Raw genomic sequence first — 54540 nt, 5'->3', positions numbered from 1 at the left:
GAATACCTGCCGAAGTGGGACATGGCCGTTGGTACGTCGGTGAACCTCGACGGCATCGAAGCCCAAGTGGCGCTGGTCGAAATCAAGGTCCAGGAGCGCATGCAAGGCGTGGTGCTGAGCATCGTCGGGATTGCCGCCGTGGTGCTATTGGTGATCGCCGTCGCCGGGATGCTGCTGGCCAACACCATCCTGCGTCCGCTGAACCTGATGAAAGCCAACCTCGATGACATCGCGGCGGGCGAGGGTGACCTGACGCGTCGCCTGAGCATCACCAGCCAGGATGAACTCGGCGAACTGGCAGGCTCGTTCAACCGCTTCGTCGACAAGATCCACGGCCTGGTGCGCCAGATCACTGAAATGACCTCGCAACTGACCGGGCTGGTGAATCAGGTCTCCGACCAGGCCCAGCGCTCGGATCAGGCCATGGAACGTCAGCGTCACGAAACCGATCAGGTCGCCACGGCGATCAACCAGATGTCCGCCGCCGCTCAAGAAGTGGCGAAAAGTGCGCAAAACGCCGCGGTGGCTGCCCAGCAGACCGACGAAGAAGGCCAGGCTGCCAAGCGTGTGGTGGCCGGCAGCATCGTGAAGATTCATGCGTTGGTGGACGACATTCGCAGCAGCGGCGTGTCTCTCGACAGCTTGCAAAAAGACGTGTCGTCGATTGTCAGCGTGCTTGGGGTGATCCGTTCGATTGCCGAGCAAACCAACCTGCTGGCGCTCAACGCCGCCATCGAAGCAGCCCGTGCCGGTGAGGCCGGGCGTGGTTTTGCCGTGGTGGCCGACGAGGTTCGAGCGCTGGCCAGTCGTACGCAAATCAGCACCCAGGAAATCCAGGGCATGATCGATCGCTTGCAGGCCGGCACTCAGTCGGCGGTGGAAGCGATGCGCCGTTCCAGCGAGGCCGGCGACGGCACGTCGGCTCAGGCCAATGAAGCGGGAGCATCGCTGGACACCATGGCCCAGTTGATCGGCACCATCAATTCGATGAACGCGCAGATCGCCAGCGCCGCCGAAGAGCAGACCGCCGTGGCCGAAGAGATCAACCGCAGCGTGCATCAGATCGCCGTGGCCGTGGACAACGTCGCCGACGAAACCCAACTCGGCGCCCAGACCTCCCGCAGCCTGGCCGACCTCGGCCAGCGCCTGGGCAAATTGGTCGGACAGTTCCGCATCTGACTGACGGTGCCTTTGTGGCGAGGGAGCTTGCGTGGCGAGGGGGCTTGCCCCCGTTCGAGTGCGCAGCGCTCGCAAGACTTTGGGGCCGCTGCGCACCCCAACGGGGGCAAGCCCCCTCGCCACAGAAGCATGTTCGACTCAGTTATTTGAGTCTGTCCCAGTATCGCAGCAACTAACGCTGACCCCCGTGTGAGCTGCCGCAGGCTGCGATCTTTTGATCTTTGGCGATGCCGACCTTCCAAAGATCAAGATCAAAAGATCGCAGCCTGCGGCAGCTCCTACACTGGTATTACGGTGCGCATTCGTCGCACCGGACGACCACAACCAATGGAGTCAGACTCATGATCGACAGTGAAAGTATCTGCGACTGCCCCAAATGCTCCTGCAAACTGGGCGAACATCCGATCGCGCGCCATGGCAAGCACTATTGCTGTGAAGCCTGCGCCAAGCACCACGAACATGGCGAAGAATGTGCCAGCAAGGGCTGCAAGTGCGCCCAACGCTGACCACTCATCCAAAAAAAGGTGGAGCCTGATCGGGCTCCGCTTTCATTTCAATTTGCCGGCCGCCACTTGACGTTTTCTACGCCGAACTTCTCCGCCATCGGCTTGCTGGTTTTTTGCACCCTCTCTCGGCCGAAACGAGGGATTCGTCCGACCCCCGCGTCGCAACTTGCCCAATGCCAGGCCTCCGCGTTATCCATCTTGTCCAGGCGGATGATGAAAGACTTGGGCGCGCCATGAAGGGTGTATTCAATGACGAAAAGTTTTGCGTTGTTCATAAAGCCCATATTCCTCCCTGTGGTAATACAAGGATCGTCGGGGTTACGGAAAATTCAGTCGAATTGTCAGACGGGTTTCGCCCGTAGCGACAAGCCCCGTGGCTCGTTACCATGCAATCTCTGAAACCCCCAATGATTGCTGCCCATGGCCCTTGCCGCCCCTCCAGACCTGAGTGACACCGATGTGCCCGTGCAACCGCTGGCGCGCACCTATCCACGCGGCTTGTACATCGAGCCGCATGAGCATGTCTGGGGGCAGTTGCTGTATGCGATGAGCGGGGTGATGTGGGTCGAGACGCCCCATGAAGCGCTGGTGGTGCCGCCGCAACGAGCGGTGTGGCTGCCGCCGGGTGTGCCCCACGGGATTCGGGTGGTCTCGGATTTACAGATGCGCAACATCTACTTGCGGCCCTCATTGGCGGCGACGCTGGATGACACGGTTCAGGTGATCGAAGTCGGCGGATTGCTGCGCGAGCTGATCGTCGGGCTGGTGGAGCAGGGCGACGATGGCGCACCCGAGTATTACGAAGCGTTGGTCGGTCTGGCGCTGCTGGAGCTTAGGCGAGCCCGGCGCTCGCTGCTGAAAATCCCCTTGCCGGATGATTCCGACCGGCGCCTGATGAGCCTGTGTCAGGCGGTCATGGCCGCGCCATCGCTGGACATTGCCTTCGAACAACACGCCGAAAACGCCGGTGCCAGCGTGCGCACCCTGGCGCGGCTGTTCAAGGACGGTTTGGGCATGGGCTTCGCCGAATGGCGGCGCCAGGTGCAATTGGCGACGGCGGTGGCGGAGTTGATCCAGGGCGTGCCGGTCAGTGCGATTGCCCGGGAGCTGGGTTATTCCCCGAGCAGCTTCAGCGACATGTTCCGTCGGGAACTGGGTGTCGCGCCTTCGCAATTTTCGGCGAGCCAGCGTCAGGATTAAAAGCGCTTTGGCCGATATTCAGAAGCACTTGGCCGATGCTCTTCGCTGTCACTCCTTAGACTCTGGGCCTACCTTAATTGCCCACGGAGTCCGCCATGAGCTTCCTCATCTCATTGGTCATCGGTCTGGGCGTCGGTTTGCTCTACGGCGCTCTGGATTTTCGTTCCCCCGCACCACCGGCCATCGCGCTGGTAGGGCTGCTCGGCATGTTGGCCGGTGAGAAGTTGTGGCCAATGGGCCGACAATTGGTCACTGGCTGGATCTCCTGAACCGTTTATTCATTCGAGGGAAATGCTCATGAAAGCACTGCAATTCGACAAGACCGGTGACCTCTCGGCCCTGCGCTACGTTGAGGTGCCTACCCCCGTCCCCGGCGCCGATGAAGTGCTGGTCCAGATCAAGGCGGCCGGCCTCAACCCCAGCGATGTGAAGAACGTGCTGGGGCGCTTTCCTTACACCACACTGCCGCGGATTCCCGGTCGTGATTTCGCCGGTGTGGTCGTTGAAGGTCCGCAGGCGCTGATCGGTCAGGAAGTCTGGGGCACCGGCCGTGAACTGGGCTTTTTCGCCGACGGTTCGCATGCACAGTTCGTCAAACTGCCGGCCAACGGCGTGGCGCAAAAGCCGACCCATCTGAGTTTTGCCCAGGCGGCCAGCCTCGGCGTGCCGTACACCACGGCGTGGGATGCGTTGGAGCGCAGTGGGGTGACGGCCAGCACTCGCGTGTTGGTGATCGGCGGCGGGGCGGTTGGCACTGCGGCGCTGGCGCTGGCCAAGGTGCGTGGCGCTCAAGTACTGGCAGCGGCGCGGCGGCCGGAACAGATCAAGGATTTGCAGGCCCAGGGGTATCAGACGCTGCAACTGGATAAACCCGAGGACCTCGGCGCACAGGTGAATGCCGTGTATGCCGGCGGTGCCGATGTGATCTTCGACACCACCGGTTTCTGGCTGCCGGCCTCGGTCCCGGCGCTGGCCGCGTTCGGTCGCATCGCGATCATCGCCGCACCGGTGGACGGCCTGGTGCAATTGCCGGCCCTGGCGCTGTATCGCAAGGGCGGTTCGGTGGTGGGGATCAACTCGTTGCTGTACGGCGTCCAGGCGTGTGCGGCGATGCTTGAGCAGTTCGGCACGTTCTTCGATCAGGGCTTGTTGCCGTTGCCCGAGGGTTTGTTTGAATCGCCGTTGGCAGAAGGTCTGGAGCGGTATGCCGAGGTGAGTGAAGGCAGTGGTGACAAGGTGATTTTGTTGCCGTGATTTGAAGGGCAAAAGATCGCAGCCTGTAGGAGCTGCCGCAGGCTGCGATCTTTTGATTTTGCTTTATGCCTCGGGAACACCGTTCTCCCACGTCGACCAATTCTTCAAAATCTCCTCCTGATTCAAACAAGACTTAAAACTGATAACCAACGCCGGCGTAGTAACCCCAGCCGTCGGAACGGGCGCGGAAGTTACCGTCGCCGAAATTCAATTCGCTGCCATCCTCCCAATTGCCGCCGTTGTGGAAATACCGGCCGACCAGGGTGAAACGCAAGTGGGTGAACGAGTACAGCAACACGTTGGTGGCGACGGTGGCGTTGGCGGTGCGAGCCGGGTTGTCCTTGTGCAAGTCCGAGCCGAAGTCGAAGTTGGTGAACCCGATGTAGGTCAGTGACGCGCCGTTGCTGAAGCTGCTGATCGGCACGATGTATTTGAGTTGGGCGCGATAGCCGTCCCATGAATACTCGTTGCTGGCGCCGTAGTTTTCCCACTGGTAGCGCCCATAGAAGTTGGCCGACAAGTTGACCCGTGAATGGGTGTCGATGTCGGTGCCCAAACCGCTGTACAGCGTATTGGCGCGGTTGGCGCTGTTGCTGCCGTGGTCGTAGATCCAGTCGAAGGCCACATACCATTCCTTGAACGGCCCGATGGCCAGGCTGCGGCTGGCGAGGTAATCGATGGAGATCCGCGGTTCGTGCTCCATGAACACCGGCGAGCCGTGGTCCCACACGCCTTTGTCATGGCTGTTGCCGATGTCGAAGATCTTCGGGATGTCGATGTAGCCGTACAACTCGAACGGCCCCTTGCGGCCGAAGTACTCGTATTCCAGATAGATATCGTCGGCCGGTTGCGGGCCGAAACTTATGTCTTTGCTGCCGATGACCGTCAGGTCCTGGTTGAACCAGTCCGAGAGGTACACGCCTTTTTTCGGTGGGCTCGCTTCGGGGCTGAGGCTTTCGCCCTGGGCGGATTCTTCGGCGGGGGCGGGTTGCGCCAAAACGGTGTTGCTGAGTAGTCCTGTAACGCTGGCCAGCAGCAAGGAAACAGCAAAAGTGCGCGAGCAAGTTACGCGGCTGGACGTGCGGTGCATTAAAAGTCCCTTTTCGTGCGGATCGAAGGCCCGGTTCTGCGGGCTTGCGCTGTTATGTAGCGAAAACGCTTGTATCAGCGACTCGCAAACGTTTGCACAAGGCATACCAATTTTGCTCAAGGCACGGAAAAGGCTACGGATTTGAGGGTTTAACTGTCCTTTCGGTCAACGATTTTCGGGGCCTCAGGAGAGACGACGTTGATGTAGACTCTTCGGCAATGACTTCACAAGGTATGTCCCCCATGAGCGAACCGATTCGTCTGACCCAGTACAGCCACGGCGCAGGATGCGGCTGCAAAATCTCCCCGCAGGTGCTGGAGGTGATTCTGGCCGGCAGCGGGGCGCAGAACCTTGACCCGAAACTCTGGGTCGGCAACGCCTCGCGCGATGACGCGGCGGTGTACGCCATCGATGAAGAGCGCGGCGTGGTGTCGACCACCGACTTCTTTATGCCGATCGTTGACGACCCGTTCGATTTCGGTCGCATCGCCGCCACCAATGCCATCAGCGACATCTACGCCATGGGCGGCGATCCGTTGATGGCGATTGCGATCCTCGGCTGGCCGGTCAACGTACTGGCGCCGGAGATTGCCCGGGAAGTGATTCGCGGCGGGCGTTCGGTCTGCGATGAAGCAGGGATTCCGTTGGCCGGTGGGCACTCCATCGACGCGCCGGAACCGATCTTCGGCCTCGCCGTGACGGGTCTGGTGGAAAAGCGCCACATGAAGCGCAACGACACCGCCACCGCCGGATGCCTGCTCTATCTCACCAAACCGCTGGGCATCGGCATCCTCACCACCGCTGAAAAGAAGGGCAAATTGCGCCATGCCGACATCGGCCTGGCCCGCGACTGGATGTGCACCCTGAACAAACCCGGCAGCCGTTTCGGCAAACTCGAGTGCGTCACCGCGATGACCGACGTCACCGGTTTTGGTCTGCTGGGGCATTTGGTGGAAATGGCTGACGGCAGCAACGTGACCGCTCGCATTGAGTACGACCGCGTGCCGCGTCTGCCGGGTGTCGAGTATTACCTCGACCAAGGCTGCGTGCCGGGCGGGACGCTGCGCAACTTCGACAGCTACGCCAGCAAGCTTGGGCGTCTTCAGGAAATGCACAAACGCGTGCTCTGCGATCCGCAGACCAGCGGTGGCCTGCTGGTTGCGGTCACACCTGAAGGTAACGAACACTTCCTCAAGGTGGCCGCCGAACTGGGCCTGACCCTTGAGCCGATCGGTGAACTGATCGAGCGACAGACCAACGCGGTTGAGGTGTTTTGATGTCCATCGAATTCACCGATTACCGCGACATTTTCCTCAACGACCGACCGATGATGGATGCCCGCGCGCCGGTCGAATTTCTCAAGGGTTCATTCCCCGGCGTGATCAACTTGCCGCTGATGAATGACCATGAGCGGCAACGGGTCGGCACTTGTTACAAGCAACACGGCCAGCAAGCGGCCATTACGCTGGGGCACCAGTTGGTGTCCGGCGAGATCAAAGCCGAGCGTATCCAGGCCTGGGCCGATTTTGCGCGGGCTCATCCTGACGGGTATTTGTATTGTTTTCGCGGCGGTTTGCGCTCGCAGATCGTCCAGCAATGGCTCAAGGACGAGGCGGGCATCGACTATCCGCGAGTGGGTGGCGGTTACAAGGCGATGCGCACCTTCTTGCTCGACACGCTCGATCAGGCGGTTGCCCAGTGTGATTTCGTCTTGCTGGGCGGCATGACCGGCACCGGTAAAACCGAAGTGCTCACACAGTTACGCAACGGCCTGGACCTTGAAGGTCACGCCCATCATCGCGGCTCCAGTTTCGGTAAACGCGCGACCGGCCAGCCTTCCAATATCGATTTTGAAAACCGCTTGGCGGTGGACCTGCTGAAGAAGCGCGCCCACGGCATCGAGCAGTTTGTACTGGAAGACGAGAGCCGCGCGATCGGCAGTTGTGCGCTGCCGTTGCCGCTGTTTCAGGGCATGCAACAATTCCCGATGGTCTGGCTGGAAGACAGCCTGGAAGGACGAGTCGAACGGATCCTGCGCGATTACGTGGTGGACTTGTGTGCCGAGTTCATCGGCGTGCATGGCGATGAAGGCTTCGCGCTGTTTTCCGAGCGTTTGCTGGAGAGCCTGAACAATGTGCAGAAACGTCTGGGCGGTGAACGCCATCGGCGGATGTTGATGTTGATGGAAGAGGCGCTGACGGAGCAGGCGAGCAGCGGGGCAGTGGACTTGCACCGGGGCTGGATCGAAGGGTTGCTTCGCGAGTATTACGACCCGATGTATGCATTTCAGCGGGAGAAGAAAGGGGGGCGCATTGAGTTTGCGGGGGAGCGGGCTGCGGTGCTTGAGTACCTGCGAGAGCGCGTTTCCCAGCGAGGATGATGTCGTATTTACCGGCCCCTTCGCGAGCAAGCCCGCTCCCACATTTGATCTTTTCCATACACAAATAGTGTGCTCACTAAAAATCTAATGTGGGAGCGGGCTTGCTCGCGAAGGGGCCGATCAGGCACTGCACCACTCAAGTTGGACAGGTCTCCCGCCCATTATCCAGACCTTGCTTGTAGGCGTGGCTCTGCACACTGGCCTTGCCGTTGTGCCAGGTCAGGGTGAGCACGAACAGCGAGTCGTAATCGCTGGATTCCCAGTCATCGACGATGGTCTGTTTCTTGCCGACGGCTTCTCCCGCAACCTTGTTGATCAGCTCGGGCAAGTAGCCGTGGGACCAGGCGGTGTAGATGACCGAGTTGTGGTACTTGTCTTGAAGCAATTCATCCGCGAGGTCGCTGGTGTCGTTGGCCGAGAAGTTGATGTTCACCGGCAAACCGAGCTTGATCGCGCTGGGGCTGATGGTCATCAGGGGACGGATGTAACTGTAGGAATTGTCCAGTTCGCCTTCCTCGACATTGCGCGTCGGGTTGGCGGCAAACACGTAGTTGGCCTTGCCGAATTTTTCCGGTAGCAAGGTGGCCAGGTCGATGGCGCGGTTCAGGCCCTGGCAGTTGAGCTGGCCGAGGCCTCCCTCTGGTTTTTCCGCATGACGCAGGAACACCAGCGTCTGGGTGCCGTTTGCCGGTTGGGTGCGGCTTTCGCGGGATTCCAGCACCAGAAACAGCGCGCCGGCTGCCAGCAGGGCGGGCAGTAACAGATAAGCGCGATGTTTGAAGCGGTTGGCGAATTTCAGAGGGTTCATCATGGAATTAAGGGGTCTTCAGCGCATTCGGTTAAGGCTGACAAACCTTTACACCGCGAAATTCCTGCGTCGCGTGTTTTCCATGTCATTGAGCCGGTCCGTTTCAAAGGGGCAGTACTCAGAGTCCTCTGATACCCATTTGGTTCGATTCCGGCAAGTGCGCAGCAATGTACCGGTAACCTTGAACGGGTTGGAGCTTAGGTTATCGACAGGATGTTGCGGATTTGTGGACACGTTACACGTGTAGGAGCTGCCGAAGGCTGCGATCTTTTGATCTTGCTCATCAGTAATATTGATAAAGGCAAAAGATCGCAGCCTTCGGCAGCTCCTACATTATGATCGTCACTCTCGATTTTCTCGTGGATCCTTCCCCATGACTGATCTGTCCTCGTTCCCGATTACCCAAAAATGGCCGGCTCAATATCCCGAGTGGATCCAGCTGTACTCCTTGCCGACACCCAACGGCGTCAAGGTGTCGATCATGCTGGAAGAGATCGGACTGCCCTACGAGCCGCATCGTGTGGGCTTCGACACCGATGATCAGATGTCCCCGGAATTTCTTTCGCTGAACCCCAACAACAAGATCCCGGCCATCCTCGACCCCCACGGTCCGGGGGATCAACCCCTGGCGTTGTTCGAGTCCGGGGCGATTCTGATTTACCTGGCCGACAAGAGTGGGCAACTGCTGGCCCAGGAATCGGCGGCGCGATACGAGACCCTTCAATGGCTGATGTTTCAGATGGGCGGCATCGGGCCGATGTTCGGCCAGGTCGGTTTTTTCAACAGATTTGCCGGCAAGGACTACGAGGACAAACGTCCCCGCGACCGCTACGTCGATGAAAGCAAACGCCTGCTTAATGTGCTCAATAACCGCCTGGAAGGGCGCGACTGGATCATGGGCGAGCGCTACACCATCGCGGACATCGCGACCTTCCCCTGGGTGCGCAACCTGATTGGCTTCTATGAGGCGGGCGAGCTGGTGGGCATAAAGGACTTCACCAACGTTACGCGGGTGCTGGAACGTTTTCTGGTGCGGCCGGCGGTGATGCGCGGGCTGGAAATTCCCAAGTCAAACGCTTCGATTTGATCAAGACCAAGGCAGGCCATGCACTCATTCGATTTCAAGCAAGTAGATGTCTTCAGTCGTGTTGCGCTCAAGGGCAATCCTTTGGCGGTGGTGCTCGGCGCCGATGAGCTCAGTGATGAGCGCATGGCGGCGTTCGCCAGCTGGACCAACCTCAGCGAAACCACATTCATACTCGAACCGCGCGATCCTCGCGCCGATTATCGCGTGCGGATCTTCACCACCCTGAACGAATTGCCGTTCGCCGGCCATCCGACGCTGGGCACCTGCCATGCGTGGCTGGAGGCCGGTGGTGTGCCCAAGGGCGAAGAGATCATTCAGGAGTGCGGCGTGGGGCTGGTGCGGGTTCGTCGGCAAGGGGCAGAGCTGGCCTTTCTCGCACCGCCATTGCTCAAAACCGGGCCGGTGGAGGCGGATGTGGTGGATCGGGTGCGGCGGGGGCTCGGGCTGGAATCGGGGGCGATTGTGCGCACTCAATGGGTCGACAACGGTGCCGGATGGCTGGCCGTGATGGTCGAGGATCGCCAGCAGGTGCTGGACCTGCAACCGGATCATTCGCAAATGCTCGGCCTGGCCGTCGGTGTCATCGCGCCATGGCATCCAGAGCGCGATGGCGATGACGCACAGTTCGAAGTGCGGGCGTTCATCTCCGACGACGGCATGCCGGAAGACCCCGCCACCGGCAGCCTGAACGCCGGGATTGCCCAATGGCTGCTCAGCGAAGGACTGGCGCCGGCGTCCTATGTGGTCAGCCAGGGCCTGACCATGGGCCGCGCCGGACGCATTCAGGTCGAGCAAGTGGGCGACGAGATCTGGATCGGCGGCGCGGTAGTGACCTGCATCAGCGGAACCTTGAGTCTGTAGCGCTGAGTGTCGCGGCCTAACGGTTACTCGCCGCCAGTTTGATCCCGAACCCGACCAGCGCCATACCGGCGGCGCCGGACGCGATTTTTCGCGCCATGGGGATGGCTTTCAAACGACGGGCCGCGGCATTGCCCAGCAGAACCAGCAAACCCTGATACAGCGCGCTGATGAGCGAAACATGCAGCATCATCGCGACCAGGGTCAGACTGGAGGCATCTGGGCGAATGAACAGCGGAAAAAACGCCACAAAAAACAGGATGACCTTGGGGTTGGTCAGGCTCACCGCCAGGGCCGTGCGAAAGTAGAGCCGGGCCGACCGTTTCGGCTCCAGCCCCGCCGAGTCCCGGGCCGCTGGCGCGCGCAGCAATTGCAGGCCGATCCAGCACAAGTACGCGGCGCCGAACCACTGCAGCATCTGGAACAGCAAGGGATTGGCTTGCATCACGGCCGCCAGACCGATGGCCGCCGCAATCATGTACGTCGCATCCCCCAGCAGCGTGCCGCCCACGGCGCCGAACCCGGCGCCCAGGCCATTGCGGGCGGTGGCGTTGAGGATGGCGAAGGTGCCCGGCCCAGGCATTAACTGGAAGATCAGAATCGCGGCAATGAAGCTGCCGTAGTTTTGGATATCAAACATGCTGCGTCACTCCCTGTGTTGGTTTTGCTCAATCCTGAACGTTGTCTTTAGCCGGCGCAATGAGGGCGGATTATTGCCGGGCTCGCAACAAAGTCTTCCGCAATCGATGTTTGTGCCCCTGACCGTTGAGGGCATAAGCTTCGTCCCCTACGACTTTCGTCTCGTCCTCCGTTTTTCAGGAACCCCTCATGTCCAGTCAGTTCCCCGAAGCACGTCCACGCCGTCTGCGCCGCAATGCGAGCCTGCGCAGCCTGTTCCAGGAAACCGAGTTTAGCTTGAACGATCTGGTGTTGCCGATTTTCGTCGAGGAAGACATCGACGACTTCGTACCGATCAAAAGCATGCCCGGCGTGATGCGTATTCCAGAGTCGAAACTGGCGGGTGAGATCGAGCGTTATGCCCGGGCCGGGATCAAGTCGGTGATGACGTTCGGCGTGTCGCACCATTTGGACGGCAACGGCAGCGACACCTGGAGCGACAACGGTCTGGTGTCGCGCATGTCGCGCATCGCCAAGGATGCGGTGCCGGACATGATCGTGATGTCCGACACTTGCTTCTGTGAGTACACCGACCACGGCCATTGTGGCGTGCTGCACAACCATGAGGTCGACAACGACCAGACCCTGATCAATCTCGGCAAACAGGCGGTGGCCGCGGCCCGTGCCGGCGCCGATGTGATCGCTCCGTCGGCCGCCATGGACGGGCAGGTTCAGGCCATTCGCCGTGCGCTCGATGAAGCGGGTTTCAACCAGACCGCGATCATGGCCTATTCGACCAAGTTTGCCTCGGCGCTCTACGGTCCATTCCGTGAAGCCGGCGGCAGCGCACTCAAGGGCGACCGCAAAAGCTATCAGATGAACCCGATGAACCGCCGCGAAGCCGTGCGCGAATCACTGATGGACGAGCAGGAAGGCGCCGACGCGCTGATGGTCAAACCGGCCGGCGCGTACCTGGACATCATCCGCGACATTCGTGAAGCCTCGCGTTTGCCGCTGTCGGCGTATCAGGTGAGCGGCGAGTACGCGATGATCAAATTCGCCGCGCAGGCTGGGGCGATAGATGAGGCTCGCGTAGTGCGTGAGAGCCTTGGCGCGATCAAACGGGCCGGGGCGGATTTGATCTTCACTTACTTCGCGATGGACCTGGCCCTGGCCGGGATCTAAGTATCACTGCAGATTAAATGTGGGAGCGAGCAAGCCCGCTCCCACATTTGGACTGTGTTGAATCAGTTCGCGCCGAAAAACGGCCTGATCCCGTGATCCCGGAAGTACCGCTCGATCACCTTGGGATCGGCAGAGTTGTCGGCAATCGCCACATACGTATCCGGCCGCAACAGGTAAAACCCGTTACGTCCCAGGCCTGCCGCTTCAAACGCCGGCCGCCAGTCAAACACCTGCAACGGCAAATGATGTTCGTGGCACCAGGCGATCATTTCGTCGCTGGTGTCGCCATACACATGCACTTGCCAGGTCGCGCATTTCAGCGATTCGAAATTGTCCCCCTCACTGTCGTGAGCCCAGGGCAGGCGGTCGCCACCGTGAACATGACCGGCAACGCCCGTGCTCAACGGCATCCCGCGATAATTCAGGGTGATCTGCGACACCGTGCGAAACAGGAATTCCCGGGACGCCTCAAACGATGCCATTTTCGGAATCACGAACGGCGCCAGACGCGTGCGCAGCACATCGGCCATGCGCCCTTCGGCCGTGACGAAAGTGAACACCCGATCGGTGGTGGCGACCAGTTTTCGGGCAAACGCGATGCGCTCGGTTTCGTAAGTGTCGAGGAGTTTGGCCTCAGCGCCGCCGCTCAACACCGCCGCGAGTTTCCAGGCGAGGTTGATGGCGTCTCCAATGCCGGTGTTCATGCCCTGGCCACCGGCAGGGCTGTGGACGTGGGCGGCGTCACCCAATAGAAACGCGCGCCCGGTGCTAAAATGATCCGCCACCCGATGATGCACGCGGTAGGTCGAGAACCAGTTCAGTTGCTCGATCTTTACTTTCATATGCTCGATGGCCCGGCTGCTGACGTCTTCAAATTGCAGGGTTTCGGCTTGCTCGGCGCGCTCGTCGCGTACGGTGCCGATCAGACGGGCGCGGCCTTCACCGCCCAAGGGAAACACCGCGAGAAAATCCGCTTCATCAAGATCCACATGCAGTTCGCCGTTGAACGTCGGCCCGCTGGCTTGCACGTCGGCGACGTAGAAAATCTGCTGGTAGGTGCCGCCGGGAAACCCGGTGTCCAGGGTCTTGCGCACGATCGACCGGGCACCGTCACAACCTGCCAGATAGCAAGCCTGGCAGGTTTCCTCCTGACCATCGGCCAAGCGCAAATAGGCGGTGATGCCGTCACCGGTTTCCATGAAACTCTCAAGTTCAGTGTTGCGCTCGACCTCGATGCCAAAGGCTTCGAGGCGGTCTATCAGCAGTCGTTCGTGTTCGTCCTGAGGAAAGATTTCGAGGAACGCATAGGGCGTCAGGCCTTCGCCGATGCGGCTCAGCGGCAAGCGCGCCACGGGTTCGCCCTTGACCCAGAAGTTCGCCGCGGCCACACGATGGCCGTTCTGCACCACCGCATTGCTGAGGTCGAGCTGGCGATACAGCTCCAGCGTCCGCGCCTGGACGGCCAGCGCCCGCGAAGTGGTTCCGGGTGCCGACGTCTTGTCGATGATGCGTACTTGCACGCCAAGTTTGCTCAGCCACAGCGCCAACACCAGCCCGGTCGGGCCGGCGCCGATGATCAGAACGTCGCTACGGTTCATGAGACTGTCCTCCTCGGTGTGTGGCTCAAGTATGGTTCAGCCGCGACGGACGGGCAGGTTGTCTGCCAAACGGAAAACACCCCCGCGCTGCTACGGGGGAACAGTGGGCTGCGGCGAGAGTCATAGCCTGCGCCATGCCATTGATCGTATGGTTAACCCGGCTCAACGGATTTGATGGAGCAACATGCAAGCCAATCGATTGATGATGAGCGTCGCCGCGCTGCTGGTGCTGGCGGGTTGCGGCACTCAGCGCACGCAAGAGCTCCCTGCGCGCAAGCCTGCCGAGGTCAAGGCCGAGATCGTGCGTCTGCTGCCGGCCCAAACCGCCGATCGCCAGGGCTGGGCTACCGATATTTACGCAGCATTTGCTGCCCAGAGCATTTATCCATCCACCCAAAACCTGTGTTCGGTGCTGGCGGTCACCGAGCAGGAATCGACCTTTCAGGTGGACCCGCCGGTACCGGGCCTGGGCAAAATCGCCCGCGAGGAGATCGACCGCCGTGCCGACAAAGTCCATATCCCCGGCCTGCTGGTGAGCGGTGCACTACTGGTGAGTTCACCCAACGGAAAAAGCTACAGAGACCGACTCAATGCCGCGCGCAGCGAAAAAGAGCTCAGTGCGATTTTCGATGACTTCATTGGCATGGTGCCCATGGGCCGGACGCTGTTCGGTGGGTTCAACCCGGTGCACACCGGTGGGCCAATGCAGGTCAGCATCGATTTCGCCGAGCAACAGGCGAAGGCGTATCCGTACCCGGTGGACGGCTCGATCCGTCATGAAGTGTTCAGTCGTCGCGGCGGCCTGTACTTCGGTATTGCCCACTTGCTCGGTTATCCGGTGAGCTACAAACAACCGCTGTATCGCTTTGCCGATTTCAATGCCGGTTGGTACGCCAGTCGCAATGCCGCGTTTCAGAACGCGGTGAGTCGCGCGTCGGGCATACCGCTGGCGCTGGATGGTGACCTGGTCCGCTACGACTCGATCATGCCTGGCACCACGGAATTGGCGGTGCGTACCCTCGGCAAGCAACTGGGCATGCGCAATCCGACCATTCGGGACCAATTGGAGGAGGGCAAAAACTTCGCGTTCGAGGACACCCAGCTCTATGCACGGGTTTTCGCCCTGGCCGAAAAGGCGGAAGGTCGGCCATTACCGCGTGCGGTGTTGCCGGGGATTGCGCTGCAAAGCCCGAAAATCACCCGAAAACTCACCACGGCGTGGTTTGCCAAGCGGGTCGATGAGCGTTATCAGCGTTGCATGGCGCGGGCCGGCAAGTGACCGATCGCAAAAAACAGGCGTAAAAAAAACCGGCTGATAAGGCCGGGTTTTTCATTGAGTGCTGCGGAAAAACCATTCATTTATACAGCGCGGCTTTCGATCAGGCGGTCCGAACCACCTTCAGCAACGCGGTTTTCGATCAGACGATCCGAACCACCTTCGGCCACGCGGTTTTCGATCAGACGATCCGAACCACCTTCGGCCACGCGGTTTTCGATCAGACGATCCGAACCACCTTCGGCCACGCGGTTTTCGATCAGACGATCCGAACCACCTTCAGCCACTCGACTTTCAATCAGACGATCCGAGCCGCCTTCAGCGACAACCGGGTGAGTAGAGGTAGCGGCGAAAGCGTTAACTGCAAAAACCGAGAAAACGATGCTGAGGATAGTTTGGCGTTTCATGATGGTGTGCTCCGGGGTGTAGTTGTTGGGTCTGGAGCTGATGTTACGCCGCGGATTTTTTATGAGAACTTCATTGCCGTGATGGTGAACATCGACGGCAATGATAGGAAGGACGACGCACCCCACGCGAGCACGATGGTTCAGTTCAACGACTCACGTGCGACGACGGACAAACTTGCGCCACAACCAGACCCACAGCATGAACAGCGGGAAGGCCAGAATCAGGAAGGGCAGGGCGTAGCTGACTTTTTCCAGCGCATCGGCGGCGCCATCGGCCAGGTTGTCCAGCAAATTGCTGAACGCTTGGCTCAGGTGCGACGAGCGACTGCTGGCACCGGTCGGCAGGAACGACAGCGTGACCCGATTGGTGTCCAGTCGGCGCTGGTGCCCGGCGGCGATCTGGGCCAGGGCTTGCAGGTCGTTTTCGATCCCGGCCTGTTCCTTGCTCAAGGTGATCAGATCCGTAACGCTGATGTCTTTGCGGGTCGCCAACTCATCCAGACGTTGCTGCTGAGTCTTGAGTCGCTCTTGACGCCGACGTGTGTCGTCCACGGCATCGGCCAGGTCTTCGGCGCTGGTGATCCGTTGACCCAGTTCTCCACCCTCGGCCGCCATCGTGACCAGCGGTTCGACGCCAGCGGGGGCAATGCGCAAAGTGATCTCGGCGCGGCCGGCGCCTTGCTCGATCCGCAGAACGTTACAGGCCCCGAAGCGTGCGGTTTCGCAGGCCTCGCGTGTGGCCTGCAAGCGCGGCCCGATTTGCGCCTGGGGCAGCAACAGTTGCAGTTCGTGCTCATAGGCGAGCATGGCGCCACCGCGCCCTTGTTCACCGGCTAGACTGGCCGAAGACGAGTGTTCGCTCGGCGAGCAGCCACTCAAGGCTAAACCAGCCAGAAGCAACCCATAGAGACGAAGAAGCGGGGCGAGACCGCCATCCTGTTGGCGCATGTTCTTTCCTTGACGTGTGCAGTAGGGCTTGAACCGCGACGGGTAGTCATGAGTGCGCCCCGGGAGGCGTATCTTACCTGTATCGCCCGGCCCAAAGGCAGGGAACGTGCCTCGTGCCCAATCGTCTGCTGACTCTATTTTCGTTTCGCCAGGAGCGCGCGATATGTACCAGCTATACGGACACCAGAATTCCGGCGCTGCCGCGATAGAAGCGGCACTGGAGCTTTGCGAAATTCCTTACCGCTTTATCGACGTTGAATCCTCTCCCGAGGCGACCCACGCGCTGGAGAAGCTCAATCCGCTCAAGCAGATTCCGACACTGCAATTGCCCGATGGCAGCGTTCTCACCGAGAGCGCGGCGATTCTGATTCACCTGGGGCTCACGTTCCCCCAATCAAACCTGTTGCCGAAAAACCCCGCCGCGCGGGATCAGGCCATTCGCGGCCTGGTGTACATCGTCAGCAATTGCTATTCGGCCATCGGCATCATCGACTACCCCGAGCGCTGGTTGGCCGAGGCGGATGAATCGTCCCGGCAAAACCTCATGGCCGGCGCCCGCGCGCGACTGCACCGAAGTTGGGAGGTGTTTGCCGATCAGTTTTCGGGTGATTTGTATCTGGGCGATGAGACGCCGGGAGCCCTGGATGTGCTGGCGGCGGTGGTTTCCAGATGGGCGGGTAGCCGGGAGCATTTACGCAGTGCAAGGCCCGGTTTTTTCGCGTGGCTTACGCGCATCGACCGGCACCCGACATTGGCACCGGTCTTCGCGCGGCATTGGCCGGGCTGAAAAGATCGCAGCCTGCGATCTTTTGATCTGCGCTTACTCGCCGCGGATGTACTGCTCTAACTGGCGAATCAGCTCAGCCTGTTCGGCGATGGCCTCCTTGACCAGGTCGCCGATCGACAGCAAGCCGATCAATGTGCCGTTTTCCACCACCGGCAAGTGGCGCAGGCGTTTGTCGGACATGATGCCCATGCAGGTTTCGACGGTTTGATGGGTGTCCACGGTGATCACCGGCGACACCATGATGTCTTCGACCGGTGTACCGACGGAGGAGCGGCCCTTGAGCACGAGTTTGCGCGCATAGTCACGCTCGCTGATGATGCCGACGACCTCGCCATTCTTCACGACCGGCAAGGCGCCGACGTTTTTCGCGGCCATGACCATCAGCGCTTCCAGCACCATTTGATGCGGTGCAATGGTGTGGACTTCATGGTTCTGTTCAGCCTTTAACTTCAGCAGTTGGGCGACGGTTTTCATGGCAGTTTCTCAGGTGTTGTCGTTGTCCTTGAAGAATCGTAGACACGGGCGCTGAGGGCAAGAGAGAAAGCGGCAGATAACGCGCAAAAAACGCCATTCAGCGGTTTTTCTTCGGTAAACCTCGCGCACCCGGTCCATAAACGCCTGCAATCGGCAGCGGCTTCAAGAGCCACCCCTCACCCCAGCCCTCTCCCCACGGGGGAGAGGGGGAAAGGGAGCTGATCTTTATGGTTTTCGAACCTGAGTTCGACTTGATATCTCAGGTCGATGTAGCACTAAGAACACCTCGGTCAGTCCCCTCTACCCCTTGGGGAGAGGGTTAGGGTGAGGGGGCGATCCAAAGGCTGCCAAATCCATAAGCCACCACGCTCTCCATCCCGATCCCGCGTAGAATCTCCCTCTGAATCAGATTCGAGGTTGCAGTGGTGGATTTACAGCGGGGCTTCGTCCTGACCCGGCATTGGCGCGATACCCCGGCCGGTACGGAAGTCGAGTTCTGGCTGGCGACCGACACCGGTCCCCAGCGGATCCGTCTGCCTCATCAACCGTCGGTGGCGTTCATCCCCGCAGCCCAGCGTGAGCCGGCCGAAGTGCTGCTGCGCAGCGAAAAGAACGTCGAGCTGCGGCCGTTGGCGTTGCTGGATTTCGAGCACCGCCCGGTACTCGGTCTGTATTGCCAGCAGCACGGTCAGTTGATGCGCCTGGAAACCGCGCTGCGCAAGGCCGGCGTCGATATGTTCGAAGCCGACGTGCGCCCGCCGGAACGTTACATGATGGAGCGTTTCATCACCGCGCCGGTCCGGTTCAATGGCACGCCGAACGCCGAGGGCCTGCTGCTCGATGCGCAGATGAAACCCGACCCCGACTATCGCCCGAACCTCAGGCTGGTCTCACTGGACATCGAAACCACCGCTCAGGGCGAGCTGTACTCCATCGCCCTGGAAGGCTGCGGCGAGCGCCAGGTCTACATGCTCGGCCCGCCCAATGGCGACGACAGCGAAGTGGATTTCCAACTCGACTACTGCGATTCCCGAACCCTGCTGCTGAAAAGACTCAACGAGTGGTTCGCCCGCCATGACCCCGACGCGATCATCGGCTGGAACGTCGTGCAGTTCGACCTGCGTGTGCTCCACGAACACGCCCGGCGCCTGGCGGTGCCGCTGAAACTGGGGCGTGGCGGCGAAGAAATGCACTGGCGCGAACACGGTAGCCGCAACCATTACTTCGCCTCGGCCGCCGGCCGGCTGATCATCGACGGCATCGAATCCCTGCGTTCGGCGACCTGGAGTTTCCCCTCGTTCAGCCTGGAAAACGTCGCGCAAACCCTGCTTGGCGAGGGCAAGTCGATCGACAATCCGTACCAGCGCATGGACGAAATCAACCGCATGTTCGCCGAGGACAAACCGGCCCTGGCCAAGTACAACCTCAAGGACTGCGAGCTGGTGACGCGGATTTTCGCCAAGACCGAGCTGCTGACCTTCCTGCTGGAACGGGCCAGCGTCACCGGGTTGCCGGCAGACCGCAGCGGCGGCTCGGTGGCGGCGTTCACGCACCTTTACATGCCGCTGATGCATCGCCAGGGGTTCGTTGCGCCGAACCTTGGGAACAAGCCTGCGCAAGCCAGCCCCGGCGGTTTTGTCATGGACTCGCAACCGGGCCTGTACGAATCGGTGCTGGTGCTCGATTACAAAAGCCTCTATCCATCGATCATCCGGACCTTCCTCATCGACCCGGTGGGCTTGATCGAGGGGCTTGAACATCCCGATGACAGCGAGTCGGTGCCAGGTTTTCGCGGTGCGCGTTTTTCCAGAATCCGGCATTGCCTTCCCGCCATCATCGCCCGGGTCGCCGAAGGTCGCGAAACCGCCAAGCGCGAACACAACGCGCCGTTGTCCCAGGCCCTGAAGATCATCATGAACGCCTTTTATGGCGTGCTCGGTTCCAGCGGTTGCCGCTTCTTCGACACACGCCTGGCATCGTCCATCACGCTTCGCGGTCACGAGATCATGCTGCGTACGCGACAGCTGATCGAAGCCCAGGGCCATACGGTGATTTACGGCGACACCGACTCGACCTTCGTCTGGCTGCGCCGTGCCCACGGTCAACAGGAAGCAGCGCAGATCGGCCGCGCGCTGGTGGATCACGTCAACCAGTGGTGGTGCGAGCATGTGCAGCAGGAATTTGGTCTGGAAAGTGCGCTGGAGTTGCAGTTCGAGACCCACTACAAGCGCTTTCTGATGCCGACCATTCGCGGCGCCGAGGAGGGCAGCAAGAAGCGTTATGCCGGGCTTGTGACCCGTGCCGATGGCACCGACGAAATGGTCTACAAAGGCCTGGAAACCGTGCGCACCGACTGGTCGCCGCTGGCCCGGCAATTCCAGCAGGAACTGTACCTGCGCATCTTCTATCGCAAGCCTTATCAGGATTATGTGCGCGACTATGTGCGCAAGACCTTGGCGGGGGAGTTCGACGATCGCCTGATCTACCGCAAGCGCCTGCGCCGCACTCTCGATGACTATCAGCGCAACGTGCCGCCCCACGTGCGGGCCGCGCGGATTGCCGATGAATACAACGACCAGCAGGGCCGTCCGCGGCAATACCAGAACGGTGGCTGGATCAGTTACGTGATCACCGTCGCCGGGCCCGAGCCGCTGGAAATCCGCAGCGCGCCCATCGACTACGACCACTACGTCACCCGCCAACTGCAACCGGTGGCGGACGCCATTCTGCCCTTCGTGGACGACGACTTTTCAACCTTGATTGGTGGGCAGTTGGGCCTGTTTTGAGTCCAGCAGCAACAACGTCCAGTCATCCAGGATGCCGTGGAAATACTGGTCCAGCGCTTGATGAAAATCGCTGTTAGCGCCGGCAACCTGGGCGAACAGCGTCATGGAAGAGTGAAACTTGAGATTGTCGGGGTGACCGAAGATGGCCGTAATTGAGCTGTTTTCGATGTTCAGCACCAATTGCGTGCAGGTGCGCAACCGTGAACCCAGCAGCGGATGATTGAGGTACGCCGCGGCTTCCTCTTTGGAGCGAATGGCAAAGTGGCGGGACATCTCGCTGCCGCCCAATCCTGAGAATTGCGGAAAGATGAACCACATCCAATGACTGCGCTTGTGACCGGCGTTCAGCTCGGCCTGGACCCGTTTGTACACCGGGTCCTGTGCCTGGATAAAGCGTTGCAGATTAAAGGAATCGAGCTGATCGGTGCTTCTCATGAAGAAGCCCTCTGTCAGAACCGCGATGGCTCAGACCATGGCCAATCGCTGTTTGCGTTGTGGCGCGCGAAACGCCTGGTCCAGCGCCTCCAGATCCCCAGCCTCCAGTTGCAATTGCGCGGCTTGCGCGTTGAGTTGAACGTGCTCGGGTCGGACCGCTTTGGGGATGGCGATCACGCCTTCCTTACGCAGCATCCATGCCAGCGCTACCTGGGCCGGCGTCACACGGTGACGGGCGGCTATTTGTGTGAGCATTGTATGGTTCAGCATAGGCCCACCCTGACTGATCGGACAGTAGGCCATGACCGGCATTCGATGCTGGCGGCTCCAGGGCAGCAGATCAAACTCGATGCCGCGTTCTTCCAGGTTGTAGAGCACCTGATTGGTGGCACAGGCCGGTGAGGCCAGTTCCTTCAGGTCGTCGACGTCGAAATTGGAGACGCCCCAGCGACCGATCTTGCCTTCTTCGCGCAGGCGTTCGAAGGCTTCGACCGTTTCTTCGAGGGGATACTGGCCGCGCCAGTGCAGCAGGTAGAGATCGATGTAATCGGTATCCAGCCGCCGCAGACTGCGTTCGCACGCCTGGGGGATGCCTTTGCGGCTGGCGTTGTGTGGGTATACCTTGCTGACCAGGAACACTTCGTCACGCCTGCTGGCGATGGCTTCACCGACCACTTCCTCAGCGCCGCCCTCGCCGTACATTTCAGCGGTGTCGATGAGGGTCATGCCCAATTCGATACCCAGGCGCAAAGCCGCCACTTCCTGGGTGTGCCGGGAACGATCTTCGCCCATGCGCCAGGTGCCTTGGCCGATGACCGGTACGTTGACGCCGGCCAGTTCGAGGGTCCGCATTCAAATCTCCTTATTTTGAATCAATGAGTACTCTTCGGTTGGCAACAGAATACCCCGGTGGTTCCATCGACCTGTAGCAGCTGTCGAGCCTGCGAGGCTGCGTCCGGCTGCGAAGCAGTCGCCGAATCAAACAATGAGGTGTTTCAGGAGCATCGCGTGCGCAGGAACTGCGAGGACTTCGTCCTCGGACGCAGCCTCGCGGGCTCGGCAGCTGCTACATGATCGTGTGATGTCGGATAGTCAGTTGGCAGAAAACTTCATCACAGTGCTCTGGGCATAGGTCTTGCCCGGGTCCAGTCGCGTGGACGGAAAGTTCGGCTGATTCGGTGAATCCGGATAGTGCTGAGTCTCCAGCGTGAACGCGCCCCAGTGTGGATAGACCTTGCCAGCCTTGCCCTTGACCGAACCGTCGAGGAAGTTGCTGGTGTAGAACTGCACACCGGGCTCGGTGGTGTAGAGCTGCAATCGACGACCGGATTGCGGATCGCTGACCTCGGCGGCGAGTTGACCCACATCACCCATGGCGTTCAGCACCCAGTTGAAATCGAAGCCGCCCTGTTTCGGTTCGGCAAATTTCAACTGTGGGTGATCGGCTTTGATGTTCTTGCCAATGGCGGTCGGTTGGGTGAAGTCCATCGGTGTGCCGGCCACCGGGGCCAGTTCGCCGGTCGGGATCAGCTTGCCGGTGACCGGCGTGTAATGGCTGGCGTGCAGGGTGGCGAGCTGTTTCAGCACATCACCGTTACCCGCGCCGGCCAGGTTGAAATAGCTGTGATTGGTCAGGTTCAACACCGTGGCTTTATCGGTGGAAGCCTTGTAGTCGATGCGTAGCTCGTTGTGCTCGTTGAGGCTGTAGGTGACCTCGGTTTTCAGGTTGCCGGGGAAGCCCATTTCACCGTCCGCCGACAGGTACGTCAGGGTCACGCCGACCGAATCCTTGCCGTTGCTCGGTTGGGCTTTCCAGACGTCTTTGTCAAACCCCTGAGGGCCGCCGTGCAGCGAATTGGAGCTGTCGTTGAGCGGTACCTGATAGCGCTTGCCGTCCAGTTCGAAAGCACCGCCGGCCAGGCGATTGCCGAAGCGCCCGATGGTCGCACCGAAATACGCCGTGCCGCTCTGATAGCCCTGCACGTTATCGAAACCGAGCACCACATCGTCAAACTTGCCGTTTTTGTCCGGCACTTTCAGCGATTGCAGGATACCGCCGTAGGTAATGACCGTGGCGGTCAGGCCATGGCTGTTGCGCAAGATGTATTGCTCGACGGGCGTGCCGTCATTGGTTTTGCCGAAGGCCTTGTGTTCGCTGGACAGGCCGGCGGCCTGGGCGGAGAGGGTGGCGATCATCAGGGACAGTCCAAGGACGCAGAGCGGGTGTCGGGATTGAAGCATGGTTGACCTTCCTTTTTGTTGTTTTTGGCAAATTAGTCATACTAATAATCGAGTTTTAATCCGATCAAGGAAGGGTTTATAGCTTGTGTGTGAGCTATTGCAATTATAAAGTATGACTAATGTGGTAGGGCTCTTAACGGTTGCCAACGCTTACGGACCGTCGGCACTGCACTTTTCAAGGATTCACGGCTCTATCCTTGGCCAGCCTGCGGCGAATCCCCACCGCCGGCCCATGCCCAAGTTCAATAACCCATGGCTCGAGTTTTACCCCTCACCACCACACCCATCCGCCGCCGTTGCCTGCTGTTGGCCTGCTTGTCGATGCTCGCCGCCTCCGGGTGCAGCCAGCAGCAGGGCAGCGACATCGTCAGCCAGTTCCGCGAAGGCAAGCCCCAGGAATTCCTCCAGACCAGCGTCGACCGCATGGCGACCCTGGCGATGCGCGACAACCTCGACAGCCTCTACCTGCTGATGAGCAAGCTCTACCTGCGCAACCCGGACGAGCTGAAAAAATCCGGCTTCCTCGACGCCCGCACCGCTGGCAAACAAGTGCGCATAGCCATCGAACAGCAACAACCGCTGCCGACCCTGGGTGGCAAAAAAGACCTGGCAGCGTTGCGTTATGCCATGAGCCCGGAGTTTCTTGGCGACCGGGTCGGTGCATTCATCTATGCCATCGGCAGCATGCTCGTCACCGCCCATGGCAATCGACTCGAGTTCTACATGACGGATGTGATCAACCCGACGTTTGTCAGTAACGCGGCCCGCAACATCGAAATAGCCACCTGGATCCTCAGTCAGCGGCAAAACAAGAACGGCGAGCCGTTGCTGTTTTCCAACGAAATTTCGGAGGAGGGCAGCAACCTGAGTTTTGCCGTGGAGTTCGGCAAGATCGTCGCGCGACTGGATTTGCTGACGCAGATGCTGGACGAGCGCTACCGCCGGATCGGCTTGAATTACGCCCAGAGTTTGCTGTTTTTGAATTTCTTGCCGGTGCAGTAAGCAAGGAAGTGCATAAAGATAGATCGCATCGATATATGTGGTTATAAGAAAAATCGCTATGCTGCGAGCCAGATTTTTCATGCGTTTTTTGTGGGCGTGTTAATGGAATTCGGTAATTTCGGTTTAGTCGTGGCAGGTCTGGTAGTCGGCTTTATTGTCGGGATGACCGGGGTTGGTGGCGGTTCGTTGATGACTCCCATTCTGTTGTGGTTCGGCGTCAATCCGGCCACCGCAGTGGGGACGGATTTGCTGTACGCGGCGATTACCAAGTCCAGTGGTGTGCTGGTTCATCGAAAGAACAAGAACATCGACTGGGCCATTACCGGTTGGCTGACCCTCGGCAGTGTGCCGGCAGTGGCGTTGACGCTATGGTTCCTTAGCACCTTGCAAACGTCGCCCGAGGCGATGAACGCGGTCATCAAACAGGCCTTGGGCTTTGTCCTGTTTGCCACGGCGCTGGCGATTTTCTTCAAGAAACGCCTGCTCGATTTCGCCCACAAACGCGCGGGCGGTCATTACAACCCCAGCGGCAACCGCTTGAATGCACTGACCGTGATCACCGGCCTGGTCCTCGGCACCATGGTCGCGCTGACCTCCATCGGCGCTGGCGCCCTGGGCACCGTCGCGTTGTTCATTCTCTATCCGCTGCTGCCGACCCGCCGCCTGGTGGGCACAGAGATCGCACACGCCGTACCGCTGACCCTGGTGGCCGGCCTCGGCCATGCGAGCATGGGCAACATGGATTGGCACGTGCTGGGTTATTTGCTGATCGGTTCGCTGCCGGGGATTTACCTGGGCAGCCACCTGACGGGCCGTATCTCCGATGAAGTGCTGCGGCCTTGCCTGGCCACGATGCTGGTGCTGATCGGGTACAAACTGGCCTTTTAATCGGGTGGAGGTTGCAGAAACAAACCAGCTTGGCAGGCCCGCTTAGGGCCGGGTCAGAATCTCCAGCAGATGCCCGTCCGGGTCATCGAAATAAACCCGCCGGCCACCGCCGTAATCGTTGATCTCGTTCGGTCGTTGTTTGCCGGGATCGGCCCACCAGGGTTGCTTTCGCGCTTGCAGGCGGGCGAAGGCCGCATCGAAATCCTCGTCACCGATCAAAAACGCGTAGTGCTGGGAGGCAATCGGCGGGTCATTGTCGTAGAAGTCCAGCGACACACCGTTGTCGAACTTGACGATCAGCATCGGGCCAAAGGGTTCGGGGCAGGGCAGACCGAGGATGTCTGCCAGATAGTTGGCTGATGTCTGCTTGTCGCGACACCAGACGATGGTGTGGTTCAACTGAGCGCTCATGCACAGGTCCTCACGGCGGATCAGGGCTTGGTTGTTGAGTTATGAGATTAGCTCAGCCTGTTGCGCAATGACCGCCCTGACCTAAGCTTGGGGCAAGGCGAGACATAATTGCGTGCGTCACCCGGAACGAACGCCGCGATGCGCAATCATTAGAGCGTGGATATCAAAAGGAGATGCGCATGCTCATCAGGTCATTGACCCTGACTACCCTGCTGGCTTTCGCCGGCCCCTTGTTCGCTGCCGATGACGGCTCACCGCTGGATATGGACAAGGGCAGGTCCCGGCCACTGATTGTCATCGCTCCAAGTACGGTCGATCCCACGTGGGTCAGCCTGAAAAAGTCGCTGGATGAGCCGGCCAATCGCAAGGGGTTCACCGAGCGAAACATGGTCCTGTACACCGTGCTTAATTTGATGGGCCAGCGCGAGGGCAAAGACCTGGGGCCACAAGACACGGCGGCATTGATCCGCTCGCTCAAGTTGGGTGCCGGCGCGAAGAGCAAAGTCATCCTGGTGGGTAAGGACGGGGAAAAGAAGCTTGAGAGTTCGGGGGATGAGTCAAAATCGATCGATTTGAAGAAAATTTTCGACACGATCGACGCCTTGCCAGCGACTGAGAAAGAAGCCGCAGCGCCGACGGTTGCGACGCCTGTTGAAGCGGCTGAACCGGTCAATGGTGCAAAGGGCGCCAAGGGCGCAAAACCAGGCAAACCGGCGAAACCTGCCAAGCCGCCTGAAATGCCGGATGATTAAACGCAGACTTTTGTAGCAACAATGAAAAATGGGCGACCTCAAGAGGTCGCCCATTTTTTTGCTGCTTCTATTGGTCTCGGAAGTTTCCTGCAAGTCCTGTCGGTCTTGATGAACTGGTTTCTGTCAGAGCGCACCGCTAGCCTTCGTCAGCCACCGCAAAATCGCGGTCGGACGTGGGAATCCGCGACACTGAGGGATCCAGGGACGAAAAACACCAATGGCACAAAAAGGAGCCTCGTCTGTGAAAAAGTCCAGCAAGCATCAACCGAAAACCCCTACCGACGCCGATCATCTCGATCCCGCGAAGCTGTGTGAAACCACAAAAGGTGCAGTTACTCGAAGCCCCAGGCGCACTGCCACGGCCCAGCAGATTTTCACTGTTGCTCCTGGTGTCGACACACTAACCCTGCTAAATCAGGCCTGCGAAAACCTTGCCTCCCTGAATGTCCTGATTGCGAATTTTGCCGGGAAACTGGAAGGCTCGCACCGCAAGGTGCTGCTGTCGATTCAGCAATTGGCGGCGGTCACCGAGTTGTTGGTGAATCAGGCACGGGAAAATCTTGATCCGAGAAGCGATGCACCTGACGCACAGCCGTCGACTCGGCATTGAGCTGACGCAGTAACGACAATGGGCGACCTCAAAGGGGTCGCCCATTTTGTTTGTCCGCCGAAGATCTGTAGCAGCTGTCGAGCCTGCGAGGCTGCGTTCGAGTGCGCAGCAGTCGTGATCCGGCAAATGCGGTTTTCCTGAAAGAATTCGGTTGCAGGTTTTACGACTGCTGCGCACTCGAACGCAGCCTCGCAGGCTCGACAGCTGCTACTAGAAATCGCGTTTCACGGCTACTTGGCCAGTGCGCTCAATATCGTATGAGCAATCTTGATCCGCTCAGGGTTCGGGTAGTTTTTGTTGGCCAGGATCACGATGCCGATGTCTTTCGATGGCACATATGCAACGTAAGCACCGAAGCCGCTTGTTGAGCCGGTTTTGTTGATCAATACGTTTTCTGGTTGAGGTTGCGGCGGGGTCAGCCACTGGACTTCGTGAGCTTCCATCGCCATCTGCGTCGAGTTACCCGCCAGCAATGTATCGAGGGTGACCGGGTAGTTGTAGAACTCCCAACCCAGGCCTTGGGTCATGTCGCCCACCTTGTAATACCCGGTATGAGTGATGGCGATTGCCCGCTGCATCGGATCTTCCAGGCGGGTCGGTTTCATGTTCGCCTCAACATACCGAATCAGGTCCGCCGCGCTGGTTTTCACCCCATAAGCCTCCGAATCCAGTGCCCCCGGCCCGACTCGCACCGGTTTGTCTTCCTTGTTGTAACCCTGAGCGTAAAGGCCCATTTGAGCCTGCGGCACGGTGAGGTAGGTGTGTTTCAGCCCGAGTTTCGGCAGCAGGGTTTTTTCCATCACGTCATCAAACGGCGCGCCCATGCTTTGGGCGGCGAGGTAGCCGAACAACCCCAGGCTCGGGTTCGAATACTGCCGATGGGTGCCTGCGGCATAAGTCGGTTTCCACTGCTTGAAATAGCCGAGCATCTTGTCCGGTGCATCGGCATCGTCGGGGAATTGCAGCGGCAGACCGCCGGCGCTGTAGGTGCCCAGTTGCAGCACGCTGATGGTGTCGAACGCGCTGCCACGCAGATCCGGCAGCACGCTGCTGGCATTGTCCGACAGGGACAGCTTGCCGGTGGCCTGAGCGTAGGCGGCGAGGGTGGCGGTGAAGGTTTTGCTCACCGAACCGATCTCGAACAGGGTGTCTTCGGTGACGGCTTTGCCGTTTTCCTTCGAGGCCACGCCGTAGTTAAAGTAATGCGGTTGGCCGTTGACGGTAATTGCGACCGCGACACCGGGGATCTGCTGTTGCTGCATCACCGGTTCGATGGCAGCCTTCACGATGGCTTCAATGCGGTCGTCAGCAACACAATGACCGGCGCTGAGGAGCAGTGCGAAAGCGCTGTAGAATGCGAGCTTGTTAGGCATGATTGGGTTACTTTCCATGAGGTTCAAGGGTAATAGCCGCTGCACTCAGAGCGGCTTTTCAATCCGGGTTGCTGATAGGCGAGCCAAATCTATGCAGTCTGCCGAGGTTCGACAACCGATGATATTTCGGACGAGCCATTAGAAAAATTTGGGAGTGGGCATGATCCGGCCTCAATTACCGCTCAATGCATTGCGCGCCTTCGAGGCCTCTGCCCGGCACTTGAGTTTCACCCGAGCGGCCGTTGAGTTGTGTGTTACTCAGGCGGCGGTGAGCCATCAGGTCAAGAGCCTGGAGTCTCAACTTGGCGTGACCCTGTTCAAGCGCTTGCCCCGTGGGCTTATGCTGACCAGCGAGGGCGAAACACTGCTGCCGGTGCTGCGCGAATCTTTCGACCGTATCGCGCAAACCCTTGAGCGATTCGAAGGCGGACATTTTCGCGAGGTATTGACGGTCGGCGCGGTGGGGACGTTCGCGGTGGGCTGGTTGTTGCCACGGTTGACCGACTTCCAGGCGAAACATCCGTTCATAGATTTGCGCCTGTCGACCCACAACAATCGAGTGGATGTGGCGGCTGAAGGGCTGGATTACGCGATTCGTTTTGGCGCGGGGGCGTGGCATGGCATTGAAGCGGTGAGATTGATCGAGGCACCGTTATCGGTGTTGTGCGTGCCCGAGATTGCCCGGCAACTGAAAACACCGACAGACCTGTTGCAGCAAACGCTGTTGCGTTCCTATCGCACGGACGAGTGGCCCGAATGGTTCCAGGCCACCGGCCTATCGACCCACACAGCGTCGCCCCGAAGCATCGTCTTCGACTCATCGCTGGCGATGATGGAGGCAGCGCTGCAAGGGGCGGGGGTGGCCTTGGCGCCGCCGCTGATGTTCGGCCGACAACTGGCGACGGGTGCAATAGAGCAACCGTTCGCCATCGGGATCACCACCGGCAGTTACTGGCTGACCCGTTTGCAGTCCCGCCCCGAAACATCGGCAATGACGATGTTCAAGGATTGGTTGCAGCAAGCGGCCCAGGGGCGTTAGCGCACCAGACACGGCCGCTTGTTATCGAACTTCCATCCCGGAATCAGAAACTGCATCGCCACGCTGTCATCCCGCGCGCCCAATCCCATGCCTTTGTACAGCTCATGGGCCTTGGCCAACTGATCCATGTCCAGCTCGACACCCAGCCCTGGTTTCTTCGGCACCTGCACGCAGCCGTCGACGATTTGCAGCGGCGCTTTGGTCAGGCGCTGACCGTCCTGCCAGATCCAATGCGTGTCGATGGCGGTGATTTCACCCGGCGCGGCGGCCGCGACGTGGGTGAACATCGCCAGGGAAATATCAAAGTGATTGTTGGAATGCGAACCCCAGGTCAGGCCCCACTCATGGCACATCTGCGCCACGCGGACCGAGCCCTGCATCGTCCAGAAATGCGGGTCGGCCAGCGGAATGTCCACTGATTGCAGCTGGATCGCGTGGCCCATTTCCCGCCAGTCGGTGGCGATCATGTTAGTGGCGGTTTTCAGGCCAGTAGCTCGACGGAATTCAGCCATGACTTCACGTCCGGAATAACCGTTTTCCGCGCCGCACGGGTCTTCGGCGTAAGCCAGGACGTGATGCTGATCCCGGCACAGGCGAATGGCTTCCTTGAGTGACCACGCGCCATTCGGATCGAGGGTGATGCGCGCATCGGGGAAGCGTTCGGCCAGGGCGGTGACGGCTTCGATTTCTTCATCGCCACTGAGCACGCCGCCCTTGAGTTTGAAGTCCTTGAAACCGTAGCGCGAGTGAGCTGCTTCGGCCAGACGCACCACGGCGTCGGCGGTCATGGCTTTTTCGTGACGCACGCGGAACCAGTCGTTGTCGGCGTCCGGTTCGCTGCGGTAGGCCAGGTCGGTTTCGTTGCGATCACCGACATAAAACAGGTAACCCAGCATCTTCACTTCATCGCGCTGCTGACCTTCGCCGAGCAGGGCGGCGACTGGCACGTCCAGATGCTGACCGAGCAGATCGAGCAGGGCGGCTTCGAGGCCGGTGACGGCGTGGATGGTGATGCGCAAATCGAACGTCTGTAACCCGCGACCGCCGGCATCGCGATCGGCGAAGGTCTGGCGCACTTGATTGAGGATCTTCTGATACGTGCCGATCGGGCTGCCAACCACCAGGCTGCGCGCATCTTCGAGGGTTTGGCGAATGCGCTCGCCGCCCGGTACTTCACCGATGCCGGTGTGACCGGCGTTGTCCTTGAGGATCACGATGTTGCGGGTGAAAAACGGCCCGTGAGCGCCGCTCAGGTTGAGCAACATGCCATCGTGGCCGGCCACCGGAACCACCTGCATGCTGGTGATGATCGGGGCTTTGGCGGTTTCTTGTGTGTTCATTGTCATGTCCTTCAAAACAGTGCTCTTACATGAGTGTTCAGGCGTGGTTGGGCGCTGGTTTGGCCAGTGCAGAGGCATGTGCGGATTTCGGTTTGTTGCGTGCGGCGAAGACGATGATTGCGGCAATGATCGAGGTCGCGGCCAAGCCGTACAGCCCGCCCTGAATCGAGCCGGTGCGTTCTTCCAGCAGACCGAACGTGGTCGGCGCGACAAAGCCGCCGAGGTTGCCCACCGAGTTGATCAGCGCGATCACACCCGCCGCGATCCGTGCGTCCAGATAGGCCTGAGGAATCGGCCAGAACAGCGACGACGCCGATTTGAAACCCAGCGCAGCAAAGCAGATCGCAACGAAGGCGAAGATCGGCCCGCCGGTGGTGGACATGAACATCCCGGCTGCTGCGATCAGCAGGGCCGCGGCGACCCAGGCTTGTTGATGCTTCCATTTGGCCGACAGCGAAGCGAAGGCGTACATGCCAACGATCGACAGCAACCACGGAATCGAGTTGAACAGCCCGACTTGAATATCGCTCAGGTCGCCCATCTTTTTGATGATGCTCGGCAGCCAGAAAGTCGCGGCGTAAATGGTCAATTGGATGAAGAAATAGATCAGGCAGAACAGGATGATCTGGCGATCCTTGAGTAGCTTGCCCAACGACGGTTTGATCGGCGTCGCGGCTTCGCGGGCCAGTTGTTCGTCGTCGATGGCCTTGACCAGCGCGTCCTGCTCTTCACGGCTCAGCCATTTGGCGTCGTGGGGTTTGGAGTCCAGCCAGAACCAGACGAACACGCACAGCCCGACCGAGAACATCCCTTCAATGAAGTACATCCATTGCCAGCCGTGCATGCCAAAACCGCTGATTTGCAGGAGCAACCCGGACAACGGGCCGGAGATCAGCGAAGCAATCGCTGAACCGCTGAGGAAGATCGCAATCGCCTTGCCGCGTTCAACGCCAGGTAACCAGCGGGTGAAGTAGTAAATTACTCCGGGGAAGAAACCTGCTTCGGCCACGCCCAGCAGGAATCGCAGGATGTAGAAGTGGGTTTCGTTCTGGATGAAGGCCATGCAAGCGGCGACCAGGCCCCAGGTCAGCATGATGCGGGTCAGCCAGATTCGCGCGCCGACTTTTTGCAGGAGGATGTTGGAGGGTACTTCGAACAGCGCGTAACCGATGAAGAACAGGCCGGCGCCAAGGCCGTAGGCGGCAGCTCCAATGCCCAGGTCATGTTCCATGTGGGCGCGGACGAAGCCGATGTTCACGCGGTCGATGTAGTTGACGATGAACATGATCACGAACAGCGGCAGTACATGGCGTTTCACTTTCGAGATGGCTGATTTCAGGACCGAATCGGCGCCATCGTTCATCCCGGATATGGATGTATTCACTGCGTTATCTCCCACTGATTATTTTTATGCGGGGTGTGACTGGGTGTTGCGATGTTGATAGACATCATACAACTGCATTTTTCCATACCGCAAGAGTGATTGCCCAACAAAATGGCGCTTTATAGAGCGTTTATTATTCTTTTGCGCTGATGCACGACCTTTCTGATGGTCTCGAATATCCTGTTTGTTGAGTGTTGTCATACAAGCTGGTCGGTGTTTTCTTGAGATTCCCGTCGGGCGCAGTGCTACGATTCCGGTAGCCCTGCTTCCGGATGATCGCCATGCAAGAAGACCTCGACGCGCCTGCCCGCAAACGCACCCACAACCTGGCCCATGACCTGGTCGCCAAACTGACCCAGAGCATCTTGCTCGGCCAGATGCTGCCCGGGGACAAGCTGCCGTCCGAGAACACGATTGTTCAGGAGCACGGGGTCAGTCGCACGGTGGTGCGCGAGGCGATCTCGAAGTTGCAGGCGTCAGGGTTGGTGGAGACCCGCCACGGCATCGGCACCTTTGTTATCGAGCGAGCACCGGAGCAGGGACTGCGGTTGAACGTCGATACCGCGCTGGGGGTGCGCAGCATTCTGGAGTTGCGCATGGGCCTGGAAACCCAGGCCGCCGCTTTGGCGGCAACCCGTCGCACGGAGCATCAATTGGCGCAGATGCGCGAAGCGCTGGACGACTATCAAAGCCTGCTGGCCAACAACGACAGCTGCGTCGAAGCCGACAAGCGCTTCCACCTGCTGATCGCCGAAGCCACCGGCAACGTGTGCTTCACCGAAATCATGCAGCACCTGGGCAGCGCCATGATCCCGCGCACCCGCGTCAATGCCGCCGAGCGCGGCGCAGTGGACTTGAGCAAGCTCGGGCAACTGGCCAATCTTGAGCACGAGGCGATTCTCAACGCCATCAAACGTCAGGATCCAGATGCGGCGCGGGCGGCGATGTGGCTGCACCTGACCAACAGCCGCGACCGGTTTTCGGCCGATCGCTGACCACCGTTTGTCTACTCGATAGCACCTCATCCGCGGCCCTGCTTCCAACGAGTACGGCCCAGATTTGCTGGACCTCATCAGTGAGGTGCGTCATGGCTAACGATTCGATGTTCCAGGGTGGAACGCCCAATACCGATCCAACCCGACCCCTGCCCGGCACCGACGAGCCGCAGATGGATCACGACGCGCCACCCGGCATGGACCCTTCGCGAGACCCGACCGAGCCCGATATTGATCGACCTGAAGACTGGATGGATCCTGATGCGGCCGAGGACGTGCCTGCGGCAGATGAGCCGACACCGCTGTCCGATGACAGGCGATAAAGAGAAACCCGGCCATTGCGCCTAATGCTGTTCACTTAAGACATTCTTCAGTCGAGCAAGAACCTGTGGCGAGGGGATTTATCGGAATGCCGCACCACCCCGTTCGGCTGCGAAGCAGTCGTAATCCAGACAACTTAGTCTGTCTGAAAAGACGCTGGGGCTGCTTCGCAGCCCAACGGGGATAAATCCCCTCGCCACAAATGTGGACGCCCACGCTTAAGTGAACAGTGTCACGGCCATTGCGCCGGGTTTTTTGTGGACGACAGATTTGCATCAGGCCTCGGTTACTCGAGCAATCACCAGTCTGCGTTCCAGGTTCAAGGCCAACACGCTGACCAGCACCACCAGTGCTCCCCCAACGATCATCAACGTCGGTCGTTCGCCCAGCGCAAAAGAGGCAATCGCCATGGCGGTCGGTGGAATCAGATACAGCGTCATCGTTGCACGGCTCAAATCCACATGAGTGAGCACATAGGCCCAGGCGAGATACGCAAGGGCACTTGGGAAAATGCCCAGCCCGATGACCGCAAGCTGCACTTCAACCGGAGCGGTGATGACCTGGCTCACCAGCCCCGGGAGATAAACCAATAGCAGCAGCGTCCCGAACCAAACCGTGTAACACACCAGCGTCAGCCCGTCGTAGCGCCGCGAGTGATGCTTCTGCAAGGCAAAGTAGAAACTCCATGACACCGCCGCCAGCAGGATCAACAAACCATGGGTGTCGATGCTCCCCAGGCCGTGATCACCGGCCACCACAATCACCACGCCGATCAACCCCAGAAGAACGCAGCCCCAGCGCCACGCGCTCACCCGGTCCTTGAAGACGAAGCGCGCCAGCAGCGTGCTGAACAACGGCGTTGATTGCGCCAACACACTGGAGGCGCCGGCGCTGACACTTTGCTGGCCGAAGTTCAGCGCGACATGGTGCAGGCTCACGGCAAAGAAACCGAGCGCGAACAGCAGCGGCAGGTCACGAATTTTCGGCAGGCTGATACCCCGGAGTACCGCGACCACCGCCATGAATGCCGACGCCAGCAGAAACCGCAGCAAGGCCAGATGACCAGGGTCATAGGTCTGCAAACCGATGTGAATACCGGTCGGTGAATAACCCCAGCAGCCGACCACAAATGCCATGGCCAGGATGAGTTTGACGGGAGAACCGGGGGAGGGCGTGAGTGGCTTCATGATCGGGCACCTGTAGGCGGATGCACCCAGTATCAGAAGCCTGACTGTTCACCACAACTGACTTATAGTGCGTCAACTATTCACTTTGGGTGATGTATGGAGCTGGCACAGATACGCATGTTCAAGACCGTCGCCGAGGTCGGCAGCATCGCCCGGGCGGCCGAGTTGTTGCATTGCGTGCCGTCGAACATCACGGCACGGATCAAATCCCTGGAAGTGGAGCTGGGAGTCGCGCTGTTTCTGCGCGAGGGCCGAGGGCTGCGAATCAGCCCGGCGGGGCAGACGTTTCTGGCGTATGCCTCGAAAATTCTCGCCCTGACGGCGGAAGCCAAACGCGCGGTGGACCCTTCGGCCGAGCCGTCCGGGCCGTTGCGCATTGGCGCCATCGAGTCGTCGGCGACCGGGCGATTGCCGCGTTTGCTGGCGAAATTCCACAAACGTTTCCCCGGCGTTGCGCTGGAACTGACCACCGGCACCTGGAGCCAATTGCTCGACGACACACTCAATCACCGGCTCGACGGCGCGATCGTCGCGGTGGATGTCGAGCGCCCACACCTCAAGCGCACGCCAATGTACCGCGAGGAGCTGCTGCTGATTGCCTCGACGTCCCTGGGGCCGGTGCGTGACATCGCGGATTTGCAGGACAAGACCGTGTTCATGTGGCCTCAGGGCTGTCCCTACCGGGCGGCGCTGGAACATTGGTTGCTGCGGCAGGGGCAGGCGTTGCAGATCGTCAGCCTGGCCAGTTACGGGGCGATTGTCGGTTGCGTCAGTGCCGGGGCGGGTGTCGCGCTGGTGCCAAAAGGCGTGTTTGATCAGTACGCCAAGGGGGCGGGTTGTGCGGGGTATGAGTTCCCCGAGCTGACGGCGATCGACAACCTGTTTTACTGGCATGAAAACGCCGGGGTTCACCCGGCGCGGGAAGCGTTTGTGGGGATGTTGCGGGAGGAGTTTTTGCCGGGATAGGTGGTGAAGCTGAAAAACACCCCTCACCCCAGCCCTCTCCCCAGCGGGGAGAGGGGGAAAGGGGGCTGATCTTCAAGCCTTTCAAACCTGAGTTCGACCCGGAATTTCAGGTCGATGTAGCTCTAAGAACTACTCGGTCAGTCCCCTCTACCTCTGGGAGAGGGTTAGGGTGAGGGGGGATCTAAACTGTGCCCACATCCCGCATCAACAACCCAAACCGCAAATCCACCGCATCCGGAATCGGCAGGTACACCGTATGCCCATCCCCCGGCGCCACCTCGATCGGCTCGCCTTTAACGTTTTGCAGCTCATGCAAGTCGAATTGGAAGTTGCCCTTGGGCGTCATCAGTTCCATATGGTCGCCCAGACCAAATCGATTCTTCACCTTGACCTCCGCCATCCGGTCACGCCGCTCGCCGGTCAGCTCGCCGACAAACTGCTGCCGCTCCGACACCGAACTGCCGTGCTGGTAGTTCTGGTATTCGTCATGCACGTGCCGACGCAGAAAACCTTCGGTGTAGCCGCGCTGGGCGAGGGATTCCAGATCCGTCATCAGACCGCGGTCGAACGCGCGACCGGCCACTGCGTCGTCGATCGCCCGGCGGTAAACCTGAGTGGTCCGTGCACAATAAAAGTGGGATTTGGTCCGGCCCTCGATTTTCAGTGAGTGCACGCCCATCTGCGTCAGGCGCTCGACATGCTGCACCGCGCGCAGGTCCTTGGCGTTCATGATGTAAGTGCCGTGCTCGTCTTCGAAGGCGGGCATCAGTTCGTGGGGCCGGTTGGCTTCCTGCAACAGGAACACCTGATCGGTCGGAGCGCCGATGCCCAAGGTCGGTTCCGGCTGGAAGGTCTGCACGATCTCGCCGAGCTGATTTTCTGTGGCCTCTTGCGCCGAGTATTTCCAGCGACAGGCATTGGTGCAGCTGCCCTGATTGGCGTCGCGCTTGTTCATGTAACCCGACAACAGGCAGCGACCGGAATAGGCCATGCACAAGGCACCGTGGACGAACACCTCCAGCTCCATGGCCGGGACTTGCTGGCGGATTTCGGCGATTTCTTCCAGGGACAGTTCCCGCGACAGGATGATCCGGCTCAAGCCTTGTTGCTGCCAGAACTCGACACTGGCCCAGTTCACCGTGTTGGCCTGCACCGACAAGTGAATCGGCATCTGCGGGAAATGCCGGCGAACCAGCATGATCAGGCCTGGATCGGACATGATCAGCGCATCCGGCGCCATGGCAATCACCGGTTCCAGATCCTTGAGGAAGGTTTTCAGTTTGGCGTTGTGCGGGGCGATGTTCACCACTACGTAGAAGCGCTTGCCCTGAGCCTGGGCCTCGTGAATGCCGAGGGCCAGATTGGCGTGATCGAATTCGTTATTGCGCACCCGCAGGCTGTAGCGCGGCTGACCGGCGTACACCGCATCGGCGCCGTAGGCGAAGGCGTATCGCATGTTTTTCAGGGTGCCGGCGGGGGCGAGCAGTTCTGGAGGCAGGAGAGTCATGGCAGAGTCGGTCACAAAAGCCGCCGAGAATAAGCGGCTTGCCCGCGGGGTTCATTGATCTGGATCTATGCTTGATGAACAAACGGATGGCACTCGCGCGAACCGTGGCGGACTAAGCATCAGGGCGCGACTTTGTGTCCTTGCGGACTGACATGGATCGGACATGAACGAAGAGACAGTACAAAACAAATCACAGGTGATCTTGCTGGGGCTGGTCACCGCCGCTTTCATCTGGATTTTGCTGCCGTTTTACGGCGCGGTGTTCTGGGCAGTGATCCTCGGCATCCTCTTCGCGCCCCTGCACCGACGACTGCAACTGAAGTTCGGCTGGGAGCGCAATCTGACGTCGCTGCTCACCCTGAGCATCTGTCTGGTGAGCGCGATTCTGCCGGTCATCATCCTGAGCATTTTGCTGGTTCAAGAAGGGGCCGCGGTCTACCACCGCATCGAAAGCGGCGAACTGGACATCGCCGGGTACGTGACACATTTCAAACACAGCCTGCCGCCGTACTTCCAGCACTTGCTCGATCGGGCCGGGGTTGGCGAGCTGGACGGGCTGCGGGAGAAAATCATCAAGAGCGCGGTGACTGGCAATGAGTTTATCGCCTCGAAGGCTTTCAGTTTTGGCCAAGGCACGTTCGACTTTGTGGTGAGCTTTTTCACCATGCTCTACCTGCTGTTCTTCTTTCTGCGGGACGGCGCCGAACTGGCCCGCAAAGTGCGCGCTGCCGTGCCGCTGCAGGACAACCAGAAACGCCGTTTGCAACTCAAGTTCAATCGCGTGGTGCGCGCCACGGTGAAGGGCAACCTGCTGGTGGCGATCACGCAGGGCGTATTGGGCGGGTTGATGTTCTGGTTTCTGGATATTCCGAGCGCGTTCCTCTGGGCGGTGCTGATGGCGGTTCTGTCGCTGTTGCCAGCGGTGGGGGCGGGGATTGTCTGGGCACCGGTGGCGGCGTTTTTCCTGTTCGCCGGGGCGATCTGGGAGGGCGTTGTGCTGGCGCTGTTCGGGATTTTTGTGATCGGCCTGGTGGATAACGTGCTGCGACCGATCCTGGTGGGCAAGGATACCAAGATGCCGGACTATCTGATCCTGATCTCGACCCTTGGCGGTCTGGCGATCTTCGGCCTCAATGGCTTTGTGATCGGGCCGCTGATCGCCGCGCTGTTTATGTCGAGCTGGGCCATCTTCATTGAAACCAAGCCGCGGGTGCAGCTGCCTTAAGCGCTGATATGGCCTTGGCTGATGCGTTGCGACAGTGCCTGGGCGGCCGGCAGCGAGGTGAGCGGACCGCTGATCGGTTCGCCGTCCTGCACCAGGTACCAACAGGCGAGCAATCCTAGCTCTCTAAGCGGTGCGGGAACGGCGCTGCCGATAACGGACATGATCTGAACCTGGGACATAAGTACCTCCATCAATCTGTGGAGCTACCTTACGGATCGGGCGCTTGAACGGACAATCAACGCTTTCGATAGTCGTCATTGATGCCAGTGAGGCTTCGCTTCAGTCGACCACCAGATCCAGCATATGAACCACTTCCTGCTCGTTGAGCAGGCCTTTTCGCACCAGGTTTTCTGCCAGCAGCGAAAGAAACTTGGCGCTGCGATGGCCTTCCAGGTGCTTGAGTTCGGTCAGTGCGTTGTACACCTTGCTGGAAGTGCACAAGCCGACAATGCGGTGCGGGTTTTGCGTGGGCATGAGGTCGTCCTTGTTTTTATCAACCTGTTGTTAACGGACAGATCCAAGATTGCGGACCCGACATGACATAAATATGACCGTTTTCCCCAAAGCGGGGGAAGGATGGCGAGTCAATCTTGCCAACTTGCACCGCAAAGACTGTCCCGACAGCGACCTTGGCGAGATTTATCCAGACCTCTGCCGACGGACGGTCACAAAAAAGGCCCCGCTGTTGAGGCGGGGCCTGATGATTCCGTTACCAGCGGCCATAGCCGCGGGGAGGGCCGTAGTAACCACGCGGTGGACCGTAATAACCACGTGGCGGGCCGTAGTAAACCGGCGGCGGGCCGTAATAGACCGGTTGTTGCACGTAGACCGGTGCCGGCTGGTAATAAACCGGTGGCGGGCCGTAGTAAACCGGTTGTGGTGGAGCGTAAACCGGTTGCTGTACATAGACCGGCCGGTTGCTGTTGATGATGGCCGAACCGACGATGGCCGTGCCAACGATCGCGCCAAATACCGCCGGCCCCTCCCAACCGTGACCGCCGTGACCGCCGCCAGCCTCTGCCTGCCCTGCGATAGCAAGAGCACCGATCAGCAAGGCTACTGTGGGGATTTTACGGATCATGATAGTTCCTCGGTTCTTCGCCCCTGCGCTTGTGTCTGCAATAGACCCAAGGATTGTCGCGGGGATACTTCTAAGACAGCGTTTTTTTCAAAATCAGCACAGCCGTTAGGTAAATTTTGTGTAAGGTCTGTACTGACTTCTTTACGGTTCAGTGAGGCCGCGTGCAGACACACCGTTATGATCGATCAGACCCGATGGATTGGCTAATCCCGTCCATCTGAAAGTGCTATTCAAGGAGATTTTTCATGCAGATGAACCCCAACAGAGACACCCAGCTGTGCATGTCGCTTTCCGCACGTCCCGGGAACTTCGGTTTGCGGTTTCACAATCATCTGTATGAGCAACTGGACCTGAATTTTTACTATAAGGCCTTCAGCAGTCAGGATCTGCCGGGCGCCGTTGGCGGCATTCGCGCCTTGGGGATTCGTGGTTGCGGTGTGTCGATGCCGTTCAAGGAGGCGTGCATTGCGCTGGTCGATGAACTGGACCCCTCCGCTGCGGCCATTCAATCGATCAACACTATCGTTAATACTAACGGCCATCTCAAGGCTTACAACACCGACTACATCGCGATCGCCCAGTTGCTTGACACCCACCAGGTGCCGAAGGCATTGACCTTTGCCCTGCGCGGCAGCGGCGGCATGGCCAAGGCGGTGGCCAGTGCCTTGCGCGATGGTGGCTACAAAAATGGCCTGATCGTCGCCCGTAACGAGCGTTCCGGACGTGCATTGGCCGAATCGCTGGGCTATCGATGGCAAGCGGAGCTGGGCTCGGAGCGGCCGCAGATGCTGATCAACGTCACACCGATTGGCATGTCCGGCCCCGAGGCCGATCAGCTGGCGTTCGATGTTGAAACCATCGCTGCTGCCGAGACTGTCTTCGATGTCGTGGCAGTCCCCTCGGAAACACCGTTGATTGTGCGCGCTCGTGCTGAAGGCAAGCGAGTGATCACCGGGCTGGAAGTGATCGCGATCCAGGCGCTGGAGCAGTTCGTGTTGTACACCGGCGTGCGGCCGACCGATGAGCAGTTTCACAAAGCCGTGGAATTTGCCCGAAGTGACCTTGGCTCCCCTGCTGCCCAGCAAGCGAAACCGTGACTGAGGTGACTCATGCATCCTGCCATTCTTAATCTGGACCAGGCCAAACTTGAGCCGCTGCCCGAAGCGTTTGCCCCTACGGGAGACACCGCCGACCGCTATCAGCAACGGCAGGCGCGCATCGGCCAGCAACTGGGTGCGCAGAAGCTGGGTTATCGTCTGTACGCGCTGGAACCGGGGATGCGTGGCAGCCCGTTTCACAGTCATCGGGTCAACGAGGAGATGTTTTACATCGTGGCCGGGGAAGGGGAGATTCGCTTGGGCGCCGAGCGCTTTCCCGTTCGCGCCGGTGATGTCATTGCCTGCCCGCCGGGCGGCCCTGAAACCGCGCACCAGATCATCAACACCAGCAAGGGTGAGCTGCGCTACCTGGCGGTCAGCACCCAACAATCACCCGAGATTTGCGAGTACCCGGATTCCGGCAAGTATGCGGTGATGGACGACTTCAAGGTCGACGCCGAGGGCAATGCCTCGGGCTTCGTCGCCGTCGCCAGGCCGGCGGACGGCGTGGATTATTGGGACGGCGAGTAGAAGCACCGCAACCTAATGTGGGAGCAACCTCGCTCCCACATTGATTTTTGCGTTGCTGGTTTATTCGAGGCGGGCCAGTCGCTCTTCCAGCGCTGCAATTCGCGCCTCAAGCTCTTCGATCCGCTCAACCGATACGCCGCCACCCGCGCCACGCTCGGTCGGGTTCTGCCGTGCCGCCAGGATCACTTCGATGTCCGCCGGGTCGCCCAAGGCGTGCATGTAGCGGTCTTCACGCTGACCGGCCTGGCGTGGAATCAACAGCGCCAGACCGCGAGCGATCAAGCGTTCCAGTTGATGCACCACCTGCTCGGCATCTTCGAAGTCATGCATGCGGCCGCTGCGGGTCAGCAGTTCATTGACCGTTTGCGGACCGCGCAGGAATAGCAGCCCCGCAAGAATGACCTGAGCCGGCACCAGTTCCAGTGCCTTGTCGACCTTGTGTTCCCAGCGATCCGCACGACTGCCCATCACCAGCTTGGTAAAGCCGCGTCCTTCGAGGGCGCGCAGGCTTTGGCCGACCTGACCCTGTGTCAGGTTCATCACCGGCTCGCGGCTGGTTTTCTGGTTGCAGGCAATCACCAGCGCATTGAGGGTCAGCGGATAGGTTTCCGGGCTGGTGGCCTGTTTTTCGATCAACGAACCCAGAATGCGGATTTCGGTGCTGTTGAGTCGCGGCTCGTCGAAGGTCGTTTCTTGCTCAGTACTCATGATTCTGCATTCCTTCCCGGGTTCATGATGTTCTCCTGCTGGCATGCACTTTAAATTGACGTGTGCCAATGGCAACTGAATTCGTCGCCGTACCTTGGCAATGGTCACAAAACCTAAATCAATCTGTTACGCCATCTTAACAATCAGACGTGCACCGTATGCAGGGCTGCAGATGACTGCGGCTTATGACGGGTACGGCGAAAATTCCTATCGACGACGTCACCGGCCTTATTAATTGTGCAGTGGAGCAAGGCATGAAGCTGACGTGGGTATCGACCCGCAATAATGCGCTGATCGGCGCGCGCCCGCTATGACCGTACTGGTCACCGGCGCCGCCGGTTTCATCGGGTATCACACGGTCAAGCGCTTGTGTCAGGAAGGTCTTGAGGTGGTCGGTATCGATAATCTCAACGACTACTACAGCGTGGAACTCAAACACGCACGGCTTGAGGAGCTGAAGTCCTTGTCGGGCTTTCATTTCCAGACGCTGGATATCGTCGACAAACCGGCCTTGATGGCATTGTTCAAGGATCACGGCTTCACAGAGGTTATCCATCTGGCTGCCCAGGCGGGCGTTCGCTACTCGCTGGACAACCCGGACGTGTATGCGCAATCGAACCTGGTTGGCTTTCTGAATGTGCTGGAAGCCTGCCGGCACCACCGCCCCGAGCATCTGATTTATGCATCGAGCAGTTCGGTGTACGGCACCAACAGCAAAATGCCGTTCAGCGTCGAAGACCCCGTCGATCATCCGATTTCGTTGTATGCCGCCAGTAAGCGTGCCAACGAGCTGATGGCCCACAGCTATTGCCATCTGTATGGACTGAAGGCCAGCGGCCTGCGTTTTTTTACCGTTTACGGACCTTGGGGGCGCCCCGACATGGCGCTGTTCAAATTTACCGAAGCGATTCTCAACGGCAGGCCGATTGACCTCTACAACCAAGGCCAGATGTCGCGCGACTTCACCTACATCGACGACATCGTCGAAAGCATTGCCCGATTGCGCCCAAGACCGCCGTTATCGGACGGACCTGGCGATGGCGCCAACCGGATCTTCAACATCGGGCGCGGCACGCCGGTGGCGCTGCTGGATTTCGTCGAGTGTCTGGAGTCGGCACTGGACAGGGAAGCCCGGCGCAACTTCCTGCCGCTGCAGGCTGGCGATGTGGTCAAGACCTGGGCGGATGTGTCGGCATTGGCGCAGTGGGTCGATTTCCGTCCTCAAGTGACGGTTGAGGCCGGCGTCGCGGAATTTGTGAAGTGGTACCGCCACTTTTATCAGAGATGAAACGTTGGCCTTTGATAATAAAAAATCCAGGGTAATAGGGGCCTCTATGAGCCAAGACATATTTGTATCCGTGCTGATTCCGGCAAAGAACGAGGCGAGCAATCTGACATCGCTGCTCGAAGAAATCCGTATCGCACTGGCCGATGAGGCCTATGAAATCATCGTTGTGGACGATGGCAGTACTGACACCTCCTTGCAGGAACTGCGGCAGACCCGGCACAGCGGCCTGAGCACGTTGCGTATCCTGCGCCATGAGCGTTCGCTGGGGCAGAGCACTTCGCTCTACCATGCGGCGCTCGCCGCCCGGGGCCAATGGCTGGCCACGCTCGATGGCGACGGTCAGAACGACCCGGCGGATATCCCCGGCATGCTGGCATTAGTGCGCAGTGAACAGGGCCGAGTCGACCTTCAATTGGTGGCTGGGCACCGGGTCAACCGTCGCGATACCGCGAGCAAGCGTTGGGCCTCGCGGTTTGCCAACGGGTTGCGCAGCCGGATGCTCAAGGACCAGACGCCGGACACTGGCTGCGGGCTGAAATTGATACAGCGGGCGGCGTTTCTGCGCTTGCCGTACTTCGACCACATGCACCGGTTCATTCCTGCGCTGATCCAGCGGCATAACGGCCGGATGATCACCCACCCGGTCAACCATCGGCCTCGCACGGCCGGGGTATCCAAATACGGAAACCTCGACCGCGCGCTGGTGGGCATTCTCGATCTGATCGGTGTCTGGTGGCTGATCAGGCGTACGCGTCTGCATGCCCATGCGCGGGAGATCGAAGGATGAACCTGTCCCGCGAAACCCTGTGGCTGGTGGTCGGTTTCAGTGGCCAGATCGCCTTCACCGGTCGCTTTGTCCTGCAGTGGCTGTACAGCGAATACAAGAAACGCAGCGTAATTCCGGTGAGCTTCTGGTACCTGAGCATCGTCGGCAGCGCGCTGCTGTTCGCTTACGCCATCTACCGACAGGACCCGGTTTTCATCGCCGGTCAGGCGTTCGGCTCCATCGTCTATTTGCGCAACCTGCAATTGATTGCCCGCAGCAAAACCTTGAAGGACTGAACCGTGCGCCGAACCCTGTCACCCAGCGTCGAATGCCTGGGGCTGATGTTGCTTGCTCTTTTATTGGTTGGCGCCGGGTTCGGGCTGCGTCAGCCGCAGAATGTCGACGAGGAGCGATTCCTCGGCGTTGCGCTGGAGATGCTGCACAACGGCTCATGGCTGATTCCGCACCGAGCTGCCGAGATCTACGGCGATAAGCCACCGATTTTCATGTGGACGGTGGCGTTTTTCACCTGGATCACCGGAATGCCCGCCCTTGCCCTTTATATTCCGGGGCTTTTGTCGGCCACATCGGTCACGGCCATCCTCTACGACCTGGGTCGTCGGTTGTGGAATCAGCGGGCCGGACGAACAGCAGCGCTGTTGTACCTGGCCACGTATCAGACGTACAGCATTCTGCGGACCGGTCAGATCGACAGTTTTCTGATTTTGTTCACCTCTCTGGGCCTGTACGGCCTGGCCCGTCACTTGCTGCTCGGGCCCGCCTGGCGTTGGTTCTACGTGGGTTGCGCGGCCATGGGCATTGGCGTGATCACTAAAGGGGTCGGCTTCGTCCCGGCGTTGATGCTGATTCCGTATGCCTACGCGGTGCGCAAAGGCTGGCCTGGCGTGGTGGCCATGCCGGGTGAGGCGCGCAAGTGGTGCCTGGGGTTTTTGCTGGTGCTTGGCGCCGTCGCGATCTGGCTACTGCCCTTGGCGGTGTCTATCGCATTCAATGGCGCCGCTGACGAAATCGCCTACGCACGGGAAATTCTGCTGCGCCAGACAGCGGGGCGCTATGCCGCCGCGTGGGATCACCGAGAACCGTTCTGGTACTTTTTCGTCAACGTCATCCCGCAATACTGGTTGCCGTTGGTGCTGGCCTTGCCGTGGCTGGTGCCCGCCTGGCGCAGGCAGTTGCGCAAGCGCGACGGTCGAGTGCTGGTGCTGCTGGGTTGGGTCGTACTGGTCGTACTGTTCTTCTGCCTGAGCAGTGGCAAACGCAAGTTGTACATCTATCCGGCGTTGCCTGGGCTGGTGCTGGTTGCCGCACCGCTGATTCCGTGGCTGCTCAAGCGTTGGTTCAGCAAGCGCCCGCGCGGTCGGCGGGTATTCCAGGTGGTGGCCGTCACGTGGTTCACGTTGTGGTTCGCTCGCGGTTTCATCGACCCGGTCAAGGACGGACCCAATCCCCACGAGGCGCTGATGGCGCAAGCAGCGGCGATGACCCAGGGCGCAGACCTGGTGCTGGTCAACTGGCGCGAGGGTCACTGGTTGTTCGCCCGACAGCCGATCGTGCATTTCGGGATGATCGGCTCGACGGTTGAGCAGGCCGCTCAATGGCTGCGCGAACACCGTCAGGCGTACGCCTTGGTGCCAGATGAACTGCTGAGCCGGTGTTTTAACCCTCAGGCCGCCCATGAGTTGGGCGAAACCTCGCGCGCGCAATGGTCGATCGTCGGTGCCGATGCCGATAACGGCCGTTGTCATCCAGGACAGCCAGCCAATATCTATCGCTTCACCTGGGACCGCGCATGGCTATAATCGCCCCACGTTTCCCTCCTGTCACCACACGAGACTGCCATGACTATTTCCCTGTACGCCGCTTCCGTCCCGGTTTTCAAACAAATGCTCAACGCCCTGAGCGATGTTTTGAACAAGGCCGAAGCCCACGCCACCGCCAAGAACATCGACCCGAATGCTTTCCTGCAAGCCCGTCTGTACCCGGACATGTTCCCGTTGGTTCGTCAGGTGCAGATCGCCGTTGATTTCGCCAAGGGCGTTTCCGCGCGTCTGGCCGAAGTTGAACTGCCGAAATACGACGACACCGAAACCACCTTCGCCGAGCTGCAAGCGTTGATCGCCAAAGTGCTGGCCTTCATCGGAGAGATCAAACCGGAACAGATCGACGGCAAGGAAGGCATCGAAATCATCACCCGTCAGGGCACGCCGAAAGAGAAGCGCTTCACTGGCCAGGCTTACCTGCTGAGCTACGGTCTGCCGCAATTCTTCTTCCACGTCACCACCACCTACGCACTGCTGCGTCACAACGGGGTGGAAGTGGGCAAGCGCGATTACATGGGCGCGTTCTAAACCTCCCGGATATAAAAAAGCCCGCCAAGGTTCGCACCTTGGCGGGCTTTTTTTTGTGAATCAAAAGATCTTTGTTACGCCAGACGCTGAGCCTTCTCGTCTTCACCCAGGCAAGCGGCGGCGGTAAACAGCACATCAGTGGAAGAATTCAGCGCGGTCTCCGCCGAGTCCTGCAACACCCCGATAATGAAACCGACCGCCACCACCTGCATGGCGATTTCGCTGGGAATGCCAAACAGGCTGCACGCCAGTGGAATCAACAGCAACGAGCCGCCCGCCACGCCCGAAGCGCCACAGGCACAGATCGCCGCGACGACGCTCAGCAGGATGGCGGTCGGAATGTCCACGGTGATGCCCAGCGTATGCACGGCCGCCAGGGTCAGGACGGTAATGGTGATCGCCGCACCGGCCATGTTGATGGTCGCGCCCAGCGGGATCGAGACCGAGTAGGTGTCTTCGTGCAGGCCCAGGCGCTTGCTCAATTCCAGATTGACCGGAATGTTCGCCGCCGAGCTGCGGGTGAAAAACGCAGTGATACCGCTTTCGCGCAAGCACGTGATCACCAGTGGATACGGGTTGCGACGCAGCTTCCAGAACACGATGACCGGGTTCATCACCAGCGCCACAAACAGCATGCAGCCCAGCAACACCGCCAGCAGATGCACATAGCCGATCAAGGCACCGAAACCGGAGGTGGCGAGGGTCGAAGCCACCAGACCGAAAATGCCCAGCGGCGCAAAACGAATCACCAATCGCACGATCAGGGTCACGCCGTTAGACAAGTCACCGAGCACCTCGCGAGTGGTGTCACCGGCATGGCGAATGGCAACGCCCATGCCAATCGCCCACGCCAGAATGCCGATGAAATTGGCATTCATCAGCGCGCTGACTGGGTTGTCGACCACGCTCAACAGCAGACTTTGCAGCACTTCACTGATACCGCCCGGCGCAGTGACCGCAACGTCGTGAGTGGCCAATACCAGGCTCGACGGGAACAACGTACTGGCGACAACGGCCACCACCGCCGCCGCGAAAGTCCCCAGCAGATACAGAAACAGAATCGGCCGGATGTGGGTTTCCTGGCCGTGCTTATGGTTGGCAATCGAGGCCATGACCAGCACGAACACCAGAATCGGCGCGACAGCTTTAAGCGCCGAAACGAAGACTTTGCCGATAAACGCAGTGGACTTCGCCACCTCCGGCGCGAACAGGGCCAGGGCAATCCCGGCGATCAGGCCGATGATGATTTGTGTGACCAGGCTTAAGCGTTGCAGGCGTAACCATAGCGAAGGGGATGAAGCGGTCATAAAACGGCATCTCTGATTTTTTTAGGTGCGGGGTATCGCGACATCAATGCCAATCAATGGCCGATGAACAGGGTGTACGTATCGCAGGGCGCGGACTTTATCACAGCGTGGTCTTCATCCTTCAGACCTGTGACGATCTGCCGCCCGAGGGGGCAACGAGATCGGCAGGTTCGTGCAACCCTGATCGGAAACACTCTGTTAAGATTCGCCATCCTCATTTTCAAGTCATGCCAGTGGGCCTTCGGGCTATCGCTGGTGTCGTCGTTTTCTGGAGTTCTGCATGCTGTTGCCCATCCTTCTGTTGTCTGCCGCCGGTTTCACGGTGCTGACCACGGAATTCATCATCGTCGGCCTGTTGCCGGCGATCGCTCGAGACCTTGAAGTCAGCATCCCCCAGGCGGGTTTGCTGGTGACCTTGTTCGCCTTCACGGTCGCCGCATTCGGGCCGTTCCTGACCGCCTGGTTCGCAAGGTTCGAGCGCCGCAAATTGTTCATCTCGGTGCTGATCATGTTCGGCCTGGCCAACACCCTCGCGGCGTTTGCCCCGAACATCTGGGTGATGGCCGTCGCCCGGTTGATCCCCGCGTTGGGGTTGCCGGTGTTCTGGGCGCTGGCCAGTGAAACCGCGGTGGACATTGTCGGCCCGGACTACGCCGGTCGCGCCATCGCCAAGATTGGTTTCGGCATTGTCTGCGCCACGGTGTTCGGCATTCCGGTGGGCACACTGATCTCCGATGCGTTCGGCTGGCGCAGTGCCTTCGGCATTCTGGCGGTGATCGCGTTTGCCAAGGCGTTGCTGCTGTTTATCTACCTGCCGAAAACCAATCTGCATCAGCATCAGGTGAGCTTTCGCTCGCAGTTCAGAATCCTGCGCAGCCCGCTGATGGTGGGGCATGTGCTGCTGTCGATCCTGGTGTTTAGCGGCATGTTTACCGCTTACACCTATCTGGCGGACATTCTTGAGCGACTGGCCGGTTTCAACGGCACGGTGGTCGGCTGGTGCCTGATGGGCTTCGGCGCAGTCGGGCTGATCGGCAACTCACTGGGCGGCCGCGCGGTGGATCGTCATCCGTTGATCGCCTCGATGATGTTCTGCGCGTTCATGATCGCCGGCCTGGTGGCGTTGGTGCCGAACATTCATTCGCCGCTGGGTCTGGCTGCGGCGATGGGAATTTGGGGGGTGACTCAGGCGGCGTTGTTCCTGGTCAGCCATGTGCGATTGATGAAGGCTGCACCCGAAGCGCCGGCGTTCGCGGCATCGCTGAACATTGCCGGGGCTAACCTCGGGATAGGCCTGGGCGCCATGATCGGCGGTAGGGTCATCGACGGTGTAGGCCTGCAAGGTCTTGGTTTCGCGGCGGCCGCTTTTATCCTCGCCTCGATCCTCTTGGCCATCGCGTTGATGACCTTCAAGCCCCGCGAAGTCTGCGCCTGACACCTCACAGCTCGGTGAACAGCTCGCGTCGGGCACCTTCGGTAATGGCGACAATGCCGGGGTGCTTGACCTTGCGTTCCACCGAAATGGCGTAGAACGACTCGGTCACCGCGTCGGTCTGGCCAATCAATTCCACGCCGTATTGGCGTATCACTTCATCGGCAATCACGCTCGGGCCGATGAAGATCCCGCTGCCGGATTGGCCGAACGCCTGCATCAAGGCGCTGTCGTCGAACTCGCCGACGATGCGCGGCTGGATCTGCTGCTCGGCAAACCAGCGCTGCAAGCGACTGCGCACCACGGTCTCCGGCCCTGGAATCAGTAGCGGTGCGCCGTGCAGGCTGCGGGGAAAATCCTGACCGTACTGCGCCGCCAGTTCAGCCGTGGCGAAGAAGCTGATCCCGCATTCCCCGAGTTTCTGGCTGTAGCCCTTGATGTCCAGGTGCGAAGGCATCGGGCTGTCGGAGATGACCAGATCCAGGCGCTGGATCGCCAGATCGGCAAGCAGGCGTTCCAGTTTGTCTTCGCGACAGGTGATGCGCAGCGGCTCGCTCAATTCCATGGTCGGCGCAATCAGTCGATAGACGATGGATTTGGGCACCACGTCGGCCACACCTACCCGAAACAGAATCTGCTGTTCGTTGGGCTGTGCTCGCAGCATCAGCTCCAGTTCGCCGCCCAACTGGAACATTTGCTCGGCGTAGGGCAGGGTCTGACGCCCGGCTTCGGTGAGTTCCAGCTGCCGGCCGACCCGGCGAAACAGCTCGATGCCATAGGTTTGTTCGAGCAGGGAAATCTGCCCGCTGATGGTCTGGGGTGTCAGGTTCAGCTGCTCGCAGGCGCGCACGATGCTGCCGGTCTTGGCCACCACCCAGAAGTAATGCAGCTGTCGATAGTTGAGCATGGCGACCTATAGTTCGTTAAAACCGAAGTATAACAGCTAAAAATACGAATTTTCCTGAAGTGTTTGCCTCCCTAGAATGCCCCGCTATCGACGGGTGGCCTTTTCGCCCTGTCTGTTCTATCGAGGAAAGCATCATGAAGCTTAAAGCCACGGCACTGTTGATCACGTCTTTACTGGTATTGGCCGGTTGTGACCAGGCCGAAAAAAGCGCTCAACAACTGATGGGCAAGGCTGCCGAAACCGCCAAACAAGCCATCGACGACACCCACAAAGCCGCAGAGCAGGCAATCAGTGACGCCACTGGCGGGCTGATCAGCAAGAAAGAGCAATCGGCCAAAGAAACGGACAAAACCGAATCTTCGTCCCAGGAAATCTAAACCGTCTTAAAAGAGTCAGGACTGACCCATGGAATACCTTTTAGAACTTGCTGCAAGCCCCACCGCCTGGGTTGCCCTGGCCACGTTGATCGTCATGGAAATCGTGCTCGGCATCGATAACCTGATCTTCATTTCGATTTTGACCAATAAACTGCCCGAGCAGCACCGGCAGAAGGCGCGGCGCATTGGTATCGGCATGGCGCTGATCCTGCGACTGGCGCTGTTGAGTACCATCGCGTTCATCGTCCAGTTGACTGAGCCTGTGATCGATATCTTCGGCCAGACGTTCTCCTGGAAGGACATGATCCTGATTGCCGGCGGCCTGTTCCTGTTGTGGAAGGCGACCACCGAGATCCATCACAGCATGGACCCGGCGCCGGATGATCCGACGTCGGCCACCTCGACCGTGACCCTGGGCTTCGCTGCCGCGATCGGTCAGATCCTGCTGCTGGACATGGTGTTCTCCATCGACAGCATCATTACCGCTGTCGGCATGACCGAGCATTTGCCGATCATGATCATCGCGGTGGTGGTGTCGGTACTGGTGATGTTGCTGGCGGCTGATCCTCTGGCCAAGTTCATCAACGACAACCCGACGGTGGTGATGCTGGCGCTGGGCTTCCTGATCATGATCGGCATGACGCTGATCGCCGAAGGCTTCGGTGCTCATGTACCGAAAGGCTACGTGTATGCGGCGATGGCGTTCTCGGCAACGATCGAGGGTTTGAACATGATGTCGCGACGGGCAAAGCAGAAGCGTATTGCCGCTGAAGCTTAACCTGCGTTAAACGAAACGGCCGCCTGTGCTCGAAAGAGCCAGGCGGCCGTTTTTGTTTGGGTACATAAGGGTGTCGGTCAGTGCGCGGTAGCGTGCTGTTCAGCGGTTTTATCGGGTTTCGCCACCGGCGTCGACTGAGCCGGATGATGGTGCCGGCGGGTAATGCGCAGGACTCCCCATAACATGGCGGCGGCAACGGCGAGCCAGCCAGAAATCAACATCACAATGGTCATTGTCAGGCTCATCAGTGCCTCCTCTTCGCCCTGCTGCGGGCACACACTCTTTGCACATGACAGTCTAGTCGCTGCCATGTTTCAGGCCATTGACCAAAGGTCGGCGGTCACCAATCAGTTCGCTCTATCGAATGCCATCATCTGCCGGTTAAGGCTATACCGCCGCCGCGCGGCGTCCTATGATCGACGGCCAAGCCGGGAGCGCAAATACCTGGCGTCTAAATCAAGAGAGTGATGATGGTGCGGGTATTTTCTCGAATTCGATCTTTAGTGCTGGTCGTTGGCTGCGTTGCAGGTCTGGCTGGTTGCGCGGGGAGTGTGGCGCCTGAAATCAAGCGCCTGCCGGAGCGAGTCGAACTCAGTGGCACGTTCTACCGTGGCGTGGCGAATCAGAGTGGGCCGCAAGTGCTGGCCAGCATGTTGTCCCGGCAAGGCATTGTGATTACCCCGGGTTTGCTCGAAAAACCGTTGCATTTGCCGGGTGCCGAAGCCCGGTTGCAGCAGAACATGCAGAACCTCGCTCGCGAGTACGGCATGGTCGTCTATCCCCTCGACAGCAATCTGCCTGCACTGTTGACCCAGGTGGCGGCCGGTTACCCGGTGATGGTGCGTTTCACGGAAGGCTCGGCGTTCTGGGCTGAACCGCGTTACGCCATCCTTGCCGGGTACAACCGTCAGAAGCAGACAGTGCTGCTGCGCTCGGGCATGAATCGTCGGGAGTTGATGGGCTTCGGTTCGTTTGAATCGGCGCTCAAGGATGCCGGTGGCTGGGCCGTGCTGATTCAGAAGCCGAATCAACTGCCGGCCAATGTCGATCAACAACGATGGCTCAAGGCAGCGAGCGACCTTGCCCAGGCAGGTCAGGAGCAAGCGGCCGCCAGAGCGAAGAAAGCGCTGAACGCGCAATAAGTCCGTTCGTCATCTGTCGGGCACCCTTACACTTTGCCGACCTCTAAAGAAGTAGGGCCCGGATTTCTTCGGGCCAGACTCAAAGGAGGCGCCCATGGCCCATTCCACTACCCCCGTCGGCCCGCACTCGTCTGAACATTCTTCGGGTGATGAGTTGGGCTTCGATCCCGATTCGCCGGACCTCGCCGATCCTCAGGTCGACCCCATCGGACCTGCCAAGGCGCCCAGGGATGTGAAGCCGGGCGACAATCCCAAGGCTCCCGCGAAGCCTTACGATCCACTCGCCGATCTGAAACCCTGAGCCTGAATGAGGTGCGTATGTCTACCGATTCGAGTTTCGACGACAAACGTCCGGACAGTGTTCCAACCACCCCCGAAAAGGACATCGACCCCGTGATGGATCCGGACAGCCCGCTAAGGGATCCTTTGGCCAGGCCCGTGGTCGTGCCGACGGAGCATCCACAGGGCTGGAAAGACCCGAGCGCCGGGGACGGCATTCCGGATGACGACCAGATGCCGCTACCGAATGACTGACGCCGGACGAAAAAAAGCCCCGAATAATCGGGGCTTTCTTTTACTTGTCGTTTAGTTATTTCGACGCTTCAACCACGCCGCTCTGACGATGCTTGAGGTTCTTGTCGGATTTGTACTGCAAGGCTACAGACGGCACTTTCGTGCCTTGGCCGGTTTCCACCCAGCTGCGAATACGGCTGGCATCGGCAAAGTGTGTGTATTTGCCGAAAGCATCGAGGATGACCAGCGCAACCGGGCGATTGCCCATGCTGGTGACCAGCACCAGGCAGTGGCCGGCCTCGTTGGTGAAGCCGGTTTTCGTCAGCTTGATGTCCCAGTTCGGCTTGTTGACCAAATGGTCGGTATTACGGAAACCCAGGCTGTAGTTGGGTTTACGGAACGAGACGGTTTTTTCCTTGGTGGTACTTAGCTCAGTCAACAGTGGGTACTTGTGCGCAGCGATCAGTAGTTTGCTCAAGTCGCGAGCCGTGGACACGTTGCGAGGGGAGAGGCCGGTGGGTTCGACGAAGTGCGTGCTGGTCATGCCCAGTGCTTTAGCTTTGGCATTCATGGCGGCAATGAATGCGACGTAGCCACCCGGATAGTGATGGGCCAGGCTCGCTGCGGCGCGGTTTTCCGAGGACATCAGGGCAATCAGCAGCATTTCCTTGCGCGGCATTTCGCTGTTGAGTTTCACCCGGGAAAACACACCTTTCATTTCCGGGGTGTCGCTGATGTTGATGGAGATGTATTCGTCCATGTTCTGCCTGGCTTCAACCACGACCAGGCCGGTCATCAGTTTGCTGACGGAAGCGATCGGCACAACCACGTCAGGATTGCTGGCATAGATGACTTTGTTGGTCTGCAGATCCATCAGCAATGCGCTGCCGGAAGCGATCTTCAGTGTTGAGGTATCTCGCGGCGCCGAAGTGGTGTCGGCAGCGTTGACCATCGGCGTGGTGAAAGTCCCTGTAAATGCAAAAAAAAGGCTCAGGATGGAAAGACGGATTTTCACGCTGGCGAACTCATAAGGGTGGATATGCCGTTTTGTTACGGGCTGTTTCTTAAAAACGACGCATTTTAGGAGTATGAGCTACGAAAGCGCTAGGCGCCCGTATGGCGAGAGCATTATATGAAAAAAAATTTAATGTTTTTGATGCCTGCCCTTGGTGAGCAGGCGCCGGATTGACTTACTTTTGATCGTTGCGCCGCGGGTCGGGTTTGCGTTTGGTCAGAGGAAGCAGCATTGCGACGTTCTGCTGATAGCGTCGGTATTGCTCCCCAAACAGATCCACCAGATCTTTCTCTTCAAAATGCACCCCAATCAGGATGTAGAGAGTGTTGAGCAGCGCAAACAGTAGATGTCCGGCTGTCATGTCGGGAGTCGCCCAGAACACCATCACAAACCCCAAGTACATCGGGTGGCGAACCAGCTTGTAGAGTAAAGGGGTTTTAAAGGCGGGGTTCTCGGGTCTGGCGGGGTAAAAGGCGTTGAGTGCCTGCTTTATGCCGAACAGTTCGAAATGGCTGATCAGGAACGTTGCGAGCACGACCAGGCCCAGGCCCAGCCAAAATAAAGCCATGAGTAATCCGTGGCCCCATACAGACGTTACGCGCCAGATGGGCGTTTCCATGGGTTGCCATAGCCAGAACAGCAGCGCGAGCGGCAGGCACGTCGACAATACATAGGTCGCCCGCTCGATGGGGGGCGGGACGAACCGGGTCCACCAGCGCTTGAAGCGTTTTCGCGCCATGCCGCTGTGCTGTACGGCAAACAGCGTAATCAGCAAGGTGTCGACGAGGGCAGCCACGGGCCAGTCGAGGCTGGAGCCGGAGTTAATGTCTTTGGGCACTCCGATGCCTGAGAGAAAACCCGTCAGGTAAAGCGCGGTGAGCAGAAAACACAGGTAACAGAAGAGGCTGTAAAGCAGGCCAGCGAGTTTTCCAGTGAAAACGAAAAAGCGATGTTGAGTCAGGCCGCGGGGGTTCATAGATGATGCCTTTTCAGCGTCGCGCGTACTTCCCGATTCGCGTCTACGGTTTATGGGATGTTTCGATAATCAGTCTAGGGCGATTTAAGGCTTTCGCTGTTGCTCTGTCTGGAAGTCCTTCAGAGGTATTACTTGT

59 protein-coding genes and 3 pseudogenes (1 of these 62 running past the window's edge) are annotated in these 54540 nt (G+C 59.4%); 36 read left to right on the top strand and 26 right to left on the bottom strand.

Features of this window, described 5'->3' with window-relative positions:
* The 3 genes and pseudogenes from KGB23_RS30375 to KGB23_RS08660 all read left to right on the top strand — a co-directional run.
* Window positions 1-273, top strand: a pseudogene (locus KGB23_RS30375) (cache domain-containing protein); its annotated part reaches 504 nt to the left of the window's first position; the annotation flags it as partial.
* Between the two features lie 84 nt (window positions 274-357).
* Complete coding sequence (locus tag KGB23_RS30370; protein WP_411741490.1) at window positions 358-1179, top strand: methyl-accepting chemotaxis protein; 822 nt, start codon at window positions 358-360, stop codon at window positions 1177-1179.
* A gap of 341 nt (window positions 1180-1520) precedes the next feature.
* Window positions 1521-1685, top strand: a complete 165-nt coding sequence (locus tag KGB23_RS08660; protein WP_046049906.1) for a metallothionein — start codon at window positions 1521-1523, stop codon at window positions 1683-1685.
* A gap of 47 nt (window positions 1686-1732) precedes the next feature.
* Here the strand turns inward: KGB23_RS08660 and KGB23_RS08655 are convergent, their stop codons facing one another.
* The gene (locus KGB23_RS08655; RefSeq protein ID WP_150656427.1) at window positions 1733-1960 is read right to left on the bottom strand and encodes a DUF6555 family protein; all 228 of its coding nucleotides are present in this window, start codon (window positions 1958-1960) and stop codon (window positions 1733-1735) included.
* A 145-nt stretch (window positions 1961-2105) separates the two neighbouring features.
* On the opposite strand from KGB23_RS08655, the gene KGB23_RS08650 reads away from it, so the two are divergent.
* The 3 genes from KGB23_RS08650 (at window position 2106) to KGB23_RS08640 (ending at window position 4139) form a co-directional block, all read left to right on the top strand.
* Window positions 2106-2885 carry an AraC family transcriptional regulator gene (locus KGB23_RS08650; protein WP_223430684.1) on the top strand — a complete coding sequence of 260 codons (780 nt, stop codon included), beginning with the start codon at window positions 2106-2108 and terminating at the stop codon, window positions 2883-2885.
* A 95-nt stretch (window positions 2886-2980) separates the two neighbouring features.
* On the top strand, window positions 2981-3154 hold the full coding sequence (locus KGB23_RS08645; RefSeq protein WP_082555777.1) for a DUF1427 family protein: 174 nt from the start codon (window positions 2981-2983) through the stop codon (window positions 3152-3154).
* Between the two features lie 28 nt (window positions 3155-3182).
* Entirely contained in the window at window positions 3183-4139 is a 957-nt protein-coding gene (locus KGB23_RS08640) for a zinc-binding alcohol dehydrogenase family protein (protein ID WP_223430683.1), read from the top strand.
* Window positions 4140-4272: 133 nt separating this feature from the next.
* On the opposite strand, the gene KGB23_RS08635 is transcribed toward KGB23_RS08640, so the two are convergent.
* Window positions 4273-5229: a nucleoside-specific channel-forming protein Tsx gene (locus KGB23_RS08635; protein WP_223430682.1), complete on the bottom strand. Its 957-nt coding sequence runs from the start codon at window positions 5227-5229 to the stop codon at window positions 4273-4275.
* A 242-nt stretch (window positions 5230-5471) separates the two neighbouring features.
* On the opposite strand from KGB23_RS08635, the gene selD reads away from it, so the two are divergent.
* Together selD and mnmH are read left to right on the top strand one after the other, a co-directional pair.
* Window positions 5472-6506, top strand: a complete 1035-nt coding sequence (gene selD, locus KGB23_RS08630) for a selenide, water dikinase SelD (RefSeq protein WP_033057379.1) — start codon at window positions 5472-5474, stop codon at window positions 6504-6506.
* Window positions 6506-7609, top strand: coding sequence for a tRNA 2-selenouridine(34) synthase MnmH (mnmH, locus tag KGB23_RS08625; RefSeq protein ID WP_223430680.1), 1104 nt, complete (start codon window positions 6506-6508; stop codon window positions 7607-7609). Before selD ends, mnmH begins: the two co-directional genes overlap by 1 nt.
* Before the next feature lie 136 nt (window positions 7610-7745).
* Here the strand turns inward: mnmH and KGB23_RS08620 are convergent, their stop codons facing one another.
* Window positions 7746-8420: a histidine phosphatase family protein gene (locus KGB23_RS08620; protein ID WP_223430679.1), complete on the bottom strand. Its 675-nt coding sequence runs from the start codon at window positions 8418-8420 to the stop codon at window positions 7746-7748.
* Between the two features lie 370 nt (window positions 8421-8790).
* On the opposite strand from KGB23_RS08620, the gene KGB23_RS08615 reads away from it, so the two are divergent.
* Window positions 8791-9504 carry a glutathione binding-like protein gene (locus KGB23_RS08615; RefSeq protein ID WP_223430677.1) on the top strand — a complete coding sequence of 238 codons (714 nt, stop codon included), beginning with the start codon at window positions 8791-8793 and terminating at the stop codon, window positions 9502-9504.
* An 18-nt stretch (window positions 9505-9522) separates the two neighbouring features.
* A complete protein-coding gene (locus tag KGB23_RS08610) occupies window positions 9523-10365 on the top strand; it encodes a PhzF family phenazine biosynthesis protein (RefSeq protein ID WP_223430676.1) in 843 nt (280 codons plus the stop codon).
* A 16-nt stretch (window positions 10366-10381) separates the two neighbouring features.
* Here KGB23_RS08610 and KGB23_RS08605 read toward each other — a convergent pair whose 3' ends face one another.
* A complete protein-coding gene (locus KGB23_RS08605; protein ID WP_223430675.1) occupies window positions 10382-11002 on the bottom strand; it encodes a LysE family translocator in 621 nt (206 codons plus the stop codon).
* A gap of 188 nt (window positions 11003-11190) precedes the next feature.
* Between KGB23_RS08605 and hemB the strand changes: the two genes are divergently transcribed.
* A complete protein-coding gene (gene hemB / locus KGB23_RS08600; RefSeq protein ID WP_150656420.1) occupies window positions 11191-12165 on the top strand; it encodes a porphobilinogen synthase in 975 nt (324 codons plus the stop codon).
* Between the two features lie 62 nt (window positions 12166-12227).
* Here hemB and KGB23_RS08595 read toward each other — a convergent pair whose 3' ends face one another.
* Window positions 12228-13763 (bottom strand): FAD-dependent oxidoreductase, encoded by a 1536-nt coding sequence (locus KGB23_RS08595; protein ID WP_223430674.1) that lies wholly within the window; start codon window positions 13761-13763, stop codon window positions 12228-12230.
* A 184-nt stretch (window positions 13764-13947) separates the two neighbouring features.
* Between KGB23_RS08595 and KGB23_RS08590 the strand changes: the two genes are divergently transcribed.
* Window positions 13948-15042: a DUF1615 domain-containing protein gene (locus KGB23_RS08590; protein WP_223430673.1), complete on the top strand. Its 1095-nt coding sequence runs from the start codon at window positions 13948-13950 to the stop codon at window positions 15040-15042.
* Window positions 15043-15131: 89 nt separating this feature from the next.
* Here the strand turns inward: KGB23_RS08590 and KGB23_RS08585 are convergent.
* Window positions 15132-15446: pseudogene (locus KGB23_RS08585) on the bottom strand (phage infection protein); the annotation flags it as partial.
* A 153-nt stretch (window positions 15447-15599) separates the two neighbouring features.
* Complete coding sequence (locus tag KGB23_RS08580; protein WP_223430671.1) at window positions 15600-16394, bottom strand: DUF4349 domain-containing protein; 795 nt, start codon at window positions 16392-16394, stop codon at window positions 15600-15602.
* Between the two features lie 163 nt (window positions 16395-16557).
* On the opposite strand from KGB23_RS08580, the gene KGB23_RS08575 reads away from it, so the two are divergent.
* Window positions 16558-17181, top strand: a complete 624-nt coding sequence (locus KGB23_RS08575) for a glutathione S-transferase (protein WP_150656415.1) — start codon at window positions 16558-16560, stop codon at window positions 17179-17181.
* Between the two features lie 33 nt (window positions 17182-17214).
* Here KGB23_RS08575 and KGB23_RS08570 read toward each other — a convergent pair whose 3' ends face one another.
* Window positions 17215-17655, bottom strand: coding sequence for a CBS domain-containing protein (locus tag KGB23_RS08570; protein WP_033057363.1), 441 nt, complete (start codon window positions 17653-17655; stop codon window positions 17215-17217).
* Window positions 17656-18080: 425 nt separating this feature from the next.
* On the opposite strand from KGB23_RS08570, the gene KGB23_RS08565 reads away from it, so the two are divergent.
* On the top strand, window positions 18081-20441 hold the full coding sequence (locus KGB23_RS08565; protein ID WP_223430670.1) for a DNA polymerase II: 2361 nt from the start codon (window positions 18081-18083) through the stop codon (window positions 20439-20441).
* Here KGB23_RS08565 and KGB23_RS08560 read toward each other — a convergent pair.
* The 3 genes from KGB23_RS08560 to KGB23_RS08550 form a co-directional block, all read right to left on the bottom strand.
* A complete protein-coding gene (locus KGB23_RS08560) occupies window positions 20406-20876 on the bottom strand; it encodes a DUF1810 domain-containing protein (protein ID WP_223430669.1) in 471 nt (156 codons plus the stop codon). The two genes, KGB23_RS08565 and KGB23_RS08560, sit on opposite strands and share 36 nt — an antisense overlap.
* Before the next feature lie 30 nt (window positions 20877-20906).
* Window positions 20907-21728 (bottom strand): aldo/keto reductase, encoded by an 822-nt coding sequence (locus tag KGB23_RS08555; protein WP_223430668.1) that lies wholly within the window; start codon window positions 21726-21728, stop codon window positions 20907-20909.
* A 240-nt stretch (window positions 21729-21968) separates the two neighbouring features.
* Window positions 21969-23117, bottom strand: coding sequence for an aldose epimerase family protein (locus KGB23_RS08550; RefSeq protein ID WP_223430667.1), 1149 nt, complete (start codon window positions 23115-23117; stop codon window positions 21969-21971).
* Window positions 23118-23369: 252 nt separating this feature from the next.
* On the opposite strand from KGB23_RS08550, the gene KGB23_RS08545 reads away from it, so the two are divergent.
* Both KGB23_RS08545 and KGB23_RS08540 read left to right on the top strand, forming a co-directional pair.
* Window positions 23370-24119 (top strand): hypothetical protein, encoded by a 750-nt coding sequence (locus KGB23_RS08545; RefSeq protein ID WP_223430666.1) that lies wholly within the window; start codon window positions 23370-23372, stop codon window positions 24117-24119.
* 102 nt (window positions 24120-24221) lie between these two features.
* Entirely contained in the window at window positions 24222-25007 is a 786-nt protein-coding gene (locus KGB23_RS08540) for a sulfite exporter TauE/SafE family protein (protein ID WP_046047606.1), read from the top strand.
* 42 nt (window positions 25008-25049) lie between these two features.
* Here the strand turns inward: KGB23_RS08540 and KGB23_RS08535 are convergent, their stop codons facing one another.
* Entirely contained in the window at window positions 25050-25418 is a 369-nt protein-coding gene (locus tag KGB23_RS08535) for a VOC family protein (RefSeq protein ID WP_150656409.1), read from the bottom strand.
* A gap of 179 nt (window positions 25419-25597) precedes the next feature.
* On the opposite strand from KGB23_RS08535, the gene KGB23_RS08530 reads away from it, so the two are divergent.
* Both KGB23_RS08530 and KGB23_RS08525 read left to right on the top strand, forming a co-directional pair.
* On the top strand, window positions 25598-26170 hold the full coding sequence (locus KGB23_RS08530) for a DUF4174 domain-containing protein (RefSeq protein WP_150656408.1): 573 nt from the start codon (window positions 25598-25600) through the stop codon (window positions 26168-26170).
* 241 nt (window positions 26171-26411) lie between these two features.
* Entirely contained in the window at window positions 26412-26780 is a 369-nt protein-coding gene (locus KGB23_RS08525; RefSeq protein ID WP_223430665.1) for a DUF6124 family protein, read from the top strand.
* Between the two features lie 230 nt (window positions 26781-27010).
* On the opposite strand, the gene ampC is transcribed toward KGB23_RS08525, so the two are convergent.
* Window positions 27011-28153 (bottom strand): class C beta-lactamase, encoded by a 1143-nt coding sequence (gene ampC, locus KGB23_RS08520; RefSeq protein WP_223430664.1) that lies wholly within the window; start codon window positions 28151-28153, stop codon window positions 27011-27013.
* Window positions 28154-28313: 160 nt separating this feature from the next.
* Here ampC and KGB23_RS08515 point away from each other — a divergent pair, with 160 nt between their 5' ends.
* Complete coding sequence (locus KGB23_RS08515) at window positions 28314-29192, top strand: LysR family transcriptional regulator (RefSeq protein WP_223430663.1); 879 nt, start codon at window positions 28314-28316, stop codon at window positions 29190-29192.
* Here the strand turns inward: KGB23_RS08515 and gudD are convergent.
* Both gudD and KGB23_RS08505 read right to left on the bottom strand, forming a co-directional pair.
* A complete protein-coding gene (gene gudD / locus KGB23_RS08510; RefSeq protein ID WP_223430662.1) occupies window positions 29189-30532 on the bottom strand; it encodes a glucarate dehydratase in 1344 nt (447 codons plus the stop codon). The genes KGB23_RS08515 and gudD overlap by 4 nt on opposite strands.
* A gap of 37 nt (window positions 30533-30569) precedes the next feature.
* Window positions 30570-31916, bottom strand: a complete 1347-nt coding sequence (locus tag KGB23_RS08505) for an MFS transporter (protein WP_223430661.1) — start codon at window positions 31914-31916, stop codon at window positions 30570-30572.
* 281 nt (window positions 31917-32197) lie between these two features.
* On the opposite strand from KGB23_RS08505, the gene KGB23_RS08500 reads away from it, so the two are divergent.
* Window positions 32198-32911 (top strand): FadR/GntR family transcriptional regulator, encoded by a 714-nt coding sequence (locus tag KGB23_RS08500; protein ID WP_046054181.1) that lies wholly within the window; start codon window positions 32198-32200, stop codon window positions 32909-32911.
* 92 nt (window positions 32912-33003) lie between these two features.
* On the top strand, window positions 33004-33234 hold the full coding sequence (locus tag KGB23_RS08495) for a hypothetical protein (RefSeq protein WP_223430660.1): 231 nt from the start codon (window positions 33004-33006) through the stop codon (window positions 33232-33234).
* 273 nt (window positions 33235-33507) lie between these two features.
* Here KGB23_RS08495 and KGB23_RS08490 read toward each other — a convergent pair whose 3' ends face one another.
* A complete protein-coding gene (locus KGB23_RS08490) occupies window positions 33508-34419 on the bottom strand; it encodes a DMT family transporter (RefSeq protein ID WP_223430659.1) in 912 nt (303 codons plus the stop codon).
* 96 nt (window positions 34420-34515) lie between these two features.
* Here KGB23_RS08490 and KGB23_RS08485 point away from each other — a divergent pair, with 96 nt between their 5' ends.
* The gene (locus KGB23_RS08485; RefSeq protein ID WP_223430657.1) at window positions 34516-35385 is read left to right on the top strand and encodes a LysR substrate-binding domain-containing protein; all 870 of its coding nucleotides are present in this window, start codon (window positions 34516-34518) and stop codon (window positions 35383-35385) included.
* A 181-nt stretch (window positions 35386-35566) separates the two neighbouring features.
* Here KGB23_RS08485 and yegQ read toward each other — a convergent pair whose 3' ends face one another.
* A complete protein-coding gene (yegQ, locus tag KGB23_RS08480; protein WP_223430656.1) occupies window positions 35567-36892 on the bottom strand; it encodes a tRNA 5-hydroxyuridine modification protein YegQ in 1326 nt (441 codons plus the stop codon).
* A gap of 163 nt (window positions 36893-37055) precedes the next feature.
* On the opposite strand from yegQ, the gene KGB23_RS08475 reads away from it, so the two are divergent.
* A complete protein-coding gene (locus KGB23_RS08475; protein WP_223430655.1) occupies window positions 37056-38117 on the top strand; it encodes an AI-2E family transporter in 1062 nt (353 codons plus the stop codon).
* On the opposite strand, the gene KGB23_RS08470 is transcribed toward KGB23_RS08475, so the two are convergent.
* From KGB23_RS08470 to KGB23_RS08460, 3 genes are all read right to left on the bottom strand, one after another.
* Entirely contained in the window at window positions 38114-38296 is a 183-nt protein-coding gene (locus KGB23_RS08470) for a hypothetical protein (protein WP_223430654.1), read from the bottom strand. The two genes, KGB23_RS08475 and KGB23_RS08470, sit on opposite strands and share 4 nt — an antisense overlap.
* A 100-nt stretch (window positions 38297-38396) precedes the next feature.
* Window positions 38397-38591, bottom strand: coding sequence for a hypothetical protein (locus tag KGB23_RS08465; RefSeq protein WP_003179723.1), 195 nt, complete (start codon window positions 38589-38591; stop codon window positions 38397-38399).
* A 235-nt stretch (window positions 38592-38826) separates the two neighbouring features.
* A complete protein-coding gene (locus KGB23_RS08460; RefSeq protein WP_223430653.1) occupies window positions 38827-39198 on the bottom strand; it encodes a hypothetical protein in 372 nt (123 codons plus the stop codon).
* A gap of 245 nt (window positions 39199-39443) precedes the next feature.
* Here KGB23_RS08460 and KGB23_RS08455 point away from each other — a divergent pair, with 245 nt between their 5' ends.
* Together KGB23_RS08455 and KGB23_RS08450 are read left to right on the top strand one after the other, a co-directional pair.
* Window positions 39444-40295 carry a shikimate 5-dehydrogenase gene (locus KGB23_RS08455; protein WP_223430652.1) on the top strand — a complete coding sequence of 284 codons (852 nt, stop codon included), beginning with the start codon at window positions 39444-39446 and terminating at the stop codon, window positions 40293-40295.
* A gap of 12 nt (window positions 40296-40307) precedes the next feature.
* Window positions 40308-40826 carry a cupin domain-containing protein gene (locus KGB23_RS08450; protein WP_150656395.1) on the top strand — a complete coding sequence of 173 codons (519 nt, stop codon included), beginning with the start codon at window positions 40308-40310 and terminating at the stop codon, window positions 40824-40826.
* A 60-nt stretch (window positions 40827-40886) separates the two neighbouring features.
* On the opposite strand, the gene KGB23_RS08445 is transcribed toward KGB23_RS08450, so the two are convergent.
* The gene (locus tag KGB23_RS08445) at window positions 40887-41534 is read right to left on the bottom strand and encodes a YceH family protein (protein WP_074878482.1); all 648 of its coding nucleotides are present in this window, start codon (window positions 41532-41534) and stop codon (window positions 40887-40889) included.
* Between the two features lie 310 nt (window positions 41535-41844).
* Here KGB23_RS08445 and KGB23_RS08440 point away from each other — a divergent pair, with 310 nt between their 5' ends.
* Genes KGB23_RS08440 through KGB23_RS08420 form a run of 5 tightly spaced genes read left to right on the top strand, consistent with a single transcriptional unit; the run spans window position 41845 to window position 45957 of the window.
* Window positions 41845-42822 carry an NAD-dependent epimerase gene (locus KGB23_RS08440; RefSeq protein ID WP_223430651.1) on the top strand — a complete coding sequence of 326 codons (978 nt, stop codon included), beginning with the start codon at window positions 41845-41847 and terminating at the stop codon, window positions 42820-42822.
* A gap of 46 nt (window positions 42823-42868) precedes the next feature.
* Window positions 42869-43609, top strand: coding sequence for a glycosyltransferase family 2 protein (locus KGB23_RS08435; RefSeq protein WP_223430650.1), 741 nt, complete (start codon window positions 42869-42871; stop codon window positions 43607-43609).
* Window positions 43606-43884: a lipid-A-disaccharide synthase N-terminal domain-containing protein gene (locus KGB23_RS08430; protein WP_076028031.1), complete on the top strand. Its 279-nt coding sequence runs from the start codon at window positions 43606-43608 to the stop codon at window positions 43882-43884. Before KGB23_RS08435 ends, KGB23_RS08430 begins: the two co-directional genes overlap by 4 nt.
* A 3-nt stretch (window positions 43885-43887) precedes the next feature.
* On the top strand, window positions 43888-45408 hold the full coding sequence (locus KGB23_RS08425) for an ArnT family glycosyltransferase (protein WP_223430649.1): 1521 nt from the start codon (window positions 43888-43890) through the stop codon (window positions 45406-45408).
* A gap of 39 nt (window positions 45409-45447) precedes the next feature.
* The gene (locus KGB23_RS08420; protein WP_008148402.1) at window positions 45448-45957 is read left to right on the top strand and encodes a DUF1993 family protein; all 510 of its coding nucleotides are present in this window, start codon (window positions 45448-45450) and stop codon (window positions 45955-45957) included.
* A gap of 74 nt (window positions 45958-46031) precedes the next feature.
* Here the strand turns inward: KGB23_RS08420 and sstT are convergent, their stop codons facing one another.
* A complete protein-coding gene (gene sstT, locus KGB23_RS08415; protein ID WP_223430648.1) occupies window positions 46032-47264 on the bottom strand; it encodes a serine/threonine transporter SstT in 1233 nt (410 codons plus the stop codon).
* Between the two features lie 280 nt (window positions 47265-47544).
* Here sstT and KGB23_RS08410 point away from each other — a divergent pair, with 280 nt between their 5' ends.
* A complete protein-coding gene (locus KGB23_RS08410) occupies window positions 47545-48699 on the top strand; it encodes an MFS transporter (RefSeq protein ID WP_223430647.1) in 1155 nt (384 codons plus the stop codon).
* 4 nt (window positions 48700-48703) lie between these two features.
* Here the strand turns inward: KGB23_RS08410 and nhaR are convergent, their stop codons facing one another.
* Window positions 48704-49603: a transcriptional activator NhaR gene (nhaR, locus tag KGB23_RS08405; RefSeq protein WP_095128880.1), complete on the bottom strand. Its 900-nt coding sequence runs from the start codon at window positions 49601-49603 to the stop codon at window positions 48704-48706.
* Between the two features lie 134 nt (window positions 49604-49737).
* On the opposite strand from nhaR, the gene KGB23_RS08400 reads away from it, so the two are divergent.
* Both KGB23_RS08400 and KGB23_RS08395 read left to right on the top strand, forming a co-directional pair.
* On the top strand, window positions 49738-49980 hold the full coding sequence (locus tag KGB23_RS08400) for a hypothetical protein (RefSeq protein WP_223430645.1): 243 nt from the start codon (window positions 49738-49740) through the stop codon (window positions 49978-49980).
* Between the two features lie 28 nt (window positions 49981-50008).
* Window positions 50009-50758 carry a TerC family protein gene (locus KGB23_RS08395; RefSeq protein ID WP_046054156.1) on the top strand — a complete coding sequence of 250 codons (750 nt, stop codon included), beginning with the start codon at window positions 50009-50011 and terminating at the stop codon, window positions 50756-50758.
* Window positions 50759-50835: 77 nt separating this feature from the next.
* Here the strand turns inward: KGB23_RS08395 and KGB23_RS08390 are convergent, their stop codons facing one another.
* Entirely contained in the window at window positions 50836-51003 is a 168-nt protein-coding gene (locus tag KGB23_RS08390; protein ID WP_165934015.1) for a hypothetical protein, read from the bottom strand.
* 167 nt (window positions 51004-51170) lie between these two features.
* Here KGB23_RS08390 and KGB23_RS08385 point away from each other — a divergent pair.
* The 3 genes and pseudogenes from KGB23_RS08385 to KGB23_RS08375 all read left to right on the top strand — a co-directional run bounded on the left by KGB23_RS08385 (window position 51171) and on the right by KGB23_RS08375 (window position 52434).
* Window positions 51171-51900, top strand: a pseudogene (locus KGB23_RS08385) (peptidase C39 family protein).
* A gap of 94 nt (window positions 51901-51994) precedes the next feature.
* Entirely contained in the window at window positions 51995-52201 is a 207-nt protein-coding gene (locus tag KGB23_RS08380) for a DUF6021 family protein (RefSeq protein WP_027925384.1), read from the top strand.
* A gap of 17 nt (window positions 52202-52218) precedes the next feature.
* Complete coding sequence (locus KGB23_RS08375) at window positions 52219-52434, top strand: hypothetical protein (RefSeq protein ID WP_223430641.1); 216 nt, start codon at window positions 52219-52221, stop codon at window positions 52432-52434.
* Window positions 52435-52489: 55 nt separating this feature from the next.
* On the opposite strand, the gene pbpG is transcribed toward KGB23_RS08375, so the two are convergent.
* Together pbpG and mddA are read right to left on the bottom strand one after the other, a co-directional pair.
* Entirely contained in the window at window positions 52490-53428 is a 939-nt protein-coding gene (gene pbpG / locus KGB23_RS08370) for a D-alanyl-D-alanine endopeptidase (RefSeq protein WP_150656386.1), read from the bottom strand.
* Between the two features lie 175 nt (window positions 53429-53603).
* Window positions 53604-54404 carry a methanethiol S-methyltransferase gene (gene mddA, locus KGB23_RS08365; RefSeq protein ID WP_223430639.1) on the bottom strand — a complete coding sequence of 267 codons (801 nt, stop codon included), beginning with the start codon at window positions 54402-54404 and terminating at the stop codon, window positions 53604-53606.
* Window positions 54405-54540 lie beyond the last annotated feature (136 nt).

Origin of the sequence: Pseudomonas sp. GL-B-26, from assembly GCF_019947405.1 — a bacterium.
In the GTDB taxonomy this organism is placed as follows: domain Bacteria; phylum Pseudomonadota; class Gammaproteobacteria; order Pseudomonadales; family Pseudomonadaceae; genus Aquipseudomonas.
The sequence above is the reverse complement of the archived record's forward strand: the minus strand, read 5'-3'. Positions and strand labels throughout refer to the sequence as shown.

Bases quoted from the DNA above. Each gene is read 5' to 3' on its own strand.
- nhaR (WP_095128880.1), bottom strand. From the start codon at position 49,603: ATGCTCAACTATCGACAGCTGCATTACTTCTGGGTGGTGGCCAAGACC.
- sstT (WP_223430648.1), bottom strand. From the start codon at position 47,264: ATGACCGCTTCATCCCCTTCGCTATGGTTACGCCTGCAACGCTTAAGC.
- ampC (WP_223430664.1), bottom strand. From the start codon at position 28,153: ATGCCTAACAAGCTCGCATTCTACAGCGCTTTCGCACTGCTCCTCAGC.
- mnmH (WP_223430680.1), top strand. From the start codon at position 6,506: ATGTCCATCGAATTCACCGATTACCGCGACATTTTCCTCAACGACCGA.
- KGB23_RS08475 (WP_223430655.1), top strand. From the start codon at position 37,056: ATGAACGAAGAGACAGTACAAAACAAATCACAGGTGATCTTGCTGGGG.
- KGB23_RS08430 (WP_076028031.1), top strand. From the start codon at position 43,606: ATGAACCTGTCCCGCGAAACCCTGTGGCTGGTGGTCGGTTTCAGTGGC.
- KGB23_RS08595 (WP_223430674.1), bottom strand. From the start codon at position 13,763: ATGAACCGTAGCGACGTTCTGATCATCGGCGCCGGCCCGACCGGGCTG.
- KGB23_RS08390 (WP_165934015.1), bottom strand. From the start codon at position 51,003: ATGAGCCTGACAATGACCATTGTGATGTTGATTTCTGGCTGGCTCGCC.
- hemB (WP_150656420.1), top strand. From the start codon at position 11,191: ATGTCCAGTCAGTTCCCCGAAGCACGTCCACGCCGTCTGCGCCGCAAT.
- KGB23_RS08590 (WP_223430673.1), top strand. From the start codon at position 13,948: ATGCAAGCCAATCGATTGATGATGAGCGTCGCCGCGCTGCTGGTGCTG.
- KGB23_RS08450 (WP_150656395.1), top strand. From the start codon at position 40,308: ATGCATCCTGCCATTCTTAATCTGGACCAGGCCAAACTTGAGCCGCTG.
- KGB23_RS08640 (WP_223430683.1), top strand. From the start codon at position 3,183: ATGAAAGCACTGCAATTCGACAAGACCGGTGACCTCTCGGCCCTGCGC.
- KGB23_RS08485 (WP_223430657.1), top strand. From the start codon at position 34,516: ATGGAGCTGGCACAGATACGCATGTTCAAGACCGTCGCCGAGGTCGGC.
- KGB23_RS08535 (WP_150656409.1), bottom strand. From the start codon at position 25,418: ATGAGCGCTCAGTTGAACCACACCATCGTCTGGTGTCGCGACAAGCAG.
- KGB23_RS08580 (WP_223430671.1), bottom strand. From the start codon at position 16,394: ATGCGCCAACAGGATGGCGGTCTCGCCCCGCTTCTTCGTCTCTATGGG.
- KGB23_RS08540 (WP_046047606.1), top strand. From the start codon at position 24,222: ATGGAATTCGGTAATTTCGGTTTAGTCGTGGCAGGTCTGGTAGTCGGC.
- KGB23_RS30370 (WP_411741490.1), top strand. From the start codon at position 358: ATGACCTCGCAACTGACCGGGCTGGTGAATCAGGTCTCCGACCAGGCC.
- KGB23_RS08465 (WP_003179723.1), bottom strand. From the start codon at position 38,591: ATGCCCACGCAAAACCCGCACCGCATTGTCGGCTTGTGCACTTCCAGC.
- KGB23_RS08530 (WP_150656408.1), top strand. From the start codon at position 25,598: ATGCTCATCAGGTCATTGACCCTGACTACCCTGCTGGCTTTCGCCGGC.
- KGB23_RS08435 (WP_223430650.1), top strand. From the start codon at position 42,869: ATGAGCCAAGACATATTTGTATCCGTGCTGATTCCGGCAAAGAACGAG.
- KGB23_RS08545 (WP_223430666.1), top strand. From the start codon at position 23,370: ATGGCTCGAGTTTTACCCCTCACCACCACACCCATCCGCCGCCGTTGC.
- KGB23_RS08620 (WP_223430679.1), bottom strand. From the start codon at position 8,420: ATGATGAACCCTCTGAAATTCGCCAACCGCTTCAAACATCGCGCTTAT.
- KGB23_RS08570 (WP_033057363.1), bottom strand. From the start codon at position 17,655: ATGAAAACCGTCGCCCAACTGCTGAAGTTAAAGGCTGAACAGAACCAT.
- KGB23_RS08500 (WP_046054181.1), top strand. From the start codon at position 32,198: ATGCAAGAAGACCTCGACGCGCCTGCCCGCAAACGCACCCACAACCTG.
- yegQ (WP_223430656.1), bottom strand. From the start codon at position 36,892: ATGACTCTCCTGCCTCCAGAACTGCTCGCCCCCGCCGGCACCCTGAAA.
- KGB23_RS08470 (WP_223430654.1), bottom strand. From the start codon at position 38,296: ATGTCCCAGGTTCAGATCATGTCCGTTATCGGCAGCGCCGTTCCCGCA.
- KGB23_RS08380 (WP_027925384.1), top strand. From the start codon at position 51,995: ATGGCCCATTCCACTACCCCCGTCGGCCCGCACTCGTCTGAACATTCT.
- KGB23_RS08455 (WP_223430652.1), top strand. From the start codon at position 39,444: ATGCAGATGAACCCCAACAGAGACACCCAGCTGTGCATGTCGCTTTCC.
- KGB23_RS08655 (WP_150656427.1), bottom strand. From the start codon at position 1,960: ATGAACAACGCAAAACTTTTCGTCATTGAATACACCCTTCATGGCGCG.
- mddA (WP_223430639.1), bottom strand. From the start codon at position 54,404: ATGAACCCCCGCGGCCTGACTCAACATCGCTTTTTCGTTTTCACTGGA.
- selD (WP_033057379.1), top strand. From the start codon at position 5,472: ATGAGCGAACCGATTCGTCTGACCCAGTACAGCCACGGCGCAGGATGC.
- KGB23_RS08515 (WP_223430663.1), top strand. From the start codon at position 28,314: ATGATCCGGCCTCAATTACCGCTCAATGCATTGCGCGCCTTCGAGGCC.
- KGB23_RS08605 (WP_223430675.1), bottom strand. From the start codon at position 11,002: ATGTTTGATATCCAAAACTACGGCAGCTTCATTGCCGCGATTCTGATC.
- KGB23_RS08460 (WP_223430653.1), bottom strand. From the start codon at position 39,198: ATGATCCGTAAAATCCCCACAGTAGCCTTGCTGATCGGTGCTCTTGCT.
- KGB23_RS08410 (WP_223430647.1), top strand. From the start codon at position 47,545: ATGCTGTTGCCCATCCTTCTGTTGTCTGCCGCCGGTTTCACGGTGCTG.
- KGB23_RS08375 (WP_223430641.1), top strand. From the start codon at position 52,219: ATGTCTACCGATTCGAGTTTCGACGACAAACGTCCGGACAGTGTTCCA.
- KGB23_RS08560 (WP_223430669.1), bottom strand. From the start codon at position 20,876: ATGAGAAGCACCGATCAGCTCGATTCCTTTAATCTGCAACGCTTTATC.
- gudD (WP_223430662.1), bottom strand. From the start codon at position 30,532: ATGAACACACAAGAAACCGCCAAAGCCCCGATCATCACCAGCATGCAG.
- KGB23_RS08495 (WP_223430660.1), top strand. From the start codon at position 33,004: ATGGCTAACGATTCGATGTTCCAGGGTGGAACGCCCAATACCGATCCA.
- KGB23_RS08650 (WP_223430684.1), top strand. From the start codon at position 2,106: ATGGCCCTTGCCGCCCCTCCAGACCTGAGTGACACCGATGTGCCCGTG.
- KGB23_RS08610 (WP_223430676.1), top strand. From the start codon at position 9,523: ATGCACTCATTCGATTTCAAGCAAGTAGATGTCTTCAGTCGTGTTGCG.
- KGB23_RS08660 (WP_046049906.1), top strand. From the start codon at position 1,521: ATGATCGACAGTGAAAGTATCTGCGACTGCCCCAAATGCTCCTGCAAA.
- KGB23_RS08645 (WP_082555777.1), top strand. From the start codon at position 2,981: ATGAGCTTCCTCATCTCATTGGTCATCGGTCTGGGCGTCGGTTTGCTC.
- KGB23_RS08615 (WP_223430677.1), top strand. From the start codon at position 8,791: ATGACTGATCTGTCCTCGTTCCCGATTACCCAAAAATGGCCGGCTCAA.
- KGB23_RS08440 (WP_223430651.1), top strand. From the start codon at position 41,845: ATGACCGTACTGGTCACCGGCGCCGCCGGTTTCATCGGGTATCACACG.
- KGB23_RS08550 (WP_223430667.1), bottom strand. From the start codon at position 23,117: ATGCTTCAATCCCGACACCCGCTCTGCGTCCTTGGACTGTCCCTGATG.
- KGB23_RS08575 (WP_150656415.1), top strand. From the start codon at position 16,558: ATGTACCAGCTATACGGACACCAGAATTCCGGCGCTGCCGCGATAGAA.
- KGB23_RS08395 (WP_046054156.1), top strand. From the start codon at position 50,009: ATGGAATACCTTTTAGAACTTGCTGCAAGCCCCACCGCCTGGGTTGCC.
- KGB23_RS08420 (WP_008148402.1), top strand. From the start codon at position 45,448: ATGACTATTTCCCTGTACGCCGCTTCCGTCCCGGTTTTCAAACAAATG.
- KGB23_RS08400 (WP_223430645.1), top strand. From the start codon at position 49,738: ATGAAGCTTAAAGCCACGGCACTGTTGATCACGTCTTTACTGGTATTG.
- KGB23_RS08445 (WP_074878482.1), bottom strand. From the start codon at position 41,534: ATGAGTACTGAGCAAGAAACGACCTTCGACGAGCCGCGACTCAACAGC.
- KGB23_RS08490 (WP_223430659.1), bottom strand. From the start codon at position 34,419: ATGAAGCCACTCACGCCCTCCCCCGGTTCTCCCGTCAAACTCATCCTG.
- KGB23_RS08555 (WP_223430668.1), bottom strand. From the start codon at position 21,728: ATGCGGACCCTCGAACTGGCCGGCGTCAACGTACCGGTCATCGGCCAA.
- KGB23_RS08635 (WP_223430682.1), bottom strand. From the start codon at position 5,229: ATGCACCGCACGTCCAGCCGCGTAACTTGCTCGCGCACTTTTGCTGTT.